Origin of the sequence: Paraburkholderia sp. GAS82 (assembly GCF_050436285.1) — a bacterium.
GTDB classification, from domain to species: domain Bacteria; phylum Pseudomonadota; class Gammaproteobacteria; order Burkholderiales; family Burkholderiaceae; genus Paraburkholderia; species Paraburkholderia phenazinium_B.
Map to the genome: position 1 here is coordinate 1 of NZ_JBNDLX010000011.1, position 56,470 is coordinate 56,470.

General features: G+C 62.2%; 54 protein-coding genes (1 of these 54 cut by a window edge). 16 read left to right on the top strand and 38 right to left on the bottom strand.

What is annotated here, in order from left to right:
- The 3 genes from P3T17_RS29320 to P3T17_RS29330 form a co-directional block, all read left to right on the top strand.
- Positions 1–355, top strand: a 355-nt coding sequence (locus tag P3T17_RS29320) for a hypothetical protein (RefSeq protein ID WP_429409976.1), incomplete at its 5' end; no start/stop codon positions are given.
- Between the two features lie 292 nt (positions 356–647).
- Positions 648–938 (top strand): hypothetical protein, encoded by a 291-nt coding sequence (locus P3T17_RS29325; RefSeq protein WP_429409978.1) that lies wholly within the window; start codon positions 648–650, stop codon positions 936–938.
- Complete coding sequence (locus tag P3T17_RS29330; RefSeq protein ID WP_429409980.1) at positions 935–1,696, top strand: hypothetical protein; 762 nt, start codon at positions 935–937, stop codon at positions 1,694–1,696. The genes P3T17_RS29325 and P3T17_RS29330 overlap by 4 nt, the downstream gene beginning before the upstream one ends.
- A gap of 79 nt (positions 1,697–1,775) precedes the next feature.
- Here the strand turns inward: P3T17_RS29330 and P3T17_RS29335 are convergent, their stop codons facing one another.
- The 9 genes from P3T17_RS29335 to glnT all read right to left on the bottom strand — a co-directional run bounded on the left by P3T17_RS29335 (position 1,776) and on the right by glnT (position 11,764).
- Positions 1,776–3,044, bottom strand: a complete 1,269-nt coding sequence (locus tag P3T17_RS29335; protein ID WP_429409982.1) for an RNA polymerase sigma factor — start codon at positions 3,042–3,044, stop codon at positions 1,776–1,778.
- Positions 3,041–3,412: a YciI family protein gene (locus P3T17_RS29340; RefSeq protein WP_429409984.1), complete on the bottom strand. Its 372-nt coding sequence runs from the start codon at positions 3,410–3,412 to the stop codon at positions 3,041–3,043. Before P3T17_RS29340 ends, P3T17_RS29335 begins: the two co-directional genes overlap by 4 nt.
- Before the next feature lie 121 nt (positions 3,413–3,533).
- Positions 3,534–3,899 carry a VOC family protein gene (locus tag P3T17_RS29345; RefSeq protein ID WP_429409986.1) on the bottom strand — a complete coding sequence of 122 codons (366 nt, stop codon included), beginning with the start codon at positions 3,897–3,899 and terminating at the stop codon, positions 3,534–3,536.
- Positions 3,900–4,055: 156 nt separating this feature from the next.
- Positions 4,056–5,873 carry a bifunctional protein-serine/threonine kinase/phosphatase gene (locus tag P3T17_RS29350; RefSeq protein ID WP_429409988.1) on the bottom strand — a complete coding sequence of 606 codons (1,818 nt, stop codon included), beginning with the start codon at positions 5,871–5,873 and terminating at the stop codon, positions 4,056–4,058.
- A complete protein-coding gene (locus P3T17_RS29355) occupies positions 5,874–7,310 on the bottom strand; it encodes an APC family permease (RefSeq protein WP_074268609.1) in 1,437 nt (478 codons plus the stop codon).
- Between the two features lie 81 nt (positions 7,311–7,391).
- Positions 7,392–8,753 (bottom strand): FMN-binding glutamate synthase family protein, encoded by a 1,362-nt coding sequence (locus P3T17_RS29360; protein WP_429409990.1) that lies wholly within the window; start codon positions 8,751–8,753, stop codon positions 7,392–7,394.
- A 25-nt stretch (positions 8,754–8,778) separates the two neighbouring features.
- Positions 8,779–9,468 (bottom strand): protein glxC, encoded by a 690-nt coding sequence (locus P3T17_RS29365; RefSeq protein ID WP_429409992.1) that lies wholly within the window; start codon positions 9,466–9,468, stop codon positions 8,779–8,781.
- Positions 9,456–10,364 (bottom strand): class II glutamine amidotransferase, encoded by a 909-nt coding sequence (locus tag P3T17_RS29370; protein WP_429409994.1) that lies wholly within the window; start codon positions 10,362–10,364, stop codon positions 9,456–9,458. Before P3T17_RS29370 ends, P3T17_RS29365 begins: the two co-directional genes overlap by 13 nt.
- 11 nt (positions 10,365–10,375) lie before the next feature.
- Positions 10,376–11,764 carry a type III glutamate--ammonia ligase gene (gene glnT, locus P3T17_RS29375; RefSeq protein ID WP_429409996.1) on the bottom strand — a complete coding sequence of 463 codons (1,389 nt, stop codon included), beginning with the start codon at positions 11,762–11,764 and terminating at the stop codon, positions 10,376–10,378.
- A gap of 224 nt (positions 11,765–11,988) precedes the next feature.
- Between glnT and P3T17_RS29380 the strand changes: the two genes are divergently transcribed.
- Positions 11,989–12,591 (top strand): helix-turn-helix domain-containing protein, encoded by a 603-nt coding sequence (locus P3T17_RS29380; RefSeq protein WP_074268613.1) that lies wholly within the window; start codon positions 11,989–11,991, stop codon positions 12,589–12,591.
- A 276-nt stretch (positions 12,592–12,867) separates the two neighbouring features.
- On the opposite strand, the gene P3T17_RS29385 is transcribed toward P3T17_RS29380, so the two are convergent.
- Entirely contained in the window at positions 12,868–13,833 is a 966-nt protein-coding gene (locus P3T17_RS29385) for a LysR family transcriptional regulator (RefSeq protein ID WP_429289103.1), read from the bottom strand.
- Positions 13,834–14,023: 190 nt separating this feature from the next.
- Here P3T17_RS29385 and P3T17_RS29390 point away from each other — a divergent pair, with 190 nt between their 5' ends.
- The 3 genes from P3T17_RS29390 to P3T17_RS29400 all read left to right on the top strand — a co-directional run bounded on the left by P3T17_RS29390 (position 14,024) and on the right by P3T17_RS29400 (position 18,277).
- The gene (locus P3T17_RS29390; RefSeq protein WP_429409998.1) at positions 14,024–15,211 is read left to right on the top strand and encodes an NAD(P)/FAD-dependent oxidoreductase; all 1,188 of its coding nucleotides are present in this window, start codon (positions 14,024–14,026) and stop codon (positions 15,209–15,211) included.
- A gap of 249 nt (positions 15,212–15,460) precedes the next feature.
- Positions 15,461–17,062, top strand: a complete 1,602-nt coding sequence (locus P3T17_RS29395) for a class I adenylate-forming enzyme family protein (protein ID WP_429410001.1) — start codon at positions 15,461–15,463, stop codon at positions 17,060–17,062.
- 21 nt (positions 17,063–17,083) lie between these two features.
- A complete protein-coding gene (locus P3T17_RS29400; RefSeq protein WP_429410368.1) occupies positions 17,084–18,277 on the top strand; it encodes an FUSC family protein in 1,194 nt (397 codons plus the stop codon).
- Here P3T17_RS29400 and P3T17_RS29405 read toward each other — a convergent pair.
- From P3T17_RS29405 to P3T17_RS29415, 3 genes are all read right to left on the bottom strand, one after another.
- Entirely contained in the window at positions 18,240–18,566 is a 327-nt protein-coding gene (locus tag P3T17_RS29405; RefSeq protein ID WP_074268618.1) for an HdeA/HdeB family chaperone, read from the bottom strand. The genes P3T17_RS29400 and P3T17_RS29405 overlap by 38 nt on opposite strands.
- A gap of 132 nt (positions 18,567–18,698) precedes the next feature.
- Positions 18,699–19,355 carry a response regulator transcription factor gene (locus P3T17_RS29410; protein WP_074268619.1) on the bottom strand — a complete coding sequence of 219 codons (657 nt, stop codon included), beginning with the start codon at positions 19,353–19,355 and terminating at the stop codon, positions 18,699–18,701.
- A 317-nt stretch (positions 19,356–19,672) separates the two neighbouring features.
- Positions 19,673–20,941 carry a phthiocerol/phthiodiolone dimycocerosyl transferase family protein gene (locus P3T17_RS29415; RefSeq protein WP_429410003.1) on the bottom strand — a complete coding sequence of 423 codons (1,269 nt, stop codon included), beginning with the start codon at positions 20,939–20,941 and terminating at the stop codon, positions 19,673–19,675.
- Positions 20,942–21,246: 305 nt separating this feature from the next.
- On the opposite strand from P3T17_RS29415, the gene P3T17_RS29420 reads away from it, so the two are divergent.
- Complete coding sequence (locus tag P3T17_RS29420; RefSeq protein WP_429410005.1) at positions 21,247–21,744, top strand: DUF2165 family protein; 498 nt, start codon at positions 21,247–21,249, stop codon at positions 21,742–21,744.
- A gap of 25 nt (positions 21,745–21,769) precedes the next feature.
- Here P3T17_RS29420 and P3T17_RS29425 read toward each other — a convergent pair whose 3' ends face one another.
- Together P3T17_RS29425 and P3T17_RS29430 are read right to left on the bottom strand one after the other, a co-directional pair.
- On the bottom strand, positions 21,770–23,308 hold the full coding sequence (locus tag P3T17_RS29425; protein ID WP_429410007.1) for a DUF4387 family protein: 1,539 nt from the start codon (positions 23,306–23,308) through the stop codon (positions 21,770–21,772).
- Between the two features lie 137 nt (positions 23,309–23,445).
- Positions 23,446–24,366: a LysR substrate-binding domain-containing protein gene (locus tag P3T17_RS29430; protein ID WP_074268621.1), complete on the bottom strand. Its 921-nt coding sequence runs from the start codon at positions 24,364–24,366 to the stop codon at positions 23,446–23,448.
- Positions 24,367–24,575: 209 nt separating this feature from the next.
- Between P3T17_RS29430 and P3T17_RS29435 the strand changes: the two genes are divergently transcribed.
- Positions 24,576–25,640, top strand: coding sequence for an alpha/beta hydrolase family protein (locus P3T17_RS29435; RefSeq protein ID WP_429410009.1), 1,065 nt, complete (start codon positions 24,576–24,578; stop codon positions 25,638–25,640).
- Positions 25,641–25,738: 98 nt separating this feature from the next.
- Positions 25,739–26,311, top strand: a complete 573-nt coding sequence (locus P3T17_RS29440; protein ID WP_429410011.1) for a hypothetical protein — start codon at positions 25,739–25,741, stop codon at positions 26,309–26,311.
- A 353-nt stretch (positions 26,312–26,664) separates the two neighbouring features.
- Here P3T17_RS29440 and P3T17_RS29445 read toward each other — a convergent pair whose 3' ends face one another.
- The 11 genes from P3T17_RS29445 to P3T17_RS29495 form a co-directional block, all read right to left on the bottom strand.
- Entirely contained in the window at positions 26,665–27,093 is a 429-nt protein-coding gene (locus P3T17_RS29445; protein ID WP_429410013.1) for a YybH family protein, read from the bottom strand.
- 242 nt (positions 27,094–27,335) lie between these two features.
- Positions 27,336–29,360: a phosphoenolpyruvate--protein phosphotransferase gene (ptsP, locus tag P3T17_RS29450; protein ID WP_429410015.1), complete on the bottom strand. Its 2,025-nt coding sequence runs from the start codon at positions 29,358–29,360 to the stop codon at positions 27,336–27,338.
- 89 nt (positions 29,361–29,449) lie between these two features.
- A complete protein-coding gene (locus P3T17_RS29455) occupies positions 29,450–29,833 on the bottom strand; it encodes a PTS glucitol/sorbitol transporter subunit IIA (RefSeq protein ID WP_074268627.1) in 384 nt (127 codons plus the stop codon).
- A 13-nt stretch (positions 29,834–29,846) separates the two neighbouring features.
- Positions 29,847–30,881, bottom strand: a complete 1,035-nt coding sequence (gene srlE / locus P3T17_RS29460; RefSeq protein ID WP_074268628.1) for a PTS glucitol/sorbitol transporter subunit IIB — start codon at positions 30,879–30,881, stop codon at positions 29,847–29,849.
- 48 nt (positions 30,882–30,929) lie between these two features.
- Complete coding sequence (gene srlA, locus P3T17_RS29465) at positions 30,930–31,484, bottom strand: PTS glucitol/sorbitol transporter subunit IIC (protein WP_429410017.1); 555 nt, start codon at positions 31,482–31,484, stop codon at positions 30,930–30,932.
- A 111-nt stretch (positions 31,485–31,595) separates the two neighbouring features.
- Positions 31,596–31,991 (bottom strand): transcriptional regulator GutM, encoded by a 396-nt coding sequence (locus P3T17_RS29470; RefSeq protein WP_074268630.1) that lies wholly within the window; start codon positions 31,989–31,991, stop codon positions 31,596–31,598.
- A 162-nt stretch (positions 31,992–32,153) separates the two neighbouring features.
- Positions 32,154–33,446 carry an acetoin dehydrogenase dihydrolipoyllysine-residue acetyltransferase subunit gene (locus P3T17_RS29475; protein WP_429410019.1) on the bottom strand — a complete coding sequence of 431 codons (1,293 nt, stop codon included), beginning with the start codon at positions 33,444–33,446 and terminating at the stop codon, positions 32,154–32,156.
- Position 33,447: 1 nt separating this feature from the next.
- Complete coding sequence (locus P3T17_RS29480; RefSeq protein WP_429410021.1) at positions 33,448–34,494, bottom strand: alpha-ketoacid dehydrogenase subunit beta; 1,047 nt, start codon at positions 34,492–34,494, stop codon at positions 33,448–33,450.
- Positions 34,491–35,531: a thiamine pyrophosphate-dependent dehydrogenase E1 component subunit alpha gene (locus P3T17_RS29485; protein WP_074268633.1), complete on the bottom strand. Its 1,041-nt coding sequence runs from the start codon at positions 35,529–35,531 to the stop codon at positions 34,491–34,493. The genes P3T17_RS29480 and P3T17_RS29485 overlap by 4 nt, the downstream gene beginning before the upstream one ends.
- A 35-nt stretch (positions 35,532–35,566) precedes the next feature.
- Entirely contained in the window at positions 35,567–36,898 is a 1,332-nt protein-coding gene (locus tag P3T17_RS29490) for an NAD(P)H-dependent oxidoreductase (protein ID WP_429410023.1), read from the bottom strand.
- A gap of 370 nt (positions 36,899–37,268) precedes the next feature.
- The gene (locus tag P3T17_RS29495; RefSeq protein WP_429410025.1) at positions 37,269–38,258 is read right to left on the bottom strand and encodes a sugar-binding transcriptional regulator; all 990 of its coding nucleotides are present in this window, start codon (positions 38,256–38,258) and stop codon (positions 37,269–37,271) included.
- Positions 38,259–38,344: 86 nt separating this feature from the next.
- Here P3T17_RS29495 and P3T17_RS29500 point away from each other — a divergent pair, with 86 nt between their 5' ends.
- Both P3T17_RS29500 and P3T17_RS29505 read left to right on the top strand, forming a co-directional pair.
- Positions 38,345–39,184, top strand: coding sequence for a hypothetical protein (locus P3T17_RS29500; protein ID WP_074268636.1), 840 nt, complete (start codon positions 38,345–38,347; stop codon positions 39,182–39,184).
- A gap of 34 nt (positions 39,185–39,218) precedes the next feature.
- The gene (locus tag P3T17_RS29505; RefSeq protein ID WP_074268637.1) at positions 39,219–39,824 is read left to right on the top strand and encodes a hypothetical protein; all 606 of its coding nucleotides are present in this window, start codon (positions 39,219–39,221) and stop codon (positions 39,822–39,824) included.
- 20 nt (positions 39,825–39,844) lie between these two features.
- Here the strand turns inward: P3T17_RS29505 and P3T17_RS29510 are convergent, their stop codons facing one another.
- The 6 genes from P3T17_RS29510 to P3T17_RS29535 form a co-directional block, all read right to left on the bottom strand.
- On the bottom strand, positions 39,845–41,803 hold the full coding sequence (locus tag P3T17_RS29510; protein WP_429410027.1) for a hybrid sensor histidine kinase/response regulator: 1,959 nt from the start codon (positions 41,801–41,803) through the stop codon (positions 39,845–39,847).
- Positions 41,804–41,827: 24 nt separating this feature from the next.
- Entirely contained in the window at positions 41,828–43,639 is a 1,812-nt protein-coding gene (locus tag P3T17_RS29515; RefSeq protein ID WP_429410029.1) for an ATP-binding response regulator, read from the bottom strand.
- Positions 43,636–44,727 (bottom strand): ATP-binding protein, encoded by a 1,092-nt coding sequence (locus P3T17_RS29520; protein ID WP_429410031.1) that lies wholly within the window; start codon positions 44,725–44,727, stop codon positions 43,636–43,638. The genes P3T17_RS29515 and P3T17_RS29520 overlap by 4 nt, the downstream gene beginning before the upstream one ends.
- Positions 44,712–45,098: an anti-sigma regulatory factor gene (locus P3T17_RS29525; protein WP_167379468.1), complete on the bottom strand. Its 387-nt coding sequence runs from the start codon at positions 45,096–45,098 to the stop codon at positions 44,712–44,714. Before P3T17_RS29525 ends, P3T17_RS29520 begins: the two co-directional genes overlap by 16 nt.
- A 107-nt stretch (positions 45,099–45,205) precedes the next feature.
- The gene (locus P3T17_RS29530) at positions 45,206–45,565 is read right to left on the bottom strand and encodes an STAS domain-containing protein (protein WP_074268641.1); all 360 of its coding nucleotides are present in this window, start codon (positions 45,563–45,565) and stop codon (positions 45,206–45,208) included.
- A gap of 34 nt (positions 45,566–45,599) precedes the next feature.
- Positions 45,600–46,517 carry an STAS domain-containing protein gene (locus tag P3T17_RS29535; RefSeq protein ID WP_429410033.1) on the bottom strand — a complete coding sequence of 306 codons (918 nt, stop codon included), beginning with the start codon at positions 46,515–46,517 and terminating at the stop codon, positions 45,600–45,602.
- Between the two features lie 376 nt (positions 46,518–46,893).
- Between P3T17_RS29535 and P3T17_RS29540 the strand changes: the two genes are divergently transcribed.
- Positions 46,894–48,195 (top strand): MFS transporter, encoded by a 1,302-nt coding sequence (locus P3T17_RS29540; RefSeq protein WP_429410035.1) that lies wholly within the window; start codon positions 46,894–46,896, stop codon positions 48,193–48,195.
- Between the two features lie 61 nt (positions 48,196–48,256).
- On the opposite strand, the gene P3T17_RS29545 is transcribed toward P3T17_RS29540, so the two are convergent.
- On the bottom strand, positions 48,257–49,264 hold the full coding sequence (locus P3T17_RS29545; protein WP_429410037.1) for a helix-turn-helix domain-containing protein: 1,008 nt from the start codon (positions 49,262–49,264) through the stop codon (positions 48,257–48,259).
- A gap of 398 nt (positions 49,265–49,662) precedes the next feature.
- Positions 49,663–50,499, bottom strand: coding sequence for a CHAD domain-containing protein (locus tag P3T17_RS29550; protein ID WP_429410040.1), 837 nt, complete (start codon positions 50,497–50,499; stop codon positions 49,663–49,665).
- A 381-nt stretch (positions 50,500–50,880) separates the two neighbouring features.
- On the opposite strand from P3T17_RS29550, the gene P3T17_RS29555 reads away from it, so the two are divergent.
- Positions 50,881–52,590 (top strand): hybrid sensor histidine kinase/response regulator, encoded by a 1,710-nt coding sequence (locus P3T17_RS29555; RefSeq protein ID WP_429410042.1) that lies wholly within the window; start codon positions 50,881–50,883, stop codon positions 52,588–52,590.
- A 28-nt stretch (positions 52,591–52,618) separates the two neighbouring features.
- On the opposite strand, the gene P3T17_RS29560 is transcribed toward P3T17_RS29555, so the two are convergent.
- From P3T17_RS29560 to P3T17_RS29570, 3 genes are all read right to left on the bottom strand, one after another.
- On the bottom strand, positions 52,619–53,512 hold the full coding sequence (locus P3T17_RS29560) for an alpha/beta fold hydrolase (RefSeq protein ID WP_429410044.1): 894 nt from the start codon (positions 53,510–53,512) through the stop codon (positions 52,619–52,621).
- Between the two features lie 127 nt (positions 53,513–53,639).
- Entirely contained in the window at positions 53,640–54,068 is a 429-nt protein-coding gene (locus P3T17_RS29565; RefSeq protein ID WP_429410046.1) for a VOC family protein, read from the bottom strand.
- Positions 54,065–54,622 (bottom strand): helix-turn-helix domain-containing protein, encoded by a 558-nt coding sequence (locus P3T17_RS29570; RefSeq protein ID WP_429410048.1) that lies wholly within the window; start codon positions 54,620–54,622, stop codon positions 54,065–54,067. Before P3T17_RS29570 ends, P3T17_RS29565 begins: the two co-directional genes overlap by 4 nt.
- A gap of 178 nt (positions 54,623–54,800) precedes the next feature.
- Between P3T17_RS29570 and P3T17_RS29575 the strand changes: the two genes are divergently transcribed.
- Entirely contained in the window at positions 54,801–55,358 is a 558-nt protein-coding gene (locus P3T17_RS29575) for a glycine zipper family protein (protein ID WP_429285689.1), read from the top strand.
- Between the two features lie 177 nt (positions 55,359–55,535).
- Positions 55,536–56,042 (top strand): universal stress protein, encoded by a 507-nt coding sequence (locus P3T17_RS29580; RefSeq protein ID WP_429410050.1) that lies wholly within the window; start codon positions 55,536–55,538, stop codon positions 56,040–56,042.
- A gap of 82 nt (positions 56,043–56,124) precedes the next feature.
- Here the strand turns inward: P3T17_RS29580 and P3T17_RS29585 are convergent, their stop codons facing one another.
- On the bottom strand, positions 56,125–56,470 hold the end of the coding sequence (locus tag P3T17_RS29585) for a DHA2 family efflux MFS transporter permease subunit (protein ID WP_429410052.1). The gene runs 1,238 nt beyond the window's last position; the window shows 346 of its 1,584 coding nt (coding positions 1,239–1,584); its start codon lies off the right edge, out of view; the stop codon is at positions 56,125–56,127.

Sequence of the window (56,470 nt, forward strand, 5' to 3'; positions counted from 1 at the left end):
TCAGTTCAGTCGTAGAAAGCACGAAGCTGCGAAGGCGCAGCCTCACCAGTCGCTCGACAGACTGCCGGCTCACGCGTTTTTACACGGCCTCGGCCGAACCAAGTCCAATGACGACCAGCCCAGTTCCGCCCTTACGGCCCATCGATATTGTCCCAGAGTGAACGCGTTCTTTCAGTCTGCTGGATATCCCATCCAGAGAGTCCATATGCGCAAGACAGCATCAAACTACCTGGTCCGCAATCCGAACGTGAGCATCGGTGATGTGGCACCCATGCTTCTCGATGTCGTCCAGACACTCTCCCGGGCCGACACCCGGGTTCCGTTTGTCCCGGTTCAGTTCCACGGACTTACATGAAGCCCAAGGCGCGACCCTTGCCGGCAGATTCACCCCGTGGCGTCTGCCGTAACGCCGAACACCGACCGGGTCCACGAAAATATAGACAGGCATTTCGTGCACTCCTGCGATGGATGAATCCCTTGGGCGCATCGTCAAAAATTCGGGACACAGAGTCGACTGTCCCTTCCCCGCCGCGACCCACTGGCATCACGCGCGTTCGACTTCGCTCACATGCATCCGCTCGAATCAGGGAATAACCGACGCATCCTCACGGTCTTGCAGGTAAGACAGACTCACAACGGGTGATTAAATGAACGTCGTCGACATGGCCCATGCATCGGGATTTACCGTCATCCTCGACGGCAGAATCGGCCGCGAGGAATACCAGAGCGTATGCGGTTCGGTATCCGCATTACAGCGATTCGCCGAAGCGGTACGTCAGGACGCAGCGAGCCAGTGCGAATCTGCGCCGCTGCAGTCGCCGGCGGCCGATCTGTCTGGACGGCTACGCCGCAGCTTTATTGGAGGTGCGCGAAAATCTGGCGGCCGGGCGGCACTTGCTCGTCGCGCGTCGCACAACGTTCGCCGGATGCTGCCATGACGCCGCAGATGCAAACCGTCCTGCGTCGGTTGCAACTCGGGTCTGGCGTGGTGTTGCTGATCTATCTCTTTCTCCATCTGATCAATCACGCGCTCGGGATCTGGTCACTCGAACTTGCTGGACGCGGCCTTGTTTTAGCGCTACGGCTCTGGCGCAGCACAACTGGAACGATTGCGTTGTATGGTGCGGCTATGCTCCATTTTGCGCTGGCCGTGCGCACGATATACGGGCGCCGTCACTGGACGCTACCGATCGCTGAGTGGGTCCGCCTGTGGGCCGGCCTCAGCCTGCCGCTGCTGCTTATCCGCCACGCAGTGACGACCCGGCTCGCGTCCTCGCTCTATGGCTTCGAGCCTGACTATGAGCGCGTCGTGATCCTCCTGCTAACGAGTGGTACGCAGGGTTTGCAGCTTGCACTGCTCGCGCCTGGATGGATACACGGATGTCTCGGACTATGGTTCCGATTGCGTCATCTTCCGTGGGCGCGCCGCATGAAGCCCGCACTGTTGGCTTTGGTCGTCCTATTGCCGTTGCTGTCCGCGGCAGGCTTTATCCGGATGATGCGGGCTGTCGAGGCGAAGAGCGTCGTACTCGCGGCCCCCGATCCGATACTGATTGCGCATCGGCTCACTCTGGATGTCTGGCGTCACGATCTCGTGACCTTCTATTTGTCTCTGATCGTCAGCGCGTTTGTCGCCGGCCAATTGCGCAACGGCCTTGAACGCCGAAGGTTGCGGAAGATCTCGCTGAATTCGTGACACGGCTGCGACTCCGTCCCGCTGGTAGCTGCCGCCCAAGGGGATCGTAGAGCTCCCGTGGCAAACACGGCCCGCCAACCTAACTTCTCGCCAACGATAGCTCGACGCGCTTGCGCTGCAGGAACCGGCGCACGGCCGGATCGCGTTCGAGTCCGATCGCGAGATCGTACGCATCGAGCGCTTCAGCCCTCGCGCCGGCACGCGCAAGCAGATCGGCACGCGCGGCCCAGTACGGCTGGTAGGCGGACAGCCGCGGATCGTCCGCATACGGCTCGAGCGCGTCGAGCGCCGCCTGCGGGCCGTCCCGTTCCGCCAGCGCGATCGCGCGGTTCACCGCGACCACCGGCGAGCCTGCAATCGCGAGCAGCGCATCATAGAGTTGCACGATCTCATCCCAGTTCGGGAGATTCGTGCGGCAGCGGTACACGTGCGCCGACTGCAATGCGGCCTCCAGCTGAAAGCGTCCGATTGCGTTGAGAGCACTCGCGCGCCGTAGCAGTGCGTTTGCTGCGTCGATCATCGGCTCGTTCCATGTCGCCGGATCCTGAGCCGACAGCGGCACATACTCGCCGGCTGCATCGCGTCGTGCGTCACAACGCGCCTGCGCATACAGCATCAGCGCGAGCAACCCCATCGTCTCTGGCTCCTCGGGGAGCAGTTCGACGAGCAGTTGCGCAAGAAACAGCGCCTCGCCGGTGAGATCGCGCCTCCCTATATCGCCGCCGGCCGGGTCGGTCCACCCTTCCGCATACACCGCATAGACCGCCTCCAGCACCGCAGCAAGCCGGTCGGGCAACTCCTCGCGCTCGGGCACGCTGAACGGAATGCCCGCTTCGCGGATCTTGTTCTTCGCCCGCACGAGGCGCTTGCTCATCGCGGCGGGCGACATCAGGAACGCGGACGCGATGGTTTTCGCTTCGAGCCCCAGCACCACCTGCAGCATCAGCGGCGTGCGAATCGCGGCCTCGAGCGCAGGGTGCGTGCACGCGAACAGCAGCGCCAGTCGCCGGTCGGGCAACGCGCCTGCATCACGCTCGTCGATCTCGTCGGCGAGGATGGTGAGCTGGTTTGTCACTTCGTCGCCGACGCGGCGATGACGCGCGCCGTCGATCGCCCGGCGGCGCGCGACCGTCATCAGCCACGCTTCGGGATTCGCAGGGCAGCCGCGTTCCGGCCACTCGGCGAGCGCGGCCGCAAACGCGTCGGCCAGCGCGTCCTCGGCTGCGGCGACGTCGCGCGTGCGCATCGCCAGCAGCGCGACAAGTTTGCCGTAACTGCGGCGGGCGACCGCCTCGGCAATCGAACGCGCGGCGCCGCCAGCGTCACGGCCGCAGCCGGACGGACTCATGCAGCCGATCGCGCGTCGTAGGGTGCAGTCCAGACCGGGCGCACTTCCATGACGCCGTACGCCGCGGCTGGGCAGCGTGACGCCCACGTGATCGCCGCATCCAGGTTGGGCACGTCGATCAGGTAGTAGCCGCCGAGCTGCTCCTTCGAATCGGAATACGGACCGTCGAGCACCTGCGGCTTGCCGTCGACGAGCCGCACCGTGGTCGCCACGTTCGTGTGTTGCAGCCGGTTGGCGCCCACCAGCGCCCCCGCCTTTTTCAACGACTCGGTGTACGCCTGATACGCGGCGACGCCTTGCTGCCGCTCGCTGTCGGTCATCTGGTTCCAACCGCTTTCTTCTGCGTAAATCATCAACAGGTATTGCATATAAGCCTCCGTCATGGGGTTGAGGCGGCTGAATTACATCGGGCCGCCACTACAATGACGCGCGGGCCGCATGCTGATGGACACGTGGCATCGAAAAAATCGCTGACGGGCGTCTGTTCGATCAGCGATGACAAACCACTTCGACATTGTGCCCGTCCGGAGCAATGACAAAAGCCGCATAGTAGTTGGGGTGGTAGCGCGGGCGCAGGCCGGGCGCACCATTGTCTTTGCCGCCCGCCTCCAGGGCCGCGCGATAAAAGGCGTCGACTTGCTGGCGATTTTCGGCCGTAAACGCAAGGTGAAGATGCGCCGGCTTCTCCGTGGTCTGGTATAGGCACAATGAAGCTTTACCCGGCGGGCTAAGCTCGACACCGTACGTCGGCTCTCCCTCTGAGATAACCGCTACGCCGAGCGGTTCGAGCGCCTTGAGGAAGAACGATTTGCTCGCTGCATAATCGCTGACCCCGAATTTAACGTGATCGAACATGAGTTCTCCTGGCGTGTGTGGGCCCGCGCGAGGCCTGACGTGATTGAGAGATCACCGTGATGTTGCCACACAGCTACAGGTTCACGAAACCCTGCTCTGATACGTCACCGTCGCACGAGGTACGTGCCGACGCAACGCCCCTACCGTGCCCGCCCCTCAATGCCGCATCAACGACCACAACAATAGCGCCATCAACACCACCACGATCACCTGCCAGAACAGCACCGGATCGCTCTCGAGCAAAGGCTTGCGCCGAACCGGCGCCAAGGCGTCCCGACCGCTCGAAAAACGTTCGAGATCGGCGCAGACTTCGAGCACGTCCTGATACCTTCGGGCCGGATCGGGCTGTAGCGCTTTCTCGAGCACCAGGTCGAGCCACTGCGGCGCGTCGACCCGGTACTGATAGAGCGGCACACGGCCATTGAACCCATACGGCAGCTTGCCGCCGCTGAATAGCCGGTACAGCGTCACGCCATACGCGAACACTTCGGAGCGTGCATCGCCCTGCGCGCCCTTCATCAACTCGGGCGCCATATAGGCAGGCGAGCCCGGAGCGGTGTCGGGGCCCGGCAGTTGCATGCCCGGCATATAACCGAAGCCAAGATCGAGCAGGCGCGTGCTATCGCCCCGCATCACCAGCACGTTCTCGGGCTTGATATCGCGATGGAAAATATTGCGGCGGTTCAGCGCGTCGATTGAATGGCCCAGCTTCTGCGCGATCCCAAGCGCACGCGTCAGCGCCATGGGCTGAGGCGCCGCCAGCATTTTTTCGAGCGTGATGCCTGCGCCAAGCGGCATCACTACATAGAGCCGGGTTTGCCGGTCGGCGTCCACCGGCATCGGCGCGAGCACACCGTCGTCGTCGATCTTGCCCGCCAGCCAGCGCTCGCGCACGATCGACTGGCGCACGTTCTCGTCCTCCCCAACGCGCGGCTTGGGAAACTTCAGCGCCAGCGGCGTGTTCGGATCGGCCAGATCGTAGCCGGCGAAAATCCTCGAGTAGAAGCCATCGTTCAACACGCTCGTGAGCAGATATCCATCGACCACCTCGCCGGCATCCGGCACAGCCGGAATCGGCAAAGCGCCAAGCACACGCTCAAGATAACCGACATCGAGCGTAGGCAGGCCACCCACATCGAGCACCGCGCTCGTCACGTCGTCATGCGAGCCTCGCGTCACCGCCAGGGCACCAAGCCGGCGTGCAGTGTCGAGTGCACCGCCGCGGGCCGCCAGCACCGTCTGCAACTCGCGCATCGGCACGCGGCGATAGAGCCCGTCGGAGCACATCAGTAGGCGGTCGCCTTCGCGCAGCTCCAGAGTTTCGACGCGCGTGACCAGCGCCGGCAGCATGCCGACCGCATGCATCACATAGGAACCGAAGGCGACCGGCACCACGTCATCGTCGCCAAGCTGGGTCAGTTGACCATCGCGCAGCAGATAAAGCCGCACGTCGCCGGCCGCCACCAGATACGCGGTAGCGCGACGCACGATCAGCGCGGCAAAGGAAGCGGACATCTGCTTCAGTTCGGGATCGACGCGGCCGATCTGATGCAGCCAGCCGTGGATTGCCTCGAGCGCACGCGCAGCAGCTACGCCAGGCTGCAATGTGTCGGGGAGCCCGTAGTAGGCGTCGATAAAGGTCCGCACCGAGAGTTCGGCCGCCACCCGGCCACCCTTGCTGCCGCTCACGCCGTCGGCCAGGGCGATCACACTGCCACGCGCCGCGCGCGCCGCCAGATCGCCGAGCATCACGCCGACGTAGTCCTCGTTGATGTGATCCTGCCCGCGTCCGCGGGCAGGGCAAGAAACACAGCCGATTTCGATGGCGGCGCACTCGCCGCGCTCCGGCCGCAACTGAATGTCGATTTCCTGGCCGTCCATGCCGCGACGGCTGGCAGGCCTTCCCTCCGGATCGTCTGTCAACCGGCCCGTGCTCGGCGCGGGCAAACTATCCGTGGAGAAGGGTGCATTCATTTACTTTTTGCCATGGGTCATCACGTCGCTTACTTCCAGATCGTGCTCGATCTTCGCGAGCACTTGCGGCGAGCGCTTCTTGAGCATCATCAACCAGACCGCGCCCACCAGCATATATGCAACGAACAGATAAGGAAGGATGTTATACGGATAATCGGGCACCGGATACACGCTGCCAATCACCGCGCCGATCATCGCCAGTGCGCCGAGCACGCCCCATAGCACGTTGATCGACTTGAGCTCACCCTGCTTCTTCAGATAAACCGGTGCCGAGATTGCGACGAGGAAATACACGACCAGGAAACCGAAGGTCGCAAACGTACTCGTATAGCCGAACGTGTTGAGCGGACCCGTGCCGAGCATCGCGATGCATACCACCAGGGTCACGATCGAAGAAAATGCAACCGCCAGGTACGGGGTCTGGTGCGTGCGGTGCACCATGCCCATCGAGCGGTGCACGAACTGATAACGGCCCATCGAATACAGCAGGCGGCTGGACGAGTTGATGCACGCAAGCACGCATGAGAACGCGCTGATCGAGGCAATCAGATAGAACACCGGGCCGAGCGGCGAAGCGCCGACGCTCGTGAGCAAGGTGCTGAGCACGGCCGAATCGCCGCCGAGCTTGGCCACGTCGTCGTGGTAGGCGATCGTCATCGAATAGGCCACGAACATGAAGAACAGGCCCGACAGGATCACGCACCAGATCACCGCACGCGGAATGACGCGCAGTGGGTTCCTGGTTTCCTGGCCGAGCGAAGCGGCGCTCTCGAAACCCACGTACGAGAAGATGCCGAGCACCATACCCTGTGCCATACCCTTACCGCTTACACCCTGCAGCCCGAGTTGCGCATGGTCGACGATATGGTCCGGGTGCAGTGCGAGCACATAGATCAGCACACCGCCCACAATCACTACCGAAGCGCCTTCGATCGCCAGCGACAGGCGCGACGAAAGCTTCACGTCACGCGCCGAGAAGAACCAGGCCAGCCCGATAAAGATCGTGTAGATCGCCCACGACGGGACAGCGATGTTCCAGGCCGAAAAAGCGTTCTGCACGAACACCACGCCTGCCGCGCCCACCCCCATCGCAGTACCCACGTAAGCCGCGATCAACCCCCAGCCGGCAATGCCACCCGCCATCGGCCCAAGCGCGCGCGAAATATAGATAAAGAACGAACCAGCCGACGCGATCCGGCTCGAAAGCGCGATGATGCTCATGCTCACCAGCAGCAGCCCGATCGTCGACAGACCGTAAATCAGCCACGTTCCCGCGCCGGCCAGCGCCGCGATTGCGGTCACATTGATCGACGGCGTGAAAGTTGGAGAAAGATTTGCGATGGATTGGCCGATGACCTCGGGAAAACCCAACGTGCCCGCGCGGAGACCTCCGGAAGGTGCTGGTGCTGCTTGTGTAGTGCTTTGCGGAGTGCTCATGTAGTGCTCCTGATGGATGGGTAAATCAAAGCTGAATGCGCTACAACTTTTGCACAGTCAAAAATCTCGAAACAACTCAATTCATTTGTTCCAGCCGGGAATCCACGACGTCCCCGCGAGCGGAATGCGCGCCATTGCCGCAGCTTCGACGGTCAGCGCGACGAGATCCTCGGGTTCCAGGTGATGCACGTTCTGCTTGCCGCATGCACGCGCGATCGTCGTCAGTTCCATGTTCAGCGTCTTCAGATAGTTACGCACCCGGCGCGAGCCTTCTTCCGGCTGCACACGCTGTTCGAGCACCGCATCCTGAGTGGTCACGCCGACCGGACACTTGCCCGTGTGGCAGTGATGGCAGAACCCCGGCGACGTGTTCAACGCCGCGTAGTCCGCCGCTGCCGAATGCAGCGCGCCGTTCTGAAAGTACGTGTCGCTGTTGCAACCGAGCGCCATCAGCATGCCCTGCCCGATCGCCACCGCGTCCGCGCCGAGCGCAAGCGCCTTTGCCACGTCGGCGCCGGTGCGGATGCCGCCCGAGACGATCAGTTGTACCTGGCCTTTCATATTCAGATCTTCGAGCGCATCCACCGCCTGGCGAACCGCCGCCAGCGTCGGAATGCCGACGTTCTCGATGAAACACGTCTGCGTCGCCGCCGTGCCGCCCTGCATCCCGTCGATCACGACCACGTCCGCACCCGCATGCACCGCGAGCTTGACGTCGTTGAACGTGCGGGTTGCGCCGACCTTCACGTAGATCGGCTTTTCCCAATCGGTGATTTCGCGCAGTTCCTGAATCTTGATCGTCAGATCGTCCGGGCCCGTCCAGTCCGGATGACGGCTCGCCGAACGCTGGTCGACGCCGGCCGGCAACGTGCGCATCGAAGCGACGCGCGGGTTCACCTTCTGCCCGAGCAGCATGCCGCCGCCGCCCGGTTTCGCGCCCTGACCGATGACGATTTCGATCGCGTCGGCACGGCGCACGTCGTCCGGGTTGAAGCCATAACGCGACGGCAGGCACTGATAGACAAGCGTCTTCGACGAGCGGCGCTCTTCCTGCGTCATGCCGCCGTCGCCGGTGGTGGTCGAGGTGCCCATCGCGGTCGCGGCCTGGCCGAGCGCTTCTTTCACGTTCGCGGAAAGCGCGCCAAAGCTCATGCCGGCAATCGTGATCGGAATATCGAGGACCACCGGCTTTTTGGCGAAGCGCGTACCAAGCACGGTCTGCGTTGCACACTTCTCGCGATACCCTTCGAGCGGATAGCGTGACAGGGAGGCACCGAGAAACAGCAGATCGTCGAAATGCGGCACGTGGCGCTTCGCGCCCAGACCGCGAATCTCATAGAGGCCGCGCTGCGCCGCGGAGTGGATATAGTCGATCGTCTTGCGGTCGTAGCCTTGCGACTCTTCCTGCTGCAAGCGGGCAAAGTGAACAGGTTTGGCTTCCATGGGGACCTTCGTCGAGAACGTGTGTTCAATATTCCTGGTTCGCGTCGGCGTTCCAGTGATAGAGCGTGCGAGCGGAGGCGATCCGTTTGAACGAGGCCGGGTCGTGGTCCATGCCGGCGGCGGCGAGCAATGCGCGTACGGCGTCGAGATCGGCTTGTGTCATCGGTTCGTATTGCGCGTCCGCGCCGAGCGATTTCACTTCGCCGCGCACATACAGCACCGCTTCGTAAAGCGAGTCGCCGAGCGCATCGCCCGCATCGCCGCAGATCACCATGCGCCCGGCCTGAGCCATGAATGCAGAAAAGCTGCCTACCGATCCGCCCACCACGATGTCGCCGCCCTTGAGCGAAATGCCGCAGCGCAGGCCCGCATCGCCGTCGATCACCAGCAGGCCGCCATGCGCCGAAGCACCTGCACCGTTCGACGCGAAACCCTTCACGTGCACCTTGCCGCTCATCATGTTTTCGGCGACGCCGGTGCCTGCGCTGCCGTCGATCTCGATCGTCGCGTGTTTGTTCATGCCGCCCGCGTAATAGCCGGCGTGACCGGCGATCGTCACGCGCACCGACGCATCCACCCCGACCGCGAGGTTATGCGCGCCGTTCGGCGCGACGACGGTCACCGCCTGGCCTTCCAGTTCGCTCGCCGGTTTGTGCAGGAACTGGTTCAACTCACGAACCGTCGTGCGCTCCAGATCGAAAGTCAGGCTTTCCATACGTACATCTCCTCGGGTGCAGGTTCGAAGACCCTCGCGTTCTTGATATCCGGCAGATGCGCGAGCGAACGGAACTCGGAGGCGATCGCGACGTAGTCGTCGTTTTCCGCGACCACCGCCGGCTTGCACGCAAACGGATCGCGAATCAGCGCGAGTTCGGTGGAGGTGCCCATCAGGAATGTGTAGAAGCCATCGAGTTCTTCGAAGCCCTTCTGCAGCGCGGCCGGCAACGTGTCGCCTTCGCGCAGCCGCCATTCGAGAAAGCGGCAGGCGGCTTCGGTGTCGTTGTCGGTATCGAAGTGAATGCCCTGCGGTTCGAGCTTGCGGCGCACGCCATGCGCGTTCGACAGCGAGCCGTTGTGAACCAGACAGAAGTCGTCGCCAGCCGTGAACGGATGGGCGCGGTCGGGCGTTACGGCAGATTCGGTCGCCATGCGTGTGTGGCCGACCAGATGCGTGCCCTTCAGGTTCGCAAAGTCATAACGCCCTGCCACTTGCGACGGCGAGCCGATATCCTTGTACAGATCGATCGAACGGCCGCTCGAGAGCAGATAGAGCTTCGGATACTGTTCGCGCAGCCAGGTCTTTACGCCCTCGATATCGCCTTGCACCGTCAACACGGCGTGATTGCCTTTCACGTCGACGCGCGCCGTGACGTCCATCGCCACGTTCAGCGCTTCCACCAGCGGCTGCCACGCGAAGTCCGAGCCCTCTTTCGTAAAGCCCGCGTAGAGGCTCAGCTTGCGCTGGCTCGCGTCGACCGGCTTGCCGAACACTGCAAGGCCCGCCGAGTCCGGTCCGCGCTCGGTCATACCGATCAGCATCGGCACCATCAGTTCGCCCAGCCGCTCGCGCAGTGCAGGCGTCTTCACCAGCAAGCCTACAATTCCGCACATCCTGGTTCTCCTTAAAAGAATTCGAGGTAGGTCTTCAGTTCCCAGTCCGACACGTGGCGCATGTATTCGAGCCACTCCATTCTTTTGAGCTTGAGAAATTCGTCGGCGACGGGGCCGAGCGCATCGCAGATCACGCGGTCGGACTCCAGTGCGTCGAGCGCCTGCTCGAGGTTTTGCGGCAGTACGCCGATGCCGTGTTCCGAGAGCTGCGCGGGCGACCACCCGTAGAGGTTCTCGTTAGCCGGCTCTCCCGCCGACATGCCGCGGTCGATGCCGTCGAGCCCTGCCGCGATGACCGCCGTGGTCGCGAGATAGGGATTGCACGAGCCGTCGGGCAGCCGCAGTTCGATACGCTCGCCAGGCATGCGCACCATCGTCGAGCGATTGTTGTTTCCGTAGCTGATATAGGCCGGCGCCCACGTTGCGCCCGTCAACGAGCGGCCCACCACGAGGCGCTTGTACGAGTTCACCGTTGGATTGCACAGCGCGGTCAGCGCCGGTGCGTGCGCGAGCAGGCCCGCGGTGAACTGGTAGCCGAGCGACGAAAGTCCCATGCCGAGCTTGTCCGCCGGATCGGCGAACAGGTTGCGCTCGCCGTCGCCGATCGACATATGCATATGCATGCCGTTGCCCGGAAGGTTCGCGAACGGCTTCGGCATGAACGAGCAGATCATGCCGAGTTCATTGGCGATCTCGGAGGCCGCCATCTTGAAGAACACATAGTGATCGCAGGACGTCAGGCAATCGGTGTACGTGTAGTTGATTTCGAACTGCCCGTTGGCGTCTTCGTGATCGATCTGATAGACGTCGATGCCTACTGCGCGCATGGATTCGGTGAGCTTTTCCAGGAAGACCCGCGTGCGCGAGAGACCCTTGTAGTCGTAGCACGGCTTGGCGAGCGTATCGCTCGGATCGCACGGCTCCAGCGTGCCGGATGCCGAACGGCGCAGCAGCGAAAATTCCGGCTCCAGACCGGTGAAGAGAGTCCAGTTGCGCTCGGTCATCCGCGCAACCGCCTTCTTCAGCGTCACGCGCGAATCATATTGCCACGCTTCACCATTCACGTGACCGTCGCAGACGATCCGTGCCAGACCCGGCTGCCACGGCACCGGCGTGAGCGTCGCGAGATCGCCGACGGCCATGTAGTCGGGACCGTTCGGCTCGATGCCGACGCCCCAGATCGCAAACCCCGCGAACCCGGCGCCCGCGGTCAACACGCTCTTCAGATGACTGACCGGCACCGACTTCGCCTTGGCCACGCCGTGAATATCGACAAACTGCGCCAGCACGTACTTCACGCCCTGCTGCGTCAAATAAGCTTGCGCCTCGTCCGCCGAGCCGAACCGGGGCACGCATCCGAGTTCGTTGACCGGCAGCGTGGTCGCATCGTTCAGGTTCATCGCCACTCCTTGCAACAACATTGTTCGTCGATTGGAAAAGCCACACGCCACGCATGTGACCAGGCTATGCGACGCGCTTTCGAACGCCGGTTGCGATGCGCTTCAAACCTGTCTTCAGGCAAACAGCAACTTTATTGGTGAGCAACTATGATTCCCGCAGTGAAACTCTCCGCGCAAGGCCAGGCGCTGCAATCTGCTACCCTTTCCCTTTTCATGAGGCCCACATGCAAACCGGTGAAGAGAACAAAACGCCGCTTGAGCGCTACCTGGGTATCACCATTCGCGAGCTACGCCAGCGCCACGGCCTGACGATCGCCCAGGTTTCCGCGCAGGCCGGTATCAGCCGCGGCATGCTCTCGAAGATCGAGAACGCACAGACCTCTGCCGGTCTCGAGGTGCTCAACCGCATCGCCCAGGCGCTCGGTGTTTCGCTCTCCATGTTGTTCCGCAATTTCGACGTGCCGCAAGGCGGTGCGCAGCTCGTCAAAAAAGGCGCCGGCATGGAGGTGGTCCGCAAAGGCACCAAACGCGGTCACACCTATCACCTGCTCGCTTACGACCAGGGGCCGCGCAAACTCTTCGAACCTTTCCTGATCACGATGGAGGATGAAGCCGAGCGCTTTCCGGTTTTCGAACATCCGGGCACCGAATTCATCCACATGCTCAAGGGCGTGATCGAATACCGCCACGGCCAGCAAACCTACATCCTTCATCCCGGTGACACCCTGACTTTTCAGGGCGAAATACCCCACGGTCCTGAGCGTCTGATCAAGACGCCTATTCAATTCCTGTCGATCTTCGTGTACCCGCAATCGAGCGCCGACTGATCTCGCGCCGCGTTCGGCCATGACCGATGCGCAAACCAATGCAACGTTTGTGCCATGTTTATCTGGGTGAATCAAAAGTTCCCTTGGATAAACGCCTTGGGCGCAGTTAGACCTTGCCGGCGTTCAGGCCGAAACGCTCGCTGGCTCGTCTGCGGTGCACGGCTTTATTGCGGCTGGTGCGACTTTGCACAAGAACGAGGTATGCGGTTAAGCTGCAGCAACAGCAATGCTTATACAAAGCGGGCATTTGCCTCCGCCTTCGCATTGCCCCCGGCTTCAGCGCAACGCGTCCTCGGGAAGATCGGGCAGCGCACGCGCCAGTGACGGCTGGATCGCGTTGTCCAGCACGCCGCGGGTCAGCATCACGATCTCGCCCGCGAACTGATCCCACTCGCCCTGGCGGTGCAGCAAAAAGAAATCGCGCCGACCGAGGCGGCCAGGCGGCAACGGCATCACCGCGATATCGTCCAGGTAGTGACGGGCCTGCCACAAACACAAGGGCGTCGAAATCGCGAAACCCACGCGTGCCGCCACCAGGCTCAGCAGCGGATCGGTGGCGTCGAACTCGTAACGTCGTGGACTGTTGATACCCAGATGCCGGGCGAAACGCTCGATCTGCTGGCCGATCACCGAGCGCGCCGTGTAGCGGATCAACGGCATTTCCTGCGCCAGCGTGCGCCAGTCGATATTGCGGTGTGCGCTCAGATAGCTGCGCGCCACCACCACCACGAACGCCTCGGAAAACAGCGGCACTTCGACGATCCGTGCATCGCTCAGCATGGTCTGCGTGCAGATCGTGATATCCAGTTCGCGGTCGTGCAACTGCTTGCTGAGGCCCGGTGTCAGGCCGGACCACATCGAAATTTGCCGCTCCGAATTCGACACCGCGCGGATCAACTCCGGGCCGACGGTCGCCGCGAACGAATCGACACATCCGAGCCGCACCGGCATCTTTCCCGTGTGCGACGCATCGCCGATGCGGGCGGCGACCATCTTCGCATGTTCGAGCAAGGGATCCGCCAGTTCGAGCAGCGCGCGCCCAGCCACGTTCGGCCGCGGCGGCCGGCTCTCGCGGTCGAACAGCGTCAGGCCCTGGTCGCGCTCCAACGCGGCAATCGCCTGGCTGACCGCGCTCTGGCTCACCCCGAGCTGCTTCGCGGCGCCCGTCATGGAGCCGCTCTCGCACACGGCGACGAAAGCCTGCAGCGCGCGCAGATCGATCGGAGGCGGGGTTCGTGTCATGGCATGTTCCGCTCGCAGGGGTGACTGACGATGGCCCTGCACGGCACGAGAACATTGTGCCGATCTTCGCAGGGCCGCCGTTCAGGACAGGATGAGCAATTGCATTAGCTCATCATAAGTTTGCCTGATACAAAATTGGCGTGCCCAGCGTTTTCCTAGAATTCGCCTTATTGCCCATTCAGATATCCACATGAGCCACTACGATTTCATCGTGATCGGCGCTGGCGTCATTGGCGCGTCGGTCGCCCATCATCTTGCGGCACTCGGGGCGCAGAGCGTGCTCGTCATCGAGCAGGGCACGATCGGCGCGGGCACCACCTCCCAGTCGTCCGGGCTGCTGCGCACGCACTATTCGGTACGCCAGAACGTGGAACTTGCGCGTTCGTCGTGGTGGGCATTCAACAATTTCGCCGAATACGTCGGCGACGACGAGGCGTCCTGCGGCCTCGTCAAATGCGGCTATCTGATCTGCGCGCCCGAGGGCGACAAGCTCGACCCATTGCGCGCCTCGCTCGCCGCGCAGCAGGACATGGACATCGAAGTGCAGTTACTCGACAAAGGCGAGGCGCACGAGCGCCTGCCGATTGCGAGCTTCGACGACGCCGCGCTGATCGGCTTCGAACCGGAAGCGGGCTTTGCCGACGCCTATCTGGTCGCCACCGGCTTTGCCCGTTCGGCGCGCCGGCGCGGCGTCAAGATCATGGAAGGTGTCACGGTGACGGGACTCGTCCGCGAAGGACGCCGGATCACCGGCGTCGAGACGAGCGCAGGCAGTTTCAGTTGCGGCACGCTCATCAGCACGCAGAACATCTGGACACCGGAGCTTGCTGCCTGGATCGGCATGCCGTTACCGGTCAAGCCGGAGCGTCACACGGTGCTCGCCCTCGAATGCGAGGGTGCCGCATACTCATTCACGATGCCGGCGTTCAAGGACCTGGGCTCGGCCGGCATGCTCTATTACCGCAGCTATGGCGGCAGCCAGATGCTCGTGTCCGAGGGCGTGGTCGGCGAAACACTAAGCTCGCCGGAGACGGAACAAGGGCAGATCTCGCTCGACTATGTCGCTGAAGTCGGCGCCCAGGTCGCCGAACGCTTCCCCGCTTATGAAGCGGCGGGGCTCGCTTCGTCGTGGACTGGCGTCTACGACGTGACGCCCGACTGGAATCCGGTGTTGGGCAAGGTCGCCGATATCGAGGGGCTGGTGGTCGGCTTCGGCTTCTCCGGGCACGGCTTCAAGCTCTCGCCAGGCATCGGCAAAATTCTCGCCCAGCATGCGCTCGGTCAGCCCACCGACGTCTCTCTCGCACCCTACGCTCTCGACCGCTTCGCCAGCGGCGCGCTACTGGTGGGCAAGTACGGCTCCGGCGCGGTCTCCTGATCAGCAAATATAACGGACGCGGGCCAGCGACCAGTCAGTCGTCGCCCGCGGGCTGAGACGAGCGCTTCATCACGTTAGCGCGTCTGCTCGAAACGCTGCTCGCAAAACGGCGGTCTGCGACAGCTTGAGCTGCGCTGCAACCGATCCCGCCGCCCATGAGCTAATTCCCCTCTCATTTTCCGAACCCACAATGCGTCACTCCACAGACTGATTCGCGTATCGAATCACACCTCACCCAGCGGAGCGATCATGGAAAGCGGCCGGAATTTATCCTTTCTCTCCTATGTTGATGTCTTGCTCGATCAACTGGAAAAACAATCTGATCGAGCGGTGTTGCGCTATCTCGATCACGACGTCACGGGCGGAACCCTGCGAAGCGCTATCTTTCGCTATGCGCGGGCGCTCGCGGCGCTGGGCGTCGACCGGGGCGCCCTGATTGCAATGCTCGCACCCAATTGCCCGGACGCGCTGGCGATTCGCTACGCAGCAAACCTCCTGGGCGCGGCTACGATGTTCCTGCCGGCGTCCGTGAATGCCGGCAAGCGCACAGCGATGCTAGCCCGCGTACGACCCACGCTCCTCGTTCTCTTCCCGGAAACCGCTCACCTCATTCCCGATGCGGTCGATGGCCACGTGGTCTTCGTCGGTGTGGGCTTTGCGTCTTCATCGCTGGACCGACTCGCGCGAGTGCAATCGGATCTGCCGCTGCGCAGACAACCGAGGCCGGATGACCTCGCGGTAGTCGTCTCTTCGGGCGGCACGACGGGGGTCCCCAAATGCAGCCGGCGGTCCTTCGCCACGTATTCGAAGATGGTCGGCACAGCCAACGACAAAGACCGGCGACAACTGGTCAATGGCCCGCTCGCTTACCTGTCGCAAGTGCTCGTCGATACCACGCTCATCGGCGGCGGTACGGTTGTGCTGAAGCCTCGGTACGATCCCGCAGAGACGCTCGCGACGATCGAAGCGGAGCGCATCACCGACGTGCTGCTGGTCGAGCCTCAACTGTTCGAAACAATGGACCACCCGGACGTCTCCCGGCGCGATCTGTCGTCGCTACGCTCGATTGCGCACATCGGCGGATCGGCGCCTGCGGCATTGCGGCAACGTGCGATTGCGCGGCTCGGTCCGGTGCTCACCCATATGTACGGGGCGAGCGAAACCGGGCTCGTCAGCATTCTGCCCCCCTCCGCATACGAAAAGAATCCGGACCTGCTGGATTGTGCGGGGCGTATCCGGCCCGGCGTCGAGGTGCGTTTGCGTCGCGGCGATGGAACGTTAGCGCGTGCGGGACAGTGCGGCACCATGGAAGTCAGGTCGGCCGGTATGGCGGATGGTTACTACCATCAACCCGTCGAGGAAGCACAAAAGTTTCAGGGTGGCTGGTGCCTGACCGGCGACGTCGGATTTATCGACGAGGCTGGTAATCTGCACGTCCTCGGCCGCGCGGCCGACGTCGCGAAAATCGATGGACTGACGATTGCCCCAACCCACATCGAGGATGTCCTATGCCGCTGCCCTGACATTCGCTATGCCGTAGCGCTGACGGCAAGCAACGCTGGCGGCAAATACGTCTGGAACGCGCTGGTCGTACCGTGGGCTGCCGGGCAGCTCGACGTCGCGCGATGCCTGCATCGGCTCAAAACCGAGTTCGGTGCTTTGGTCGCAAACCGGATTCGCATCGTCGTAACCGATCGCGTGCCGCTGACTGAACAGGGCAAAGTAGACCGCACCGCAATCGGGATGATCCTGCAGGAAGACCTGCGATCGGGCCGCGTCCCGTTCCGGGTAGCTCCGCTTCATACCGTGCAAGAACCGGTGGAGGATAATGAGGCGTTTCGCCTGACGTGACCCCTTGTTCATTGGAAGATGATGAGGCTCATCGGCACCCTTGCCCAACTCTGCCGCACGGCTGCCTTCGCGCTCGGGCGTGAACTGGCGGCCTGGAAGCCTTCCAGAGCGCGCGCGACGTTCGCGGCCGAAGCCGTGCTGTCCGTCGCGCTTTCTGTCGCGCTGGCCAACGCGTTGGGTCTGTCCGACACGTGGTGGGCCGCAATCAGCGGCTTCGCGGTCATGCAAACGAGCTTTGCCGGTTCCGTGCAACGTGCCGCCCACCGCATCATGGGCACGGTGATCGGCGCTGCGCTTGGAACCCTGATGGGACCGTGGATTGGGGACCGTCCGTGGCTGTTTGTGCCCGCGTTAGGACTGATGGGCGGTGTCGCGGTGTATGGGGCCAACGGGTCCAAAGCGGCCTACGCATGGATTCTGGGCGGAGTGACTGCCCTGATGGTGACGTATGAAGCACACAAATTCGAGTCCTTCCAGGCGACCGCGTTGTTTGCGGCATTGCGCGTCGCCGAGGTCGCGGTTGGGACGCTGGCTTGCCTGCTGGTAGCAAGCGTGTTCCATTTCGGGCCGAGGTGGTACCGGACGAACAGGAAACCAGTGGAGACGTCAACCGCGCGTGCCGCGGCCGAGTCCACGTCGGGCGAAGCTCCCGCTTCCGCTTCAGCTTCAACACCCCCTTTAGCATCGACGCACCCAGCCCGCATGCTGCTGAGCGTGCAGGCTGCAGTGTCCATCACCATCCTTGCGTCCCTGACTTATGTTCTGCACCTCCCGGGTTTCGCGCAAGCCATGGTCACGGCGATCGCGGTCCTGATCGTGCCGCCGGGTCTGGCGGCAGACAGAACACAGCAGCCGGTCATGGAAAAGATGGTGCAACGTGTAGCCGGCTGCCTGCTGGCCGGTGTGCTGGGTGTGGCGCTGCTCCCTCTGATGCACGGGCAAGCGGTGTTGTGCATGCTCGCGCTGTCCATCGGCGTGTGGGCCGGATGCCACGTGCAGACGGGACGCGAAGGAGCAAGCTATGTAGGCCGTCAATTCACCATCGCGTTCATCATGGTGTTTGTCCAGGATCACCACTGGTCGTCCGATCCGATACCCGCGCTCATGCGGCTATCGGGAATTGTCATCGGGATTGTGGTGTTGGCCGCGGTGATGCTCGGGATCAAAGGCACGCGACTTAACGATGCGCGAACAGCGAAATCTTTTTGGCCTTGATCATGGACCTGACTTTCGACATAAACGGAGCCTGCGGGTCCTTCGTGCACTCCTCGAGTACCGCCTCTCCCACTGGATGCGCCGTATCGATCACCATGGTGTCGGTTTCCCTGACACCGAGCTTGTCGACGCCGGCGACCCAGTAGATCAATGCGGGCCGGTATGCCTCGTCGACGGCGGTAAAGTCCGCACAGGTCATTTTCGCCGGGCTCACTTTGGACTCTTGCGCACTGGCTGCGAGAGGGATGGCTAAACAGATCACGACTGACAGGATTTTTGCGGATTTCAATGGACACTCCATATATGGGTTGAATGGGCATTTCTCGTGGCGTTGCCGGATACGGCTGATTGCCCGATACAAACTTTAAAGCCGCTGAATTAGGCCGGAATTAACGCGCTATGGGTCGCAGTCCGAAGAATCTCAATGGACTACTGTCCAACCCATCCCACGCACGTTGCGGATCAGGGACTGGCCGAACTTCTTGCGCATCGCGTGGATCAGCACGTCGATAGCATTGCTTTCCACCTCTTTGCCCCATCCGTATAGCCGGTCTTCGAGCTGGCCGCGCGACAGGACCATGCCGGGCCGCTCCAGAAATGCGTGCATCAATGCGAATTCGCGCGCAGAGAGCGACGACGCTACGCCGTTGCAGCACAACAGGCGTTTGTTGAGATCGAGGTTGAGCGACTCGCCGCCGATCCGCGAGGTCGCATAGCCGGCCTTGCGACGCAATACCGCCCGGATTCGCGCAAGAAGCTCGCGGACTTCGATCAGCTTCAGTACACAATCGTCGGCACCGACATCAAGACTGCGCACACGCGTCTCCAGATCGTCCAGTGCGGTGAGAATCACCACAGGGACGTCGTTGCCCGCCGCACGCAACGAACGTAGCAGATCGAGACTGCCTGCGCCCGACAGGTCGAGATCGAGCAATACGACGGCGTAATAGGCCGTATTGATGGCCACGCTGCCGGCCTTGCCGTCGCGAACCCAGTCGACACTGCAATCCGCATCCTTCAATGCGCGAAGCAGGCTTTCGCCAATCTGAATATCCTCTTCAACCAGTAAAACTCGCATGATGTCCCACCGTTCTGAATAGCATCGCCCCATGTGGGTCGCGCGCTATTGAAACTGGAAATCCCCCTGTTGATTCGCATAACGTATTGTGTTGGGCTTAAATCACCTTGAATTCACGTTTGTGAAGAGTCTTACGCATCCCCGCGCCTGGTTTTGCCCTGGATCGAATCACGACAAGTGGTCGTCTTGATACTACGGGGCGCAGTGTGCAGGATTTTGGGGAATGGCGAAAATACCGACTGCTGATGCCAATATAAGCAGCGCATATAGCTCGCACTCCCCTTGGCGATTTCCAGCCCGCGGAGCGCGGGCTGCCTTTACTGGCAGGCGGATTCCAGTCGCCTCACGACATTTTCCGAGATCGCCCGCATGACCGCGGGGTCGATGAACTCGTCCGAGTACACGGTGCTTGCGACCAGCAATCCGTCGAAAATCGCCACCGAAACGTTGGGGAAATTCTTCAGGCCACACGCATAATCAAAGCCAGTCACTTTCAGTTGCTGTGTCGGCCAACGAAATCGGATCGCCTGCATATCGGAGACATTGAGCGCAACCGGCGGTTGTTGCATTCCGCAAAACAATTTCGGGTAATTCAGGTAAGTATGAAACACTGAACCGTTGGCCGCACCCTCGTGGATATCGTTAAATACGAGTTTCGCGATGTCGAAAAATGGGCGATCCAGATCAGGGATCCGTGTGATGAGTCCAGTAATAGCCGTAAACACGAGCTCCGGTGAAGCGTGCGGTTCAAGCCTGCGGCGCATATCCACGCTCGATCGCAGCAGCATCTGCCGTGGCTGCTCCCCCGCCACGTCACGAATCGCGAGGGCAAACGCCGCGAGCAGAAGCGAGTGCACCGAGGAACCGTGTGCATGGGCTGCGGCGTGAATTCTTTGCATGGCGTCGAACTGGATCACCGTCCGCTCGAGGCGTCGCCTCGGAGGCTCTCCATCTTGCCGCACCCGTGCGCGCGGCGGGATCTTCGCAAATCGCCCCGAATACGCAATGGGGTCGCACATACGGTCTGCAGGAAGCGCGGCCAGGCCTTGACTCACGGCCGCGTCGAGTGGGCTCGGAAAGGGCTGTGTCTCAAACGCCGGAGCTATGCCGCGCACGATGCAATCACACATGTAAGCAAGACAGGCATGCAGTTCGACCAGCGAAGTCGCGTCTGTCACCGCATGGGTGCTCAGCATGAAGACGTCGAGCGTATCGTCGCCGGCAATGACGTGGATAGAGTAAACTTTTTTTCGCGTATCCAACTCGGCATTCAGTAACTTCTCATACAGAACGTCGGCGGAACACCTGTCGGCAGACAACCACGATTCGACTGCCTGCCAGTTGTCCGTCCGCTCCATGAATTGCCCATCCTCGACGACCGCACGGAGAATGCCGTAGCGAGCTTCCAGACACGCTACGGCAGCGTCAAATTGCTCCCGGTTGATCGCGCCGGTGATAGTGCTCCGGCTCACAACATTAGTGTGCGTCTGCATGTAGACCATCTCCGTCGGCGAAGCGCGGCGATATATTTTTCTCGCGGCTCGTGACCGGCTTTGGTAGGTAAGTTCGCAGTTAAGGCTCTGCATGGTGAGCTCCTGGCAAAAAATCAAATGAAAATGGGGGCGGCCGCTCCGACGACGGCGGCATTTTCCTGGCCACGTCTACGCGTTCTGGACCAAGCCGTCGCTCGACGGTCTGATCACGCAGACAATCTAGGCCGCGAATATGAGGTGGGAATTAGAACGACTGGGCCAGGTGCCGATAATTCGCCGCTAAGTGTCGACGTGAAAAATGCAGCATGCCGCCGCGTGGCTTGCGGCAGGTCTACGAGCGTTCATCAGCCGTTATAAGCTATGGCTCAACAGGACGTTTTCGCCAAAGCGAGGTCATCGTGACTATCCGTGTTTCTAAACTGCTGCTCGTGATGTCCATGGCGCTGCTCGCGTCGCTTGTGAGCTTCGGCAATCTCACCGATTACGGCAGCAACCTCGCGTTCGTGCAGCACGTCTTCCGCATGGACACAATCTTTCCTGGCAGTGCGATCGGTTATCGCGCGATAACGTCGCCAGCCATCCAGAATGCCGGTTATGTGTTGATCATTGCGCTCGAGACCGTGACTGCCGCGTGCTGCTGGATCGGCACGTTCACCATGTGGCGCGCGCGCCGCGCGGACCACAGCGCATTCAACCGCTCGAAACGATGGGCGATTGCCGGACTCACGCTCGGGTTCCTGACGTGGCAGGTCGCGTTCATGTCGGTGGGCGGCGAATGGTTTGGAATGTGGATGTCCACTACGTGGAATGGCGAGGAAAGCGCGTTCCGGTTCTTCGCGACATTTGCGCTGGTGCTGATTTTCTTGAGTCTGCGCAACGACGATATTGCCGAATAGTCTTGCGCTGGTGCGAAGCAATCTGCTAGCTGTCTGCAAAGGTTGGAATGATCAGCCGCTCCAGCATGGATTGCTGTCGAGTGCCGAATTCGTCGCGTTCACCGGGCCCGAGCGAGACCGAAATAATCGGCCGCTCCACGGTAATCTTGATCGCGTTGCAGTTGTCGACGAAATAAGTGCCCACGATTGAGGTCAGCTCGACGCCGAGTTCGTCCGCCACCTTGCGCGCGCAGAAGAAATTCGAGCGCAACGCCGCCTCGTACGCGTCCTTCGATACGAACAGCAAGTCGAATGTCATCCGGTTGATCCCTGCGTTCCTGCTCCGGATCACGCGGGCGATGTCCAGCAGACGCCGGCTTCCGGACGGCATCGCTAATGGCGGCACGTCCTCGATCGCGCAGAGCGTCCTGTCGTCGAGATTTTGCGTGCCGGCCGGTTCGCCCACGTCGAAGTACGCTGCTCTAGCCTCCCCTGTCCTGCTCCATTCGCGGCCGTTTGCGCTGTAGTAGTGAACGGGAAACATGCGGTTGCGAATGACGTCCTCGTTTTGAAGAAGGTGATAAAGCGTCCATTCATATGCATCGGGCGGATCGGTCGCATCGCGCTCGCGCAGCGTCCCCTTTCTCAAACCCACGCGACGCGCGCCCTCGAGCTTGATGCTCAACGGCCACGGCTTGCCGGTGCGATAAAAGCGGCTCTTACGAATGCCCGCGCTACGCGCACCGACAGCGAAGAACTCCGTCCTGGCCATCGCGAGCACGCCTTCAGGATAGAACTGCAACTGCGGATGAGCCTGCCCATGGAGCGAATGCGCGGCGAGCGAATACGGCGTGCAGGAACGGTTCTCGTCGGGTGCGATAAAGACCGCGCTGCCGTCGTCGTAAATCTCCGCTACAAGACAGTCCGATGACGAGCCGGGATCGCAAGCGAGCGCGCCGGACTGGAGCACGTGCCCGACGTGATACGCAAGCCCCGGCGCAATGCCGTGGCGGAGCATATCGGCCGCGAAGAGCGCCGCGCCACACGAACGGCCCGCGAAAACATACTTCGCGCCGCCGTGCAGCGCTGCAAGTAGCGGATGGATGCCCATCTGGCCGACAATCGTACTTTCGCGCAGCGACGCTTCATCGGGCGCGGGACCCGCGCCGAGCGGGCGCAATGCGCCGGCGCGCGCTTCGTCGATCACAATGGCCGGATCCAGTTCAGACCGGATGACGGCCACTTTCGCATCACGCACGTCGAGTTCTTCGAACACCTCTTTGGCGACCCCGAGCATCCAGTCGAGATTGCGATCGCCACCAGCCATCCCGCAGCTACCGAGAATCACCGGGGCCGCGATACGTTCTGCGGCTTCGACCATCTTGCGAAAGTCGTTTTTGACCGCATCACGCTCGAAGTATTGGCCACCGCCGGCAAGGTAGTACGGGCTCGCGTCCATCGAACCGGCATCGGCGATCACGGCGTCGATACGCCCACCAGCCAGCGCCTTTTGCAGCGATTCCCGCGGGAATCCGGCGCCCAATGCGCCGCATGTGGCGACCACCCGATAGATTAATTTCGCCACACCAAACCTCACGCCATGCATCGGACGACCTCATGTCGTCTCCAGGATGCCAAGGCTCGAGTCTGAGCGTTTTTTCAAAGCGGGAAAAATACTGTCTTGCGATGCGGGTATAAGCGGCCACGATAGCTCGCGACGGATCATTCCCCGGCCGGTTCGACGCCCGGCACCGGGTGCTCGGACAGGTGCTGTTTCACAAAGCCAGCAATGAAATCGCGCACCGCTTCCCCAGCGGCTGCGAGCGGCGTCTCCGCAGAAGAAACGATGCTGGCCGTCAGCGAAACTGCGGGTTCGATGGCTTGCGCGGAAATATTGGCGGGCAGTTCGTCCGTGCCACCAAGCGGCAAGATGGTATCGCCGACACCGGCTTGTACGGCGGCGAGCATATCGGCACTCACGTCGGCTTCAGCCGCGACATGCGGTTCGATTCCTGCCTCTGCGAACAGCCGATCGAGTACAAGCCGCACGATGTTCGGCTGATGCGGCAATACGAGTGGAAGATCCGCGAGTTCGCGAAATGTGATCGATCCAGGCCTGACCGAACCGTTTGCCCGGCGCAGAAGAAAGAGCCGTCGATCGAATAGCGGCACACGGACACAACCCGCATACGGCTCACCTTCGAAGAGCACAGCGAGGTCGATGGCGTGTTCGCGAATGCTCGTGGCCAATTGGATGCTGCCGGCGGACGAAAGCTTCAGTCGCACTTTGGGCAGCGCGATGCGGCATGCCGCCATGATCGGCCCCGCCAACTGCGCGGCGAGAGGAAAAGCCATGCCGATGGAAACGCACCCCTCCACTTCTTCGCCGTGTCCACGTACGACCTCAGGCAAGCGCTCGACGCGCCGCAGGATCGCACTCGCCTCCACGTAAAGCCGCTCGCCTGCGGCCGTCGCGTTCACGCCGCGAGCGCTGCGCTGCAGCAGCGATACGCCGAGCTGATCTTCGAGGTCGGCGATCTGCTGGCTCAAGGCAGGCTGGGCGACATGGGCGACCTGTGCCGCGCGCGAGAAACTGCCGGCATCGACGATTGTCACGAAATAACGCAACTGCCGGAGTTTCATCTAGCAGCACCTCGCCGGAGTGGCCGCCATGAAGGCATACGCGCCTCGCGCGTGGTTGTTCCGCATGGCCCGGAACCGCGCCGGCTCGGGTCGGAGAGTTTGCTCGTCGGCTATGAGTAGCAGATTCCTGAAAAGCGAAGCGATCGGCGCTCAACGAGTCTACAGCGTTGCCGGTCGACGTACAATCCGCGCTGTTGGCGCTTTCCTGAATGCCGACGGTTGCTGGCGCTTTGGCCGGCGGCGGTCTTTTGCATGTCGGGGTGACGTCGACGCCAACAAAGGAGACCGCCGTGAGATTAATGGCCGTGATCACCGCTGTTTTTGCCCTGGCTGCCACGCCTGCCTTCGCCGCCGATGTCGGCTTCGAGGAGGTCAAGATAGCGAACGGCGCGGAGCCGCCGCTAACGGCCGGGATCTGGTATCCGACCAGCACCCCGGCGACACCGCACGCCCTGGGCAACGTCACCCAGACTGTGGCGCCGGGCGCTCCGATCGCGGGTCATCGCCTGCCGCTGGTGGTGATGTCGCACGGCGGAGGCGGATGGTACGACGGCCATTACGGTACGGCACTTGCTCTCGCTCATGCGGGCTTCGTGGTGGCCTCGGTCAGTCACGCCGGCGACACGTTCAATGACCAGAGCCGGGTGTTGCAATTGTGGCGCCGTCCCGCCCAGCTTCACCTGCTGGTCGACTACATGCTTGACGAGTGGCATGGGCATGGACGGCTGAATGCGGCCCGTGTCGGCGCGTTCGGCTTTTCCAACGGCGGCTTCACCGTGCTCGTGGCCGCAGGCGGGACCCCGGACCTTGCCCAGATCGCCCCGTATTGCGACGCCCACCCCGAGCATGACCTCTGCGCGACGCTGAAGCGGGCCGGCGTCGATCCTCGTCTCCAGGCAGATATTCCGGCCGGCGCATGGGTTCACGATCCACGGATCAAGGCCGCCGTCATCGCCGCGCCCGCGTTCGGTTTTGCCTTCGGACGCGCCGGGTTAAGCAGCGTGCACATCCCCGTCCAGCTCTGGCGAGCCGCCGACGATCGTCATCAGCCGCATCCTTACTACGAGGAAGCCGTACGCGCCGACCTGCCCCGGCCGCCCGAATATCACGTGGTCGCCGACGCGGGCCACTATGACTTCCTGCCACCGTGCGATGCGCGTCTGTCGCAGAAGAGGCCGGAAATCTGCGAAAGCCTGCCGGGCTTCGACCGAGCAGCGTTCCATGAACAATTCAACGCCGACGTGGTGCAGTTTTTCCAGGCAACGCTGCGCTAGTCGATTTCCTGTCTTTTGTGCACTCGCGGTGCGTCGATCCGCGAACTGTCGAGGCTCGCGCTTGTCGGAATTGCATAGACCCGTTACAGGATAAATGGATGGCGCTCTCTGTAAGGCAAATTAAAGCTCCTGCTGCGGTGACACAGCTAGCCGTCGCGATGCTGCTCAGCGTGAGCAGCGCGTGTTTTGGCCAGGCTTCCGATACTGCCGATACCCCGGATACCGCGCCCGCAAGTGTCGACGTTGCCGCTCCCGAAGTTGCCTCTCCCGAAGTTGCCTCTCCGATTGCTGCCTCCGAAGTTCCCGCCGAGCCGGGATGTTCCTCGGTAGTACTCAGTTGCAATACGCCATCGCGGCCCATTGCGCCCGAACACCAGCTGCTCGATCCCGCTACGGCGCGCGATCAGGCGCAACGCGCGCAAGCGCAGGCCGATCAAATCGCCGCCGAGCAGGCCTTGCAGCGACGCATCGAGTTCGCGCGTCTGCATCCGAACGCGATCTTTGTGTACGGCGACAAGCCAACGCCACAGGAAAGCGTATCCGATGTCTTCAACCGGACGCTCGGCGTGCCGACGACGACCCTCACCACCTCGACCTTTGACGCAACGGGTCGGAGGACAGAATGCGTGAGTGCCTGTCGTGGGCCGCTTTGCTGTGTCACGACGCCCTAGACGAGGTAAAAATCCACCACTCCGAGCGTGCTATCGCCTCCGGACAGTGGAGTCCAGTGGACGAATTCCTCGCCGGGTTGGAGGCCATCACCATGCTCCCGGCGCTAAATCCGACGTGGGCCAGATCGTGCAGCGACGGCAAGAGGTCCGCTAGTCCTGACTGCTGCACCAGTAGGACAGATACAGGGGATCCCCGCCTCCGACCAGCGCGTTGTGGATGCTCGGGTTTTTGATGCCAACGGACGTGAGAAGAAATTTCATGATGCCTCTCCTGGCCGTTATACATGAGTCAAGTCAGACGCCTAAGCAGGAAGCGCCCGCGCGACCTGGCGCCGCCTCTCGAACATGCGCTGTCAGCGCTTGAAAATAGCCTTCGCTGTATCGAAGTCGATCGGAGACGATGTGTGTTCGTGGATGATTTTCCACGCGTCGCCCTTCCGCCTGAGCGTCAAGCTCATCCGATTGTCCAGCAAGCGCAAATCCACACCGTCGGCATTAACCGCTTTGTATGTCACGAAGGTGTGGACAACGCCGAGGTCCTGGACGACGGTCGTTTGTGTGTCGCTGAAATCGACGATAACGCGTTCCGTACCCAGCGAGTCGAACCAGGTCACCACCATTTCCCGCCAGGACGCAATGCCGGTGTACGACCATACGCCCCACATGTCGAAGACCGACACGTCCTGGTCATACAGCGCAACGAGCGAGTCGACGCTCTTCGCGAATACCGCAGCTTTGTAGTCGTCAAGAACCTGCAGGATCGGATTGTCGGCTTTGTCCACAGTATTTTCTCCCGGGTTACGTTGGTTTCAAGGTAACGACGATCGACCAACGCAGGATCGACATCTACCGGAAAAAAATATTCGCTCGGCAATGGAAGCTGGAGGTGCATCGGGCAAATTGCGCCGCGCTCGCGGGGCTGCACGAACGGCACCTTACAGCAGGCCTGGATATTGACGGCTCTCGAAAGAGCGATTGGATTTTTACGCCGTCACATGCGATGGACTTTCCTTGCTCACGCGCCCTACAGTTCGCTCACGATCTTCTTCGCCCTCAACACCGACGACGGACTCATACTGAGCTCATTGACTCCCAGGCCGATCAGAACCGGAATCATCTCCGGACGCGCCGCCGCCTCACCGCACACGGCCACGCTGATGTTCGCCTTCTTCGCCGCCTCGCAGACCATGCCAATCGCACGTAGCACCGCCGGATGATCGGTCCTGTACAACGCCGCCAGATTCGGATTGACGCGATCGACGGCCATCACATACTGCGTCAGGTCGTTCGTGCCGATTGAGAAGAAGTCCACCTCGGGCGCCAGCAGGTCGGCTGTGAGCGCAGCGGCCGGCGTCTCGACCATAATGCCCAGTTCTGGCTGCGCGTAGGTCGCACCTTCCTGGGACAGCTCCTGTGCGCAGGTTGCAAGCAGCGTCTTCACCGCGCGAATTTCATCGAGGTCGTCGATCATCGGCAACATCACGCGCACATTGCCCACCGCTGCTGCACGCAGCAACGCGCGCAATTGCGGTTTGAACACATCAGGACGATCGAGGCACATGCGCACGCCACGCCAACCGAGGAACGGATTGTCCTCCTGTGGGAAGACGATGCCGGGCACCGGCTTGTCGCCACCGACATCGAGCGTACGGATCACCACCGGACGTGGATGAAAAGCCTGCGCAAGCCGGCTATAGACGCCGTACTGCTCGTCCTCGTCGGGCAAGCTGCGGCGATCCATAAACAGCAGTTCCGTGCGGAACAGGCCCACGCCCATCGCGCCGGCTTCGAGTGCCGCGTCGATCTCCGCCAGTGAACCGAGGTTCGCGGCAATCTCGATGTGCCGGCCGTCACGCGTCACCGGAGCGACGTCGCGGTACACGCTCAATGCGGCGCGCCGGTTACGGTCCTGGGAAATACGCTCGGCAAAGTCCGCCTGCAGCCCGGACGACGGATCGAACCATACGTGCCCCTGCGAGCCGTCGAGCGCGACGTATGCCGCTTCGCGCAGGCGCTCCTCCGACACCGGCAAACCCAACACTGCCGGGATGCCATGCGCACGCGCCATGATGGCAAGATGCGAAGTCGCGCTCCCCTTGATGCACACGAGACCTTTGATGTTAGCGACACAAGCGCGCGCGAAATCGAGGGCGCTCAGATCGGAGGCCAGCACGATACAGGGCTGGGTCAATGAAGCAAGGCTCACGTCATCGCGACCGAGCAGTCGCAACGCCACCTGACGCGCAATGCCGCGGATATCGTCGGCACGGCTGCGCACATATTCATCGTCCATCGCGAGGAAAGCGGCGGAGAGTTCTTCGCCCACATGCAGCGTCGCCGCGGCCGCATCCCAGCCTGACGTGATGCGATCCTTGACGGCGCCGGAAAACTCGTCGCTTTGAGCGACGTCCGTCAATGCCTCGACGATATCGCCATGCTGGCTCATCGTTTCGAACTGCGTATCAAGTGCGGCGATCGCTTCGCGGAACGCTACGCCGAAGCGGGCCAGCTCCCCCTCCACTTCATCCGGCTCGATAAACTGCCGCGCCGCACGCAACTCTTCGGGCAAATAGACGAATGCTTCGCCGTATGCCAGACCTTCGCTCGCCGCCACGCCACGCACTGGCGGCTCGCTGACGATGGCTCCCTCCGCTACCAGCGCCTGCTCCTGCTCCTGCTCCTGCTCCTGCGTCTGAGCGGCTTCCGCCAGACCCGCAGCCGCTCCAGGCCCGGTTGCCCCAGCCGGTTCCTCCAGGCCGCCATTCCCGTCATGCCGCGCAAGCGCCACCCCCGCGGTAGGCTCCGAGAGGAACTGCAGCAGCCGGCGCACCGCATCGCTTTCGTCCGAGCCATCGGCTCGCAGCAGAATCTGATCGTCCTGTTTGACGCCAAGCAGCATGAGCTTCACCGCGCTTTTTGCATCGGCGCATGTCGAGCCGCGAAAGACCTGCAGCGAGCAGGAAAACTCTTTCGCGAGTTTGGCGAACTGCGTGGCGGGACGCGCATGCAGTCCTTCGTTCACCTTGACGACGATTGCGGTTTCTAGCATGACAGGACCTTCTTATTCACGGAACACATCCAGCCGATTGCACCACTCTGCCTCATGACCGCGCCATTCCGGCATGACCGTCTGCAACATCAAACATCGACAATCTCGATCACGGTGCCGCTCCGGATCCACGCGAGCAATGCATCCGTGTCGACCGGTTGCGCGCAGATTTCGCCGGGACGCTCAGCGGTGCTCGAACCGTTGAAATTGATCACCACGTGACCCATCTCGTTCACCTTGTTCCATGCCGTCGGCCCCACTGCGGTGACAAACGCACTGACTTCGCCAATGCGCAACTGCGACCCCGCACGCGGCGCCTCCGGATGCAGCTGTTCGGCCCGATGCAGCACGGACACCTCGGCGAGTTCAGGCGGTGCGCCATGCGCGTAGAGAATCATCACGCCGCCTTCCAGCAGGTCCCGCACTTCGGGACCGACCTCCGAGATCACCGTCTTGTAGTAATGCATAGTCATTCCATCTCATCCGTTAAAGTGCAAAGCTCGCCGCCCACGCGATCAGAACCGAAATGGGGCCCATGATCTGCCGGCTGATCAGGACCGCCGGCACGCCGATCCGGATCGTCTCCGGCTTGGCTTCGCCAAGCGCCATGCCGACCGGCACGAAGTCGCAGCCCACCTGGGTGTCGTAAGCGAACAGGGCTGGCAGCGCCATCTGCGGCGGAATCGTGCCGTTGCCGATGGCCGGCCCGATGATGGCCGCGCCGATCACCTGAGCGATCACCGCTCCCGGTCCAAGTATCGGCGAAAGGAACGGCAAGCCGCAAATCGCGGACAGCACGATCAGGCCGACGATGTTGCCGGCGAGCGGTGACAGCAGATGGGCGAGGCCCGTGCCGATCCCGGTCGAGTTGATGATACCGATCAGCATCGTCACAAAGGCCATGAACGGCAGCACGTTGCGGATCACCGTATCGATCGCCTTGCGCCCGCTATTGAACAGCACGTTGACGACACCGCCCATGCCGCGCCCGATCCGCGTAATGAAGCCGATCAGGCCGCGCGAGCTTTCGGCTTCGCGCGTGGCAGCGCCGACGACACCGCCACCTGCAGGCGCGGCAAACGGCGAGGTGGAGTGACTCGCGCTACGTGCGGCACTCGCGCGCGCATCGCCTGGCGCATCGTCTTCCACCGCCGTCAGGTTTTCCGGCGTGACGCCCGATACATAGGTATCCTCGGTAATGAATTGCGCCAGCGGGCCGGATTGACCCACCGAGGTCAGATTGATGGTCGGAATCTTCTTGCGCGGATAGACACCGCAGCGTGCGGTACCGCCGCAATCGATCACCACCGCGGCCATCTCCGATTCGGGCGGCGGCGTACGGAAGCCATCGACCAGCACACCGCCCGTCATTTCGGCAAGAACCCTGGCCAGTTCAGGAATGCTGCCGCCCGTCACGGCGACGATCTTGTTGCGTTCTGCGGTGGGGTGAATCAGGAGCGGGCCACCCCAGCCGTTGGGTCCACGCTCGACCTTCACCGTTCTGTATGCTCTCGTGTCCATTTCAGGTCTCCTCAGTCTCGATGTTGGATTGCCGGCTACGGCAGTGCATCACAGTTCGATGTTTTCCCGGTGAGCCAGAATCCGGGTCAACGCTTCAGTCAGGATGCCTTTCAGCAGATTCACAATGAGACCGACGATCAGGTAAAACAGCGCGAGTTTAGGAATGGAAAACGCCAACGCATGGCTTTCCGCCAGTTTGGTGAGACCAGCCGCCACGCCGAGCCAGACAAACAGCTCGCCTGGATTGCAGTGTGGAAAGAGACCGGTAATCGGATGGCACAGCGAAACAGCGGAATCGTAAAACGCGGGCTTATGCTTCTCTTCGAGAAAAACCCCAAACGTATAGGCCATCGGATTGGTCAGGAAGAACATCGCAAGCAGCGGCAACAGCGTATAACGCGTCACGACATTCTTCGAAAAGAAGCGCGCGAGGCCTTGCACCCGCTGCTCGCCGATCAGGGCGATCAGCGTGTACACCGCGGTCAACAGCACGATCAGCGTGGGCAGGATGCCCACTACGAAGCCCACAAACGTTTTACCGCCGGCATTGAAGATGCCGATGAACCCTTCTGCGACATGCGTGAGCCAATCGAGGATGAACATGGCGAATCTCCCAGATAAACCGAAACGATCGCGAAAAGCTCCGCAAGGCGTGATTCAGCGTGACCCGGCGGAACCGGAAACAACAGTTTGCTGAACTATCTAACCAGGAAATCAGGTGGGCGCTTGCGCCGCGCGTTGGGCGCGCTCGAGGGCATCGGTGGCAGCCTGCGCAATGCTGCGGCGCAACTTCGAAGTCTTCAGACGGGCGTTGAACTCGCTCGTCGACAGGCCGGCAAACCCTTCATGAGGACGGAAACGCGTGAAGACCGTGAGACCGGACATGCTGAGGAACTGGCAGACGCGCAGATCGGGGGACAGCACGACGATAGCGACCGCGCCGCGTCCGAGTTTGACCTTGCAGGCGCCGACGCCGAGAAAGCCGCTCTGCCAGCGCTTTGCAGAGTCACGAATCGCGTCGCCATAGCGGCGCATCTGAAACCATGAACCGACCAGCTGCAACGCCCAGAACACCGCCAGGGCGAGTAAGGCACCGCGCACAAAGTCCATCGTCGTCTCCTATGTCCCATGCAACATAGTTATCTGTGAACATCTTGTACTTTGGATAATACAATTGTTCATCTGGAATATCATTGGGGAAAACGCCATCCATTCCCCTCTCACTCTCTCATCACGCGCTTTGCCGAACGGTTGCACAAGTCGCATGGTGCGCTATCGTATCGCGACACGCGCGCTCGTGTTCGCCGCCGTTGCAGATGCCATGTTTTGCACGACTATACGGGCCACCTGCGCCTCGGCTTCGACGTGCGGTAAATGACCCACACCCGCGAACCGGTGCACCGCGATATGGCCGGGCAAGCCGTCTGCATGCCTAACCGGCAGTATCCGGTCCTGCTGTCCCCAAAGCACGCGTACGGGCATCGTCAGATCGTTGAGCAGATGCCGCAGATCCAGCATTTGGGTGCCGTCGGGAAAGAACGTATCCGCCACCACCGCGAGCCGCTCACGAACCTCGGGGCTCTCCAGTTGCTGCCACGCAGTGGCGACAAAGCCTTCGTCCAGCCGCGCCGGGTCTGCAAATAACTGCTTGAGCCATGGGACGAGACTTGCGCGCCGCGTCGCGTCAGTGAGGCCGCGCAGGAACGAACCATTGCTCTCGGGTCCCAGACCCGCTGGAGCAAGCAGAGCCAGTGAGCGCACCTCAAGCCGTGAAGCCTGTGCCGAGGTGGCCAAGGCCAAAGCGCCACCGAAAGAATGGCCGACCAGGTGACAACGCTCGATGCCTGCGTCGAGCAAGGTGTGCTCGAGCGCCGCAATCATTTCTTCCAGCGACCCCGCCGCCTCTGCCGCGGATTTGCCGTGCGCGGGCAAGTCCACCGCCAGTATGCCGACCTCCGTTCCGCCAAGGCGCGCCACCGCCTGCGAGAACGGTCGCCAGCCGTTGGATTCCGCAGCGAAGCCGTGCAACAGCACCAGTGGATCGCCGCTTCCCTTGCGTAACGCGATGCTGTGCAGAAGGTGCGTGTGCGGTGCTCCTGTGACTGCCGGCTCTGGCATCTCCTCTAGCATGGCCGCACGCAGCACATCTTGCGCAGCCACACGTCCATGTGGCCCGGACCCCGCAATCCCCACAAGCTGCAACCCACGTTCGCGAGCAAGGCGCCGCGCCGCCGGGGTTGCCCGCAAAGGTGCTTGCGTGCCAGCGGCAACGACGTCGTCCGCTGCGGCCCTACCACCATGCTCACCGTGCTCGACTAACGCCTCACCCGCCGCATAAATCCATGCGACAGCCGTACCCACCGCTACCGACTCGCCAACCGGCGTATTGATCTGACGGATGATGCCGCTTGCCGGCGCATCGATCTCCATGGTCGCCTTGCTGGTCTCGATCTCGAAGATCAGCATTCCTTCGCGTACCTCGTCGCCTTCCTTGACATGCCAGGCGGCGATCATGCCCTCGGTCATGTCCATGTCGACGCGCGGCAAGATGACTTCGGTCGGCATCTCACCCTCTCCTGCCGACGATGCGCCGCGCCGCCGCGACAATGTCGTCGACCTGCGGAACGGCGGCTTTTTCCAGCTCGGGGTTGTACGGCAGCGGACAATCGGCGCCGCCCAGCCGGATGACGGGCGCGTCCAGGTAATCGAAGGCCTCGCTTTCGCAGGCGATTGCGGCGATCTCCGCACCTATACCAAGCTGCTGCACACCCTCGTACACGCAGATCAGCCGCGAGGTCTTGCGGATGCTGGCAATGATCGCCTCGCGGTCGATCGGCCGGATACTGCGCAGATCGATCACTTCGGCATCCACACCTTCCTGCTCGAGTTGCGCCGCGGCTTCCAGCGAGCGGATCGCCATGATCGAGGTCGCCACGATCGTGACGTCGCGTCCCGCGCGACGCACGGCCGCCTTGCCGATCGGCACGGTGTAGTAGCCCTCCGGCACCGGCCCTTTGCTCTTATACAGCAGCTTGTGCTCGAAGATCATCACCGGGTCCGGGTCTTCGAGCGCGGCCAGCAACAGGCCCTTCGCATCGTGCGGGGTGCTTGGCTGGATTACCTTGATACCAGGCACGTGAGCAAACCAGGCTTCGAGACTCTGGCTGTGCTGAGCGGCCGCACCGGTACCCGAGCCCGCTGGAAAGCGCATCACCAGCGGCACGGAAGCCTCGCCGCCGAGCATGAAGCGCATCTTGGCCGCCTGATTGACGATCTGCTCCATCGCAAGCGTGGCGAAATCGGAGAACTGGAATTCGTAGATCGGCCGCGAGCCCGTCATGGCCGCGCCCACCGCGACGCCCGCGCCGCCCAGTTCCGAAATGGGCGTGTCCATCACCCGTTCCGCGCCGAAGCGCTGATAGAGGTCGCCCGTGACCTGAAATGCGCCGCCATAGACGCCGATGTCCTCGCCCATCAGGAACACGCGCTCGTCTCGCTCCATCGCAATGGCCATCGCCTCCTGAATCGCCTGGGCGTAGGTCAGTTCGCGCACTGCGTCGTGCGTCTCCGTCTCTTGCACCGCATGCGTGTGTTCAAGCACGTCCGCTGTCATTGCTCGCTCCCACTGGTCGACGCATACACGTAACGGGTCAGGTCGGCCCGCGCCGGCGAAGGACTGTTCTGTGCAAACTCGAGGCCAGCCTCGATCTGCGCTTCGACTTCTTCCCGCAGCGTGGCGATACTTGCGGCATCGAGCAAGCCGCACTGCAACAATTCGCTCTCGAATCGCACGATCGGATCGCGCGCACTCCACGCGTCGATTTCCTCGCGCGTGCGGTAGCGGTTGCGGTCGCTCTTCGAGTGACCGCGCAAGCGGTAGGTTTCGCATTCGAGCAGCGTGGGGCCGTTGCCCTTGCGCGCATGAGCAACGGCTTCTTCGCTGGCGTTCAGCACCTCGACGAAGCTGTTGCCGTCGACTGTCACGCCCGGCATGTCGTAAGCGAGCGCGCGCTGCGCGATGTGTGTGACCGCCGTGGAGCGTTCCACCGACATCGACATCCCGTAGCGGTTGTTCTCGCACACGAAAATCACCGGCAGCTTCCAGATCGAAGCGAAGTTCAGCGACTCGTGGAAGGCGCCCTCGTTATTGGCGCCATCGCCGAAGAAACACATCACCACGCTGTCCTTGCGCTGCCGTTTGATGGACAGCGCTGCGCCCACCGCAATCGGCATCCCGCCGCCCACGATGCCGTTCGCCCCCAGGTTGCCCTGGCTCACATCGGCGATATGCATCGAGCCGCCGCGGCCGCGGCAATAGCCGGTCTCCTTGCCGAAGAACTCCGCGAACATGCGCTTCGGGTCCGCGCCCTTGCCGATGCAATGACCGTGGCCGCGGTGCGTGGAGGTGATGTAGTCCTTGTCCGTGAGCGGCAGCGTGGCGCCAATCGCGCTCGCCTCCTGGCCGATGGAAAGATGCATGGTGCCGTGGATCAGACCACGCATATATGCCTGCTCGGCGCTCTCTTCGAAACGCCGCACGAGAATCATTTTGCGCAAGGCTTCGCGCAACGCCGCGGCATCGTGCCGGAACAATACCCCGCGCAGTGCCGTAGCCGGCCTCGTGGGCAATGCCTCTACAATCTCCTGCATGTCCATCCTCCTTGACGGGGCGGTGCACCCGTTCGTTACGCGACCGCGAGCGGCTTGCCGTAGACCATTTCGTCCTGCAGACGGCGCAGCGCGACGATCTGCGAATCGCTGTCCACGGCGCAGTTGCGATAGGTCAGCAGTTCACCGCGACGAATCGGCTGCGTGACGCGACCGTTTTCGATCAGCCCGCATGGCACGGCATGCTGCGTGCGCGCGTCGCCCACGGTCATGGCCCAGGCGCGATAGGTGTATTCGCCGATCGCGTCGAGCCGCTCGCCCGGTTGCAGGTCCTTCTTGGCGACGGCGCAGACCTCGACGACCGGCACCGGCAACGGCTCCATATCGGCGCGGCGGTACAGCACCGAGCGCGCGCAGGTGAGCGGCACTTCGAGGCTGGTCAGGTGATACGGGCGGTAGAACGTGTAGTACGGCCCCGCGCCGAGCTTCAGGTCTTCCATGCGTTCGCGCAGGCGTGGATGCGCCAGTTCCGCGACCACGAACACGCCGGGCGCCACGCCCTTGCCAATGGTGTAATCGACCACGCCCTTGCGCGACAGGATGCCGCCGTCCGCCACCGGGCACAGCACCTTGTGCAGCTCATCGAGCGTCGCCGACGGCCCGTGCATGCCGGGCACGTCCGGCGTGAGACCGGTGGCGTTGCCGATTGCCGCCATCTCGACGGCTGTCTTCGAACCGTCGACGAACTCCACCAGCATGCGCGGATTCATATTGCGGCGTTTGGCCTCGTCCATATAGACGTCGGGGGTCGCGTCGATATTGAGCGGGTTGTTCTTGCCCTTGCCCGCCGCGACGATCGGATAGCCGAGCGCGCTAACGAACTGGATCAGCTCGATGGTGGAGCTCGGTTCGTCGCCCGCGCCCAGCGAATACACCACGCCAAGCCGCTCCGCCTCGCGGCGCAGATAAGCGCCGATAGTCACGTCCGCTTCCACGTTCATCATGACCAGGTGCTTGCCGTGCTCCATGGCAAGCAGGCCAATCTGGGCGCCGACCGCGGGCTTGCCGGTCGCATCGATCACCACGTCGATCAGGTCGCTCGTGCAGACCGCGTCGACGTCTTGAGTAATCGCAATCTCGCCGGCTTCGATCGCCTGTTCGAGCGCGCTGCGCGTGTCCACCATCCGGTACCCCGTGTCCGCACCGTTGGCGACTCGCACGGCGGCGCGCGCCGCCTCGGGCCGCAGATCGGCGATCGCGCCAATTTCCAGGCCGTGCATCTGCCGCACCTGCGTCACGATATCCGTGCCCATCTCGCCGCTGCCAATCAGACCAATGCGGATCGGACGGCCGGAGGCGGCACGCTTTTCGAGGTCGGCCGCGAGGCCGCTGGGAGTGATGTTGTGCATGGGCATAGCTCCTGAAATTCAGCGCACGAAGACGTATCGGCAGGCGCCTGTGCGCCCCGAGATCGAATAGAACTTATGTATTTCACAATAGCACTTTGTTCACTCCAGGGACAAGGTCGAGTTTTGACAAGGCGGCGTTTTCAGGCTTGGGATTTACCCGTACGCGGACGTGCGCATGCGACGCGGCATTGCCGTTTCCAGGGTTTATCTGGAGCGTGGAAGTTCAGAGGAGAACGAACGAGCGCACGAATGCGCAAGCGAACGCTGCTTGATGCGGGGAGCGGAGAAAATGGGGCGGATGCCCGTCAGGCGGCACGACAGGCAGGCGGATCAGCGCACGCCAGCCCGCCGGCCTTAAGATGTGTGCCGCTCAGCCAGGACCGGCAAGCTTGAGGACGTCTTTCGCGGTGTACTCGTCCGTGATGAGGACAGTCGGCCTGATTATCTTCAGCGCGGCAGCCAGTGCCGGCACTTTGCTGGCACCGCCCGCGGCCATCACGCGTACGGGTACCTTCTTGACGATATCGAGCGGCACCGACATCACGCGTTCATTGATCGGATGATCGACCAGCTTGCCGCTGGAATCGAAGAAATTGAACAGCACGTCGCCCACTGCGCCGGCCTTCAACAACGACGCGCGGTCGGCATTGGAGATGAATTTCGACACATGCGCCGTCGCATCCGCGCCCATGCCTGCAGCACCGAGCACGACTGCGTCGAGCGACTTGGCGAGTTCGAAAATATCGCCAAGGCCGCAGCGTTCGATCAGGGTCTGACGCGTGGCCGCGCTATCCACCACCAGCGGTGCGGTCATCAGATAACAATCCGCCTGAAACAACGACGCAAAACGCCAGGCGAATTCAGCCGGGTTGAACTTGCGCGCTTTCATGATGCCGCCGAGCAGCGACACCACGGACACGTTCTCCACCGTGCGCTCGCTCATGAAGGCGAGCGAGCTGACCAGGGTCCGGCCCCAGGCCACGCCAATGCGCATGTCGGCACGCACCAGCGACGACACATAGGCGCCGGTCGCCGCCGCGATCGGACCGGTTGCGTCGGCGCCGCGCGCCGATAGCGGCACGACGATCGCCTCGTCGATGCCGAAGCGGCTTTCGAGCAGACGCTCTGCCTCGACACACTCCGCCAGACGATCGCCGATGCTGATCTTCACTTCGTTGCGCTCGCGCGCAGCGGCCAGCAACCGTACGACAGTCACACGCCCAACGCCCAGCTTCAGGGCGATTTCGTTCTGGGTCATTTCCTCGACGAAATACATCCACGCGGCCCGCAAACGCAGACGCCGCGCGGGATTCTGTTCGTCGTTCTCGACGCTTTCCGGGGCAACACTCGCTTTCTGCAACCTCGGCTCCCAAGATGAAAAAAGGCAATCTATGCACTGAACACTTGTGCTATCTTAACTTCAAATGTTGCAACATTGAGACACCCATGGAGTCAAAATCGCCCTTGCCGCAGCATCTCAGCCGCGACATCAACCAGCTCGGGCTCGCGCTGCGCGATTGTGCGCGTCAACTGCGTTACGCGGCACGCAACGTGCCCGGACCGCTCAGAAGCGACCGGCCTGTGGCGCCGCTCGCGTCTTCCGCAACACCGCTCAAAGCGCCCTCCTATTTGTCGCTCGAATCGGTCGCCCATCTGGCGGACGATCTGATCGAAACAGCCGAGTCATTTGCGGGTCACGCTGTACCGACCCTGCAGGACCACTGGAAATCACCGGTTCTGCTGGAACCGCTCACCACTTACCTCGAGATGGCCACCGGGCCCGCAAAGACGCTGCGCAAATTTTCGATGTCGTATTACGCGGCGGCGAAACGGATGATCATGCAAAGCGGCGCAGCCGACGTGCTGATCTTCGAGCACCGCATCTGCACCACGCTCGAACGCATGGGCGCGGCGTTATCGGCGCCGCAAGCGGCCCGCGCGATGTCCTCGCGCAGCGCGCTATGCCTCGCATGCGCGCAACTCGTGTTGTCGCTGCTCGAGACGCAACCGATCCGCAGTACCCGTTTCGAAGTCCTACCGGATGTGAACGCACCGTGGTGGCTCGTCACGGAACCGAACGCCTACGTGTTCCTGATGCTGTCGTTAGTGTCGCTCGCGAAAGACACCTGTACTTCAGGCATTCCCACCGAGCCGGACGCTGCCGTGCGCTTTTTCTCCGACGTGGTGGGTGCACGCGAAACAGCGTTCAAGCAGGCACTCAAGGGCCCCGAACCGCTGCATGCGCTGAGTCACGAAATCGAGTACGCGATCGCCCATCTTTGCTGAGGCCGGCGCTGCACGTCTGCGAGGAGTTGTGCGAATGAGCCAACCGATCTGTAGCATCGAAGGACAGGAAATAGCGACGTGGAAGCGTGTGCAAAAGCTCACGCTATGCCGCCAGCTTTTGCAACGGTGCTGCGACGAGTACCGGGAACGGCACGCATTGCCGGTCGAAATCGACGACCGCAATTTCACCACGGCATTCTTTGCGTGGATCGACGTCGTCGAGCGCAGTGCAGACTATCGCCGTCAGAACGAGCAGGACTACTTCCAGTTTGTGTTCGGCGTGCTGCTGCGCGACTTGCTGCGCGAGAAAGCGATTCACCTGAAGAAAGACGCCTCGACGCAGTTACGTCCGTCGCCGGGAAACATCGCCGACTGGTGGCCGGCCGGTTACGTGCTGACCCACTTTTGCATCGGCACGCTCAAAGCCACCCTGCGTGAACAGTGCGCGGTGGAAGTGCAACCGTCCGACGCGATCTCTCACCCGGCGGTATGGCAATCGTTTCGCGAGAACATGATCGAAGAGCCGGGCCTTGCCATCGCGTTCTTCGACAAGTTCATGGGACTCGAGCCCAACTGGCGCGAGCCGACCCAGATCAATAACCGGCCGGCCGCAGCGCGACGTCCCGCGAAGATCCAGTAGCGTCTACACAAAACGAACGCTTAGGCCTCCGGCACTCCGCTTCCGGACAGACTCGAGGCCTTAGGGAAGCGAGTCTCGATCACACGGTGGATCTCCTCCACCGCCACCGGTTTGACCAGGTGATAGTCAAAACCCGCGTCATGGGATCGCTGACGGTCGCCCGCCTGGCCGTAACCGGTGACGGCGACTAGCAGTGCACCGGCGGTGCTATCCAGCTTGCGCATCTCCTGGGCAAGCTGAAAGCCGTCCATACCTGGCAGGCCCAGATCCAGCAATACGATCTCGGGCTTGAACTGCGCCGCGATTTCCAGCGCCTGCGTCGCCTCGTGTGCAATGCGCACGTCGTAGCCGTCCGCTTCCAGGACCATCGACAGTAAAGTCGCGGCGTCCACGCTGTCGTCCACCAGCAGCAGGCGCAAAGCCGGTCCTGCGCTCGGCGCTACAGGCGGTGCAGCGACGGACTCGGCCGGCAGCGCCGGCTGCCCCGGCTGCACGCGGCGCGTGAGCGGCAAGCGCACCACGAACTCGCTGCCCTGCCCGGCGCCGGCCGAGAATGCCTGGATCTGGCCGCCATGCAATTCAACCAGCGTGCGCGCCAACGGCAGCCCGATACCGAGGCCACCCTCAGAGCGCTCCAGCGAGTTCTGCGATTGCACGAACAGGTCGAAGATATGCGGAATCGTCTCGGCGCTCATGCCAACCCCGTTGTCGCGAACGGTGATTTGCACGTCTTCATCCGACTCGCGCACGTCGATCAGAATTTCGCCTTCCTGCGGCGTATATTTCACCGCGTTCGAGAGGATGTTGCCGAGCACCTGCGCAATCCGCACGCCATCGCCGACGATGTAGAGCGAGTCGTCCGGCATCTCGGTCTTCACCGTATGCGCCTTTTTGGCGAGTGCGGGTGCGACGGTTTCGACGGCTGCCTCGATCGCTGCGGCGAGACTGACGTTCTCCTGGCGCAGCGTGATTTTGCCCTGCGTGATACGCGCCACATCGAGCAGGTCGTCGACGAGCCGGCTCAGGTGCCTCACCTGGCGTCCGATCACTTCGCGCATCGTTTCGAAATTCTGCGTGGTGGGCGCACGGCTCGGATCGAGCAACTCGATCGCGTTGCGGATCGGCGCAAGCGGATTGCGCAGCTCATGCGCAAGCATGGCGAGAAATTCATCCTTGCGGCGATCCGCGTCGCGCAACACCATTTCATTGGCCTTGCGCTCGGAGATATCGTTGACCACGCCGGCTAGCCGATAGATCGAATCACGCGAATCGCGCACCGGAAAGGCGCGCTCGGCAACCCAGCGCGTCGTGCCGTTGGGACGCACGATCCTGTATTCGATCTCGTACGGCGTGCCGCTGACGAGCTCACGGTACGCGGCCTCGACCATGGCTTCGTCCTCCGGGTGAACCCTTCCTGCCCAGTGCGCCGGTCCCGGCTGCGGCAAGGTCGCCGGGTCTCCCCACAAACGATGATAAGCAGGACTGACGTAAAGCAGTTGATCCGTCGCTGGATCGAGCATCCAGAACACGTCGTCGATGTTTTCCGCCATCTGCCTGAAGCGCTCTTCGCTTTCGCGCAAGGCACCCTCCGCGCGGCGCACGCGCAGCAGCGCGCGCACATGTGCGATGAGTTCGGCGGGTTCGATAGGCTCGATCAGGTAGCTGTCCGCGCCGCCGTCGAGCCCTCTGATCCGGTCGATGCTTTGCACCGCCGCAGCAGAGGTCTGCAGCACCAGAATGGCCGCCGTCTCCGGAGAGGCCTTGATTTGGCGGCATACCTCGAAGCCATTGATGTCCGGCAGCTTGACGTCGAGCAGAACCAGGTCGGGCAGCGAGGCGCGCGCGAGTTCGAGGGCCTGAGTGCCATTGGCGGCCTCGATCACCTCGAAGCCGGCACGTGAGAGGATTCGACTCTTCGCATAGCGGGCGCCGTCGTTGTCATCGACATTGAGTATCAGGTTGGCGGTCGCGTCGTTCATGGAAGATTCTTGTCCGTGGATCGGTCAGGGGGCGCTCAACATCGCGTCCAGCGAAGTGAGCAGTTCGTTGCCCGACAGCGGTTTAACAAAGAAAGCGTCTGCGCCAAGAGATTCGGCGCGGCCGCGCTGGTCCACATCGCTCAGAACGATCACCGGCACGTGACGCTTGCGCGAATCGCCAGCGGCTCGCACCACGCCTTCAACGCGGCCCACGACCGAGTCCTGCTCGCGCAATTCGCCTAGCCAGGACCAACCGTCTTCGCGTCCGGATTCCATATCGATCAGCACGGCGCACGCCGCCGTCATCGCCAGGGTCGACCTGGCTTCCCGCACGGTGGCCGCGTTGGCCGAGCGGTAGCGCGTGTTATGCAGGGACGCCTCATAACGCAGCCGGTCATCCTGACTGGTCGAAACAAAGAGCACCATATCGCGCCCGGTATCGGTATCGCTAGCGAGAGGCGTGCGAGGCTCCGGTCCGACAATCTGCGGTAGATAGGCCTGCATGGTCGCCGTGAAAGTCGAGCCCTTGCCCGGCTCGCTCACCAGACCCACCGTGCCGCCTAACAGCTTGCAGAGCTTGCTACATAGCGGAAGTCCAAGCCCGGTACCTTTTACATAGGTCTGCAGCCGGTTTTCCACCTGTTCGAACTCTTCGAAAATGCTTTGCTGATGCTCGGGCGCAATACCGATGCCCGTATCCGAAACCGCGAACGTCAACAGTTGCTGATCGGCGTCGTATTGGGCTCGCACACGGACTTCGCCGTGCTCGGTAAACTTTAATGCATTGGATACAAAATTGCGGAGAATCTGCGAAACCTTGCCTTCGTCTGTGTAGACCGGCGGAATCTCATCGCACGGCTCGAACACCAGTTCGACGTCGGCGGTCGGCAAGAGCGGTCGTAGCATGCCGCGCAACGCCGAGAACAGATTAGCCACCTCAAACTCGGCCGGACGCAATTCGACCTTGCCCGCTTCGATCTTGGCGAGATCGAGCAGGTCGTCGACGGTTTCGGAGAGTTCTTCTGCCGCCTTGCGGATGAAGCGCACCTGTTTGGCCTGCTCATCCGTCAAGTCGCCGTCGGTGCGATCCATCAGCAGTTTCGACAGCGCGCGAATCGAATACAGCGGCGAGCGAAATTCATGACTCATGTTCGACAGGAAGCGCGACTTGGCGTCGTCGGCGCGCCGCAGATGGTCGGCGCGCTCGTCCAGTTCCGCGTAGAGCGCAACCACGCCGCGATTGGTGTCTTCCAGTTCGCGGGTAAGCCGTGTGAGTTCTTCCTGGCGCTCCTGCAGTTCATCGAGCGCCGCGGCCAGTTCGCGACTTTGCCACTGCATTTCGTCGAACGAACCTCCCGCGCCTGACGTACCGGTTTGCTGGACGAGCACTGCAACCGCTTTGTCGACAGCGAGCGGCGCCTGCGCCGACAGGTGCTTCACCAGCGTGACGACGGCATCGCCGTCCACATCGTCAATCGAACACGCATCCATCAGCCGTTGAGCTGCAAGTACCCCAAGCGGACCCGGAACCTCACCGGTGCCGGCGTGTTCTGCGCCGGCTGACCGTTCCAGCAGTTTTGCGACAGATATTGCGGGCGCCACCAGACGGATCAACAGCCCTGGTGGTTGAGTCGCCTTCTCTAGTAAAAATTCCGCGCGTCCGCTGGAGGTCGCGAGAAATACAACCCGTGCGACCTCGAGTACGGAGGTTGCGATGCGGATCTGGTCATGCTTTGTGAAAGCGAGCGCTTCGCTGATTTCGCGGGCACGCCGACGCGCCGCGACTACCGAGAGTTCGCTGTCGAGCGGAAGGACTTGCAGCGGCTCGGCCATCATGCGTCCCCGCTGCGCCGCGCACGCGCGACAAACACCGTCACGTCGTCGCGACCGCGCGTGAAGTCGCGATAGAGCACTGCCGCAATCAATGCCGGATGACGCTGCGCCAGACCCGGATAGCGGCCCAGGTCCCAGCGCGTTGCAAGGCCATCGGAATGGAGAATCAGGAGTCCGTCATAAGGCCAGTCGACCTGAAACTCCTGGGTCTTGCGTATCTGATGACCGACGATGCCCGCGTGCGACACCAGATGGCGATGACTCGACGACGTCCACACGCTCGCCGCGATGTTGCCGACGCCGCAAAAACGTGCGCTGCCGGTAGCACCTTCTCCCGCCTCGGGGGCTGGAATGCTCGCGACGCCGAGCGCGGCTCCGCGTGTAGGCCGCAGCGCTTCATGCGACGCCGCGACAATTTCTGTCACGCTTGCGGCGCCGCGTCGCGCAAACGTCTCCGTGGCGGCGAGTGCTGCTGTGTTGGCAAGCGGACCGTGCCCCAGGCCGTCGGCAACCAGCACCTGGAATTCGCCGTCCGCGTAGCCGCAAATCCACGCATCGCCGCATAGCGTTTCGCCGTGCAGCGGCAGATTGATCGCCCCGTACACAATCGGCGATGGGTTGTCTGCCACGCTCGCATCCGCCCCCGCGGCCCACATCACGATACGCAGTGCCGTACCGCGGTCTGGCACGCTCCAGATGTCGAGCTCGTCGCTGAGCCGTTGAATCGCACCCATGCCGTTGCCGGGACTGCCGGCCGTCGTGTAGCCGTCGACAAAACAGGCGTGCAGATCGAGGATGCCGGGGCCGTTGTCTATCGCGAGCAGTTCAACGCCATAACGGGCAGGCAGCGGTGAGCCGGATCCGCTCTCGCGGGCAATCGGCCGCACCAGCAGTTCGCCGCGTTGCGCATGTTTGAGCTGATTGGTCGCGCACTCGGTCACGATGATCGCCAGCTTGCCGAGCACCGTGTCGTCAAAGCCGACGCTATACGCCACTTCATTGATGCCACGCCGCGCAAACGAAATCGAGCTGGGATCGCCGATCTCGAACCGCCGCTGGGTCACGCTCAGCCCATTCAAAACGGTTTCCATTTGGTCACCGAAATATGTGTACCTTCGCCGGGCGCCGAACGGATCTCGAACTCGTCGCACAGCCGCTTGGCGCCGCCCAGGCCGAGGCCCAGACCGTTGCCGGTGGTATAGCCGTCGGACAGCGCTCGCGAAATATCTGCGATACCAGGTCCGTTGTCGATGAACTCGAGCCTCAGGCCAATACGGCCATTACGGTGCAACGTGTATAAGTGTACGTCGCCTCCCCCGCCATATATCAGCGTATTGCGTGCGAGTTCGCTGGCCGCGGTCACGAATTTCGTCTGATCGATCAGCGAAAAACCGTGGGCCACCGCCTTCTCGCGCACGAAACGCCGCAACCGCACGATCTGTTCGTCCGAGCGGATCGGCATGATCTCGTCAGGCGGCTGACCGTCAGCGCCTACCGGACCCGCAGTCTTTTCGTCGCTGAGCATGGAGGATAGTGGGCTACGCTCGGTTGTCTTGCCGGGGATCGCGCTCAAAGCGGTGATGTACCAGTCAGGAGCGCCATGCCTTTTTCAACGTTCAGCGCAGTACGCACGCCGGGGAGCGCCAGTCCGAGTTCGACCAGCGTGATCGCGACGGATGGCTGCATGCCGACCACCACGGTTTCAGCGTCGAGCACACGGGCCATCGCGGCCGTGTCGCCGATCATCCGGCCGATGAACGAATCCACAACATCCAGCGACGAAATATCGATCAGCACGCCTTTGGCGCGGTCTTTGACGATACGGCTCGTCAAATCGTCCTGCAGCGTCATGGCGAGACGATCGTGCATGTCGACCTGAATGGTGACAAGCAGGAGTTTGCCCATCCGCAGAATCGGAATGCGTTCCATTGTCGTGGTCCGGTTGAACCCGCGTGAGCCGGCGTCAGTCGCCGGCGAACTGGTTGCCGCGCAACGGACCGGGTGCGCCGGGCGCTTCGCCATGCGTGCCCGTGCCCGAGACCGACTTGCCGGTGCGGTTCAGCGCCACGACGAATGCGTCCGCGAGCGTAGCCTTGGTGATGACGTTCTGCAGATTCACCCCGAGGTGAACGATGGTCTGTGCGATCTGCGGACGAATGCCGCTGATGATGCAATCCGCGCCCATCAGCCGGGCGGCGGCCACGGTCTTGAGCAAATGCTGCGCAACGAGCGTATCGACCGTGGGCACGCCGGTAATGTCGATGACCGCGATTGCCGCGCCCGTCTCGACGATCTTTTGCAGCAGACTTTCCATCACGACCTGGGTGCGCGCGGAATCGAGCGTGCCGATCAGCGGCAACGCCAGAATTCCGTCCCACAACTGCACGACCGGCGTCGACAGTTCGAGCAGTTCCTGCTGCTGACGCACGATGACCTGCTCGCGGCTGCTCTGGAAGACTTCGGTGGTGTAGAGGCCCATCGCATCGAACAGCGTGCTGATAGTCCATGTGAGCTCGGTGAGACTGGCAGGGTCGGCCGCGAGTTCGGTACGCAAGCGGGCGAAAAGCGGTTCCTTCAGCGAGAACACGAACATGGCGGTCTCGACCGGCGTAAAGCCTTGCCGCGCGCGCTGCGTCGAAACGTCCGCGAGAAAGCCGCGCACTTCGTCCCACGCTCGAGTCTTGAAGTCCACGCGATCGGACGACTCGAGTGCCGAGCAGACGACGGCGACGAACTGTACGAACTGATCACGCAACTGCACTTCGGTGACACCGCCGCGGCGCGAAGCAATTGCATACTGCTGCGCCACCCATTCGCCGAGCAACTCGTTTTGTCGTTCATTGAAGAGTCGGGCGAGACGCGATCCGCCAAGCGTTTCCATACAGTGTCCCCAGTCGATGATCAGCTGAAGGCGCAAGGCGCCGGCAATGTCGTTTTGCTCGCGCCCTGACCAACCGCTCAAAAGGCGCAATGGACTTTAACATGCGCCAGGGCGCCCTCACAATGGCACATGCAGATTGCTGCGAGCCTTGCTGGACAGGGCCGACGCCGATCGCAACCGGCCTTCGTGCCAGGTCGAATGTGCCTGAAGCCGAATGAACGATGGTTTAAAAGGTAACAATTACCTCGCAATTCGAGGACTCTGTCGAGCTTCAAATGCGCGCCCGTGATATGTTGCGGTGCACCTTGCAGTGAGCCCGCACTTTGCGACTCGAAGCTCACGCATCCACATTGACCACTCCAGAAAAAGAATGCGCATGCCTCCTGTCGCGACAGGCGACGAACCGGACAGTAATCAGGAAGATCGCCGCGAGCTGCTCAAGGCCGTGGTCGCAGCATCGCTCGTAACCAGCTTCGAAATGTTCGATTTCACCGTTTACGGCTTCTTCGCAGCAATGATCGGAGAGCAGTTCTTTCCCGCACGAGACCCGTTGACGTCGCTATTGCTCGCAGTCGGCACGTTCGGCGTGGGCTTCTTCATGCGCCCTCTTGGCGCGATGATGATCGGCGCGTACGCGGACCGCGTGGGGCGTCGCGCCGCGATGGTCAGGACAACCTGGATGATGGCGGCAGGCACCACTGCGCTTGGACTGTGTCCGCCGTTTGCGACGATAGGCGTGGCGGCTCCGCTCATTGTCGTCGCGGGCCGTTCGCTGCAGGGTTTTGCACTAGGCGGCGATCTTGGCGTTGCCGCGAGCTTCGTGATGGAGACTGCGCCCGCAGCGCGCCGGGGCTATCTGCTCAGCTGGCAGTTCACCAGCCAGGGCGCCGCCGCATTGGTCGGAGCAAGCCTGGGAGTGCTACTCAGTCACACACTGTCTCCCGCAGCGTTTACCGCGTGGGGCTGGCGCGTGCCGTTCCTGATCGGCCTGCTGATCGCACCGGTCGGTTTGTACGTTCGCCTTCGGCTTCGCGAAGATCCGCCTCGTGGCGCCACGGCAGAAAACACGAGAATGCCGTTGGCGGAACTGTTTCGCACACACGGCACAACGGTTATCCTGGCCACGCTGATGTTGATGGGGCAAACCTTGCCGGTCTACACGACCGTCTACTACATGCCAAGCTATGTGACCAGGGTGATGCATATGCCCGCCATCACCGGCTACCTGGTATCGGCGTGCTCGACCGTGCTGCTTGTCGGCATTCCTCCCTTTGCGGGCCGCCTCACTGACCGTCTGCGGCGCCGCAAGCCACTGGCGCTCATCAGCTCGGCGGGTATGGCTTTGCTGGTCTATCCCGTGTTTCTGCTGATCACCCACGCGAAAAGCGCGTTGCCTATCCTGTGCGGTGTCGGGTTGATTAGCGTCCTGCTGGCGCTGGGCGCCGGCGTGACCACCCTGCTGGTGCTGGAAGCGCTTCCTGTCAAGGTGCGAGCCAGCGGCATGGCGGTTTCACATGCGCTCAATGTCGCCGTGTTTGGCGGTACCGCTCAATTCATCGTGACGGGACTGATCAAATGGACCGGCGATCCAATGTCTGCGGCATGGTATGTGGCGCCGGCGTGTGCGGTGAGCTTCTGTGCGTTGATGCTGTTCCGGGAGCGGCCGCGCGAACCCTGACTGACAGAGATGGCGCTTGCGTTGGCCGTGCACAAACCGGCCGTGCGTCAGCCAGCCATGCCTATGTCGCCTCTGCAGCCAAAGCCCGGAAATCCTGCGGCGCCATATCGAAGGCCCGCCGGAATGCCCGCGTAAAGTCCGAAGCGCTTTTAAAGCCCACGCCGTAGGCGATCTCCGTCACCGTCGCATGCGGGTAGCGCGTCAGATCTTCGGCTGCGCTGCGCAGCCGGAGATGACGGATATACGCGCTCAGACCGCCCTCATGTTCAAACAGGCGATACAGACTCCTGCGCGGAAAAGGCAGCGCGCCGAGCACGCTCTCGGGCGAAAGCGTCTCTTCGTAAAGGTGCGACTTGATATAGCGCCGCGCCTCATCGAACATGACCGACCGGGCCGCCGCGCGAGCATTGCCGCTCAGCCCTGCGTCCTTGCCGAACCCCGCGACGAGCAGTTGCGCTCCCGCCCGGATGGCGCTGTCCGCTTCGCCGGCACTCATGCTGCCGATGTTCTGCGCGAGCGCCGACACGTGCCTGACGATCATCCCCGCGACCGGCGCTGCAGCGGAAAGCGTACGGCAGTGGATAGCTTCCGGATCGGGAAAGACTTCCTGCACGAGTTCGCCGGGTACAAAAAACGTCAGCACCCTGCAGTCGTTGCGCTGCATGCGCACGGGCTGACCCATATCCAGTGCAACGATTTTCGCAACAGCAGGCGTCTGTTCGCGCTGCCTGGGTAGGGCGATATTCGCGATTCCGCCCTCCAGAAATACGTGGAAGACGAAGTCACGCACGGTGTCGACCGAGATCCGGGCCAGCGAGCGATCGAGCACCATCAGATCGGAGCGGCAGTCGGTGAATACCAGATCGCCGACCTGATAACGGTCGATCGAAGCCCGGAAGGGCCTTTCAAGATCGGACCGCGAGGGCAGGACGTCAATAACATGGCCGACGCGATCGCGCCAGGCGAGCAAACGCCGCTGCGGAGGTTCCGCCTGCACATTGAAATGGCTGTACGCAATGCCCTGTTTCATCGGGCGGCGCAGATCAGCCGGATTAACGCGGGAGTTCATGTAACGCAATTCTTGTACTGGAATGGTCCCCCAGAGGTCTGCTGGGGTGGTCGCTCCTGAAATTTAACCGAAAAATTCACCTTGCATGAATTTTTCCCAAACTGGAGGACGAAAAAGAATTCGCCCGGCGTTAAAACCAGCCGGGCGAGTTGCGCAGACGATACAACCAGGCCGCCAATGCGACATATGAACTCTCTCAGGTTCTGGCATAGCCCTCGGAATGGCCAGATCCTTCGCCGACCGTAACCGGTCTGTTTTTCTTATTTTGTTTTTAATTTTTTAGACGGATTGCTCATTGGGTCTCTCCGCCCGCTCTAGCAACCGGACGCCATTCTGACCGTTTTTTACTGGCAGGCTTGACCGTGCGTGCCAGTTTTTGGGAATTTTTTACTGCTCGTTCATAGCAGCTTCGCCGCGGCGCGAACCCGGCGCTTGCGCTGCTTTTCCAGGGCCGCCGGAGCCGTAGCGACAGATCGGCTATTGCTGAACAAGTCGCGGCTACTGCTCCGTAACAGCTCTTCGCTCGCCACCACGTCGTTCAATGCGCCGAACCGCTTCTGGAGCTTCTTCAAGCCCTTCAGCGTTTTCAACTGCTTGCTCGACAGCAACGGCTCGAAAAACTCGAGCAGGTAGCGAACCTTCTTCCCCGCCTTGCGGACGTCGTGATACGAGGTGTATTCGGCGCCCTTGGCGTCCCGGGCGCGGCGCATACGTTTGTGGAGCGATTTCTCCGCGGCCGCCACGCGCTTGCGGGCAAACTTCTTCAACGACGTGGGTTTGCGCGTTTGGCGCAAGGTGTCGTTCGCATCGTTCAGGGCGTCCTGCAATTCCGAATTGATGCCGGCATGAGCCAGCCTCTCCCGGCTGTCGCTTAGCGCAGCGGCGCGTGCAGAAAGCAGGCGCTCAGTCGGCGCCCGCTTCTCGCCCAAGGCTTCATTCAGCAACTCGATCAGGATGTCCCAATCGCGGGTTTTGCCGGCCGCGCCTGCGAGAGACCTGAAACGCTCTCCCTGCCGTTCCTCGAGTTCCTCGCCAAGCAGCGGCCGGTAGGCCCAGAGCAGCGTTCGCAGGCGCCTGAGCGCAACCCGCAGCCTGTGCAGCACCTCGGCGTCGGAGTCCGAGCGCAGCGCTGCAGCAGATGAATTCGCCTCGTCAATCAACGGCCTGGCATAGTCCGAAAAGTGCGCTTCAGCGGCGTCGGGTTCGGTGGAGCCCGGTTCCTTATTCGTTTTCATCTCGTCTCCTGCTGGTGGCCGACCGGTTCTGCGGTCACGGCATCCTGCATGCGGGGCACGTTTTGATATCGTAAGCAACCTGCGTACCCACACGCAAGCCGCCACAGCGAAGGCGCACTCGCAGGCGTTCCGGGTTAACCCGTCGCGGATAAAGCCAATTCCTCGACGCGCGCCGTGACCAGAGTACCGACAACGTGTATGTGGACTCACGCCCGCTGCGCGCTAAAGCCTCGTACAATCTTCTTCGGATCAGTTAGTCAATCCTTGTCTTCTGCCAGACCTGCCTTTGCCGCGAGATGTCATCCTATCGTCCTGCGGGGGCTTCATGCAGCCTTCCCATCGCAACAATTCACCTGCCCTTTCTCAGCGCGCCTCGATGCCATGGAAAGCAATCACAGACCCGCACAGCCGGATGAACTCCGCATGCGTTCCGCGCGGCCGGCGGACCACGCCGCGGAAAACCGTGTATTGCTGAGGCTCGCGCGCGCCCAGTCGGGATCGCGCGAGCGGCTCTTGCAGGAGATAGCAGACGCCGCCCTGTCGCTCTGCGATGCGGGTAGCGCAGGCATCAGTCTCATGGAAGGCGTCGACGCCGGGCGGCACTTTCGCTGGCTGGCCGTGGCCGGCTTATGCGTAGGCTTGCAAGGCAAAACGACAGCATGGCACGAATGTCCGTGCCGGCTAGCGGTGGAATCCGCAGAACCCCAATTATTTCTTCGCCCGCAAGATAGTTTTCCCAGCCTGCAGTTTCCCGGCGTGGAGATTGTCGAAGGACTCATCGTTCCGATTCCGACTGAGAACGGGCTCGTCGGCGCGATATGGGTGATGTCGCACATCCCGGCACGCCAGTTCGATCTCGAAGACGTGCGCCTGCTCTCGGACCTGGCGGTCTCGGCCGGTGCCGCGCTGACCACCGTGGATGCCCGTGATACCGGCGAGGAAAGCGAGCGTCGGCATAGTGAATTTATAGCGATGCTCGGGCACGAGCTTAGAAACCCGATGGCGCCTATCGACAGCGCAGTCGGCGCAGCCATCAAGCTCTGTGCGGAAAACGAAAAAGCGGTTGAAGTCCTGACCATTGCGCAGCGGCAGATGAGGCATCTGCGAACGCTGGTCGACGACCTGCTCGATGCCGCGCGACTGAAGCATGGCAAGCTCGCCATCAAACATAGCGATACCACGCTCAACGAAATTGCCTTCGATGCCGTGACCGCGGTCAAGCATCACATCCAGTCGCGGCGCCACTCACTCCGGTTGACCGGTCTCGAGAAGCCGGTGCCCGTCCGCGCCGATCACATCAGGCTAAGCCAGGTGCTCGGCAATCTGCTGTCCAACGCCGCGAAGTACACGCCGGTCGGCGGGACCATCGAACTGGCGGTAAAGATCGTGGCCGAAGATCGCGAACCGGAACAGAAGGACGTGGTTGTCATCGAAGTAAACGACAACGGCATTGGCATCGACAGCGCGGTCCAGCCGCACGTCTTCGAGCTTTTCGCCCAGTCCGCACGCGGCAATGCCCGTTCCGAAGGTGGGCTGGGAATTGGTCTTGCCGTGGCCAAGCGCATGGTCGAACTTCACGACGGGACGATCTCGCTGCAAAGCGGAGGCAGTGGGCGGGGCACTTCGGTCACACTGCGTCTGCCCATCCTGAGCGTCCGCGACGAATCGGCGGCCACGGGCGATACGACCGAATCGCTAGGCCTGGGATCGGTGCGTCTGCTGCTCGCCGACGATAACGCGGATGCGTTGCAGTCGCTCGGCATCCTGCTGGAGCTCGACGGACATCACGTCACGATGTGCGACTGCGGGCGCGAAGCGGTGCGTCTGATCAAGGAAGAATTGCCCGAGGTTGCCATCATCGATGTCGGCATGCCCGGCATGGACGGCTTCGAGGTCGCCCATGCGGTACGGTCCGACAGCCAGCTCGACGACGTCCTGCTCGTGGCGTTGACTGGCTATGCCGCGGAGTCCGATAAGTCCCGGGCGTTGGCTGCGGGTTTCGACTATCACCTCACCAAGCCGTTGTCGCTCGACAAGCTGCGCTACATCCTGGCGAATCGTGCCGGCGGAAAACTCGGCGGCATTGTCTGACCGGGCGGTATCGCGTCTTCCTCTCTCCTCAACCCGCCCACGCGTTGACATCGAGAATTGCGCCGGCGAACGCTTCCGGTGCCTCCTGCGGGAGATTGTGGCCTGCATTCGGCACGACGCGGTTCTCGTGGCGCCCGGTGAACTGCTTCAGGGACGCCTGCCCTCCTCCCTGCGGCGTAACGCCATCGGCGTCGCCCTCTAGCGTGACCGTTGGTACGGTGATCGACGGTGTGGACGATAAGCGCCGCTCCATTTCATCAAACTGGGGATCGCCATCGACGAGTCCGTAACGGTGCCGATACGAATGGATCACCACGTCGACGAAGTCCGGATTATCGAAGGCGGCCGCTGAGCGAGCGTAGGTATCGTCGTCGAAGCGCCAGGTGGGCGACCATAACGACCACAGCAGGCGGCAAAACTCGAAGCGGTTTTCGGTCAGTCCAGCCTGGCCGCGCTCGCCATGAAAGTAATACTGGTACCACAAGCGATATTCTTTTTCCGGCGTACTCGGCCGCATGGCAGCAGCAATATTCTGGATGTTGTAGCCGTTAACCGAGACAAGGCCGCGCGCTCTGGATGGATACAGCGCCGCCACGATGCACGCGGCGCGGCCACCCCAGTCATATCCGCCCAGCACGGCCCGTTCGATCTGAAGCGCATCGAGCAGCGCCAACAGGTCCGCACCGAGTGCGGCCTGCTGGCCCGAACGAAGTGTGGTCGAGTCGAGAAAGCGCGTTGGTCCATAGCCGCGCAGATAAGGGGTGATAACGCGCGCACCTTTGGCCGTCAGGCGTGGCGTCACTTCGTCGTACGCGTGGATATCGTAGGGAAAACCGTGCAGCAGAATAACCGGCCATCCTGCGCTATCGCCTTGTTCGTCATAGGCAATCTCGAGCAGATTGGTTGCAATGCTTTTAAGCATGACGCCTCCAGAGCGGCAAGACTAAACAATAAAGCGTTCAGCCGATTATGCCGGAGGATGCAAAGCGTCTGCGGCCAGGACGTAAGCGCGTTTCTCGCCGGGCACTGAGGTCGGCGCGGCGACCCGCTTACGCCGATGAGGCAGCGTTTGCCGGCGCGGACTGGATCATCTTCCAGCCGTTGCCAGCGGGATCGCGGAAACCGGCATCGATGCTGCCGTAGCGCTCTATCGGTTCCTGGGTGAATTCCACGCCGCTCGCTTTCAGACGGTCATAGCTGGCGCGGCAGTCGGCCACTGCGAGGACGAGAGGCGGCATCGCCCCCTTGGCGACCATCGCGCGCAGGGTTTGCGCGGTGGCTTCGTCGTGAATCGGCGGCCCGGGCGTGAACAGCCCGAGCTGGAACGACGGCTGTTCCGGATGCTGGACCGTGAGCCAGCGATAGGAACCGTTGCGCACGTCCGTGTGGACATTGAATCCGAGTTTGTCGACGTAAAACGCGAGCGCTTCGTCCTGGTTGTCGACATACAGGCCCACTACATTGATACCCTGGTTCATGACACCTCCTTGATGGATGGCCGCACTGTACCTTTGACCACGCGGCGGCGCTTCTCCAAAACTGCGATCGTCAGATCCGGGCGTTGCGCGGCCTTCACGACACAGGCAGGCATGCGGTCAAGTCCAGGCAGGTTAGCGCGGGCCTCGAGGCGCATCGCACTGGGGCTGCGTCCGGTGATGTCGTGGAATGTGCGGCCGAAAGTGCCCAGGCTCTCCCAACCGGTTGCGAAGGCGATTTCCGTGATGCTTAGCTCGGTGTCGCGCAGAAGCGTGGTCGCCTGTTCGATGCGGCGAGTCAGCAGGTAACGGTGTGGCGGCACGCCGAAGGCCTGCTTGAACGAGCGCGCGAAATGGGCTTCGGAGACGCCGCTGACCTCGGCCAGCCGCTTGACGGGCCATGCCTCGTGCGAGGCGGCATCCATGCGATCTTTGGCGCGCAGCAAACGGCGCAGCAAGGCGGGGTCTTGCAGGGCGCTGGCTTTGACATCGAAGGTGGCTGCTTCGGAGGATCGGGCGAGCGGTCCGCCGCTGTGGTCTGCCCGGTCCTTTGGCATGGCGTCTCCTTGCGCTGCGGTTGCGGTTCGAAACAACGATTATGCACGTTCAACCGTGCGTCCCCGCGTCATCGAGCAGCACCGAGGCCCACCCCACACACAGCGCACAGCATCAGCCTAATTCGCCGCTAAGTTTGCCCCCTCAAGATGGCGTCATCGAATAGAGGAGGCAAACATCATGAAGCTCGTACGAATCACTCGCCTGGCCCTGCCCGTAGGGCTCGTCGCCATTGCGCTCACCGGCTGCGCCGTTATTCCGCCGTCCGGCCCGTCAGTCGTCGCACTGCCGCCCAGCGGCAAACCGATGAACGTGTTCCAGCAGGAAGACTACGCCTGCCGCGACTACGCGTTCCGCTCCGACAATGCCGGCGCACCGGCCCATAGCGCAATACCGGAAGGCGTCGGCAGTACGGCCGTCGGCACCGTGGGCGGTGCGGCCGCCGGCGCGCTGCTCGGTGCAGCAGCGGGCAATGCCGGCATCGGCGCAGCAATCGGCGCGGGCGCCGGCCTCCTGTTCGGCAGTGCTGTTGGCGCAAACAACACGCAAGCCACCTCGGCCAGCCTGCAGTCGCGCTACGACGCCGCCTACGCGCAATGTATGGCGTCAAAGGGCAACACCATTTCCCAGCCGGCCGTCTATAGCACGGTGCCGGCCTACGCTCCGCCGCCTGTCGCAGTTGTGCCGGCTCCTGTTGTTTACGGCTACCCGCAACGCTACGGCTACTGGGCTTACTGAGCGGGCTTACTGAGCGGGCTTACTGAGCGGGCTTACTGAGCGGGCTTACTGAGCGAACCTGCTGAGCGCCCGCGCTAATTTCCTGCTCACTCTGCCGCGCGATGATGCGGCCATGGATCACGCAGAGCACCAACCTGCTGCCGTGCCCTGCCTGGCAAATACTTGAGGATACCTATCATGTTCAAGAAGATTCTCGTTGCAGTCAGTACAAGCTCCGCCGATAGCGTCCTGGCACCCGCCATCGAAGCCGCGCGAAAGTACGATGCGCAAGTTGTTGCACTGCACGTAGTCGATCCATCGCCCAGCTATATCGGGGGTGCGGACTGCAACTTCGGCCTGATCGTCGAGGCCATGGAAGCACACGGACACCGTGTCGTCACGCACGTCAGGAGTGTGCTGGATACTCATGCGCTGCCGGCGGAAGTCCGCATGGTGACGCTGCCGTTTTCGGGCATGACGGTGGGTCGCGCGATTGCCGCCGTCGCGGAAGAGACCGGTGCCGACCTGATTCTTCTCGGCAGGCGAAGCGCGTCGCGGTGGCACTGGCTGAGCGAAGACGTGGCAGCGGAAGTGATGCGCCACTCCAGCCAGCCAACGCAGATCGTCAGCGACAAGCCCATGGCCAATCCGGCGCGCCGTGGCGGCAGACGCTGGATCGATGTGACGGCCGCCGGCACCTGGTAAGGCGAGTGCCTCGCCGGTCGGTCGTCACATCTGCGTCGCCGCTATTCGAAGTTTCGCACCGTGCCGCAGATCCCGGCTAGGCTCAATGCGCGGCGGACGCTTCTCCAGAGTCCGCTCCGCCCTTCGCCGGCCGGGTGATCCAGATCAGCGGGATGATGAGGATGAAAATGAATGTGGACGCGTAGAAGAAGTCGTCCAGCCCCATGACCGCAGCCTGACTCGTGACCATCGATTCAAACATTGCGTGCGCGGCCCCCACGTCCAGATGTAGTTGCGATTGCAACGACGCGATGGCTGAATTGAAAACCGGATTGTCGATGTTCGCCTGCTCCATGAGCCGAACGTGATGCACGGCAGTGCGGTGGCCCCAGACCGTGCCCGCGATGGACGTGCCGACCGCGCCACAGAAAATACGCGCGAAATTGGAA

What these genes read in the sequence shown, in the direction of transcription:
- P3T17_RS29325 (WP_429409978.1), top strand. Translation starts at nt 648, where the DNA reads ATGAACGTCGTCGACATGGCCCATGCATCGGGATTTACCGTCATCCTC.
- P3T17_RS29330 (WP_429409980.1), top strand. Translation starts at nt 935, where the DNA reads ATGACGCCGCAGATGCAAACCGTCCTGCGTCGGTTGCAACTCGGGTCT.
- P3T17_RS29335 (WP_429409982.1), bottom strand. Translation starts at nt 3,044, where the DNA reads ATGAGTCCGTCCGGCTGCGGCCGTGACGCTGGCGGCGCCGCGCGTTCG.
- P3T17_RS29340 (WP_429409984.1), bottom strand. Translation starts at nt 3,412, where the DNA reads ATGCAATACCTGTTGATGATTTACGCAGAAGAAAGCGGTTGGAACCAG.
- P3T17_RS29345 (WP_429409986.1), bottom strand. Translation starts at nt 3,899, where the DNA reads ATGTTCGATCACGTTAAATTCGGGGTCAGCGATTATGCAGCGAGCAAA.
- P3T17_RS29350 (WP_429409988.1), bottom strand. Translation starts at nt 5,873, where the DNA reads ATGAATGCACCCTTCTCCACGGATAGTTTGCCCGCGCCGAGCACGGGC.
- P3T17_RS29355 (WP_074268609.1), bottom strand. Translation starts at nt 7,310, where the DNA reads ATGAGCACTCCGCAAAGCACTACACAAGCAGCACCAGCACCTTCCGGA.
- P3T17_RS29360 (WP_429409990.1), bottom strand. Translation starts at nt 8,753, where the DNA reads ATGGAAGCCAAACCTGTTCACTTTGCCCGCTTGCAGCAGGAAGAGTCG.
- P3T17_RS29365 (WP_429409992.1), bottom strand. Translation starts at nt 9,468, where the DNA reads ATGGAAAGCCTGACTTTCGATCTGGAGCGCACGACGGTTCGTGAGTTG.
- P3T17_RS29370 (WP_429409994.1), bottom strand. Translation starts at nt 10,364, where the DNA reads ATGTGCGGAATTGTAGGCTTGCTGGTGAAGACGCCTGCACTGCGCGAG.
- glnT (WP_429409996.1), bottom strand. Translation starts at nt 11,764, where the DNA reads ATGAACCTGAACGATGCGACCACGCTGCCGGTCAACGAACTCGGATGC.
- P3T17_RS29380 (WP_074268613.1), top strand. Translation starts at nt 11,989, where the DNA reads ATGCAAACCGGTGAAGAGAACAAAACGCCGCTTGAGCGCTACCTGGGT.
- P3T17_RS29385 (WP_429289103.1), bottom strand. Translation starts at nt 13,833, where the DNA reads ATGACACGAACCCCGCCTCCGATCGATCTGCGCGCGCTGCAGGCTTTC.
- P3T17_RS29390 (WP_429409998.1), top strand. Translation starts at nt 14,024, where the DNA reads ATGAGCCACTACGATTTCATCGTGATCGGCGCTGGCGTCATTGGCGCG.
- P3T17_RS29395 (WP_429410001.1), top strand. Translation starts at nt 15,461, where the DNA reads ATGGAAAGCGGCCGGAATTTATCCTTTCTCTCCTATGTTGATGTCTTG.
- P3T17_RS29400 (WP_429410368.1), top strand. Translation starts at nt 17,084, where the DNA reads ATGAGGCTCATCGGCACCCTTGCCCAACTCTGCCGCACGGCTGCCTTC.
- P3T17_RS29410 (WP_074268619.1), bottom strand. Translation starts at nt 19,355, where the DNA reads ATGCGAGTTTTACTGGTTGAAGAGGATATTCAGATTGGCGAAAGCCTG.
- P3T17_RS29415 (WP_429410003.1), bottom strand. Translation starts at nt 20,941, where the DNA reads ATGCAGAGCCTTAACTGCGAACTTACCTACCAAAGCCGGTCACGAGCC.
- P3T17_RS29430 (WP_074268621.1), bottom strand. Translation starts at nt 24,366, where the DNA reads ATGAAACTCCGGCAGTTGCGTTATTTCGTGACAATCGTCGATGCCGGC.
- P3T17_RS29435 (WP_429410009.1), top strand. Translation starts at nt 24,576, where the DNA reads ATGCCGACGGTTGCTGGCGCTTTGGCCGGCGGCGGTCTTTTGCATGTC.
- P3T17_RS29440 (WP_429410011.1), top strand. Translation starts at nt 25,739, where the DNA reads ATGGCGCTCTCTGTAAGGCAAATTAAAGCTCCTGCTGCGGTGACACAG.
- ptsP (WP_429410015.1), bottom strand. Translation starts at nt 29,360, where the DNA reads ATGCTAGAAACCGCAATCGTCGTCAAGGTGAACGAAGGACTGCATGCG.
- P3T17_RS29455 (WP_074268627.1), bottom strand. Translation starts at nt 29,833, where the DNA reads ATGACTATGCATTACTACAAGACGGTGATCTCGGAGGTCGGTCCCGAA.
- srlE (WP_074268628.1), bottom strand. Translation starts at nt 30,881, where the DNA reads ATGGACACGAGAGCATACAGAACGGTGAAGGTCGAGCGTGGACCCAAC.
- srlA (WP_429410017.1), bottom strand. Translation starts at nt 31,484, where the DNA reads ATGTTCATCCTCGATTGGCTCACGCATGTCGCAGAAGGGTTCATCGGC.
- P3T17_RS29470 (WP_074268630.1), bottom strand. Translation starts at nt 31,991, where the DNA reads ATGGACTTTGTGCGCGGTGCCTTACTCGCCCTGGCGGTGTTCTGGGCG.
- P3T17_RS29475 (WP_429410019.1), bottom strand. Translation starts at nt 33,446, where the DNA reads ATGCCGACCGAAGTCATCTTGCCGCGCGTCGACATGGACATGACCGAG.
- P3T17_RS29480 (WP_429410021.1), bottom strand. Translation starts at nt 34,494, where the DNA reads ATGACAGCGGACGTGCTTGAACACACGCATGCGGTGCAAGAGACGGAG.
- P3T17_RS29485 (WP_074268633.1), bottom strand. Translation starts at nt 35,531, where the DNA reads ATGCAGGAGATTGTAGAGGCATTGCCCACGAGGCCGGCTACGGCACTG.
- P3T17_RS29490 (WP_429410023.1), bottom strand. Translation starts at nt 36,898, where the DNA reads ATGCACAACATCACTCCCAGCGGCCTCGCGGCCGACCTCGAAAAGCGT.
- P3T17_RS29500 (WP_074268636.1), top strand. Translation starts at nt 38,345, where the DNA reads ATGGAGTCAAAATCGCCCTTGCCGCAGCATCTCAGCCGCGACATCAAC.
- P3T17_RS29505 (WP_074268637.1), top strand. Translation starts at nt 39,219, where the DNA reads ATGAGCCAACCGATCTGTAGCATCGAAGGACAGGAAATAGCGACGTGG.
- P3T17_RS29510 (WP_429410027.1), bottom strand. Translation starts at nt 41,803, where the DNA reads ATGAACGACGCGACCGCCAACCTGATACTCAATGTCGATGACAACGAC.
- P3T17_RS29515 (WP_429410029.1), bottom strand. Translation starts at nt 43,639, where the DNA reads ATGATGGCCGAGCCGCTGCAAGTCCTTCCGCTCGACAGCGAACTCTCG.
- P3T17_RS29520 (WP_429410031.1), bottom strand. Translation starts at nt 44,727, where the DNA reads ATGGAAACCGTTTTGAATGGGCTGAGCGTGACCCAGCGGCGGTTCGAG.
- P3T17_RS29525 (WP_167379468.1), bottom strand. Translation starts at nt 45,098, where the DNA reads ATGCCGATCCGCTCGGACGAACAGATCGTGCGGTTGCGGCGTTTCGTG.
- P3T17_RS29530 (WP_074268641.1), bottom strand. Translation starts at nt 45,565, where the DNA reads ATGGAACGCATTCCGATTCTGCGGATGGGCAAACTCCTGCTTGTCACC.
- P3T17_RS29535 (WP_429410033.1), bottom strand. Translation starts at nt 46,517, where the DNA reads ATGGAAACGCTTGGCGGATCGCGTCTCGCCCGACTCTTCAATGAACGA.
- P3T17_RS29540 (WP_429410035.1), top strand. Translation starts at nt 46,894, where the DNA reads ATGCCTCCTGTCGCGACAGGCGACGAACCGGACAGTAATCAGGAAGAT.
- P3T17_RS29545 (WP_429410037.1), bottom strand. Translation starts at nt 49,264, where the DNA reads ATGAACTCCCGCGTTAATCCGGCTGATCTGCGCCGCCCGATGAAACAG.
- P3T17_RS29550 (WP_429410040.1), bottom strand. Translation starts at nt 50,499, where the DNA reads ATGAAAACGAATAAGGAACCGGGCTCCACCGAACCCGACGCCGCTGAA.
- P3T17_RS29555 (WP_429410042.1), top strand. Translation starts at nt 50,881, where the DNA reads ATGGAAAGCAATCACAGACCCGCACAGCCGGATGAACTCCGCATGCGT.
- P3T17_RS29560 (WP_429410044.1), bottom strand. Translation starts at nt 53,512, where the DNA reads ATGCTTAAAAGCATTGCAACCAATCTGCTCGAGATTGCCTATGACGAA.
- P3T17_RS29565 (WP_429410046.1), bottom strand. Translation starts at nt 54,068, where the DNA reads ATGAACCAGGGTATCAATGTAGTGGGCCTGTATGTCGACAACCAGGAC.
- P3T17_RS29570 (WP_429410048.1), bottom strand. Translation starts at nt 54,622, where the DNA reads ATGCCAAAGGACCGGGCAGACCACAGCGGCGGACCGCTCGCCCGATCC.
- P3T17_RS29575 (WP_429285689.1), top strand. Translation starts at nt 54,801, where the DNA reads ATGAAGCTCGTACGAATCACTCGCCTGGCCCTGCCCGTAGGGCTCGTC.
- P3T17_RS29580 (WP_429410050.1), top strand. Translation starts at nt 55,536, where the DNA reads ATGTTCAAGAAGATTCTCGTTGCAGTCAGTACAAGCTCCGCCGATAGC.